Origin of the sequence: Actinophytocola sp. (genome assembly GCF_009379765.1) — a bacterium.
Lineage (GTDB): Bacteria > Actinomycetota > Actinomycetes > Mycobacteriales > Pseudonocardiaceae > Actinophytocola.
On record NZ_WHTD01000020.1, the window covers coordinates 1 to 56,829 of the forward strand.

At 71.0% G+C, this 56,829-nt stretch carries 57 protein-coding genes and 1 pseudogene (1 of these 58 only partly in view); 20 read left to right on the forward strand and 38 right to left on the reverse strand.

The window, feature by feature from the left end:
* Window positions 1-403: 403 nt before the first annotated feature.
* A complete protein-coding gene (locus GEV28_RS08515) occupies window positions 404-1,069 on the reverse strand; it encodes a response regulator transcription factor (RefSeq protein ID WP_291410405.1) in 666 nt (221 codons plus the stop codon).
* Window positions 1,066-2,343 (reverse strand): histidine kinase, encoded by a 1,278-nt coding sequence (locus tag GEV28_RS08520; RefSeq protein WP_291410407.1) that lies wholly within the window; start codon window positions 2,341-2,343, stop codon window positions 1,066-1,068. The genes GEV28_RS08515 and GEV28_RS08520 overlap by 4 nt, the downstream gene beginning before the upstream one ends.
* A gap of 114 nt (window positions 2,344-2,457) precedes the next feature.
* Here GEV28_RS08520 and GEV28_RS08525 point away from each other — a divergent pair, with 114 nt between their 5' ends.
* Window positions 2,458-3,549: a hypothetical protein gene (locus tag GEV28_RS08525; protein WP_291410410.1), complete on the forward strand. Its 1,092-nt coding sequence runs from the start codon at window positions 2,458-2,460 to the stop codon at window positions 3,547-3,549.
* 232 nt (window positions 3,550-3,781) lie between these two features.
* Window positions 3,782-4,204: a hypothetical protein gene (locus GEV28_RS08530; RefSeq protein WP_291410411.1), complete on the forward strand. Its 423-nt coding sequence runs from the start codon at window positions 3,782-3,784 to the stop codon at window positions 4,202-4,204.
* 1 nt (window position 4,205) lies between these two features.
* Here the strand turns inward: GEV28_RS08530 and GEV28_RS08535 are convergent.
* From GEV28_RS08535 to GEV28_RS08570, 8 genes and pseudogenes are all read right to left on the reverse strand, one after another.
* Window positions 4,206-4,600: pseudogene (locus tag GEV28_RS08535) on the reverse strand (metal-sulfur cluster assembly factor).
* A gap of 1 nt (window position 4,601) precedes the next feature.
* Window positions 4,602-5,045 (reverse strand): Fe-S cluster assembly sulfur transfer protein SufU, encoded by a 444-nt coding sequence (gene sufU / locus GEV28_RS08540; RefSeq protein WP_291410413.1) that lies wholly within the window; start codon window positions 5,043-5,045, stop codon window positions 4,602-4,604.
* Window positions 5,046-5,159: 114 nt separating this feature from the next.
* On the reverse strand, window positions 5,160-6,416 hold the full coding sequence (locus GEV28_RS08545) for a cysteine desulfurase (protein ID WP_291410415.1): 1,257 nt from the start codon (window positions 6,414-6,416) through the stop codon (window positions 5,160-5,162).
* Window positions 6,417-6,462: 46 nt separating this feature from the next.
* Window positions 6,463-7,224 carry a Fe-S cluster assembly ATPase SufC gene (sufC, locus tag GEV28_RS08550; protein ID WP_291410417.1) on the reverse strand — a complete coding sequence of 254 codons (762 nt, stop codon included), beginning with the start codon at window positions 7,222-7,224 and terminating at the stop codon, window positions 6,463-6,465.
* Between the two features lie 27 nt (window positions 7,225-7,251).
* Entirely contained in the window at window positions 7,252-7,575 is a 324-nt protein-coding gene (locus tag GEV28_RS08555; protein ID WP_291410419.1) for a non-heme iron oxygenase ferredoxin subunit, read from the reverse strand.
* Window positions 7,572-8,756: a Fe-S cluster assembly protein SufD gene (gene sufD / locus GEV28_RS08560; RefSeq protein WP_291410533.1), complete on the reverse strand. Its 1,185-nt coding sequence runs from the start codon at window positions 8,754-8,756 to the stop codon at window positions 7,572-7,574. Before sufD ends, GEV28_RS08555 begins: the two co-directional genes overlap by 4 nt.
* A 12-nt stretch (window positions 8,757-8,768) precedes the next feature.
* Window positions 8,769-11,357 (reverse strand): Fe-S cluster assembly protein SufB, encoded by a 2,589-nt coding sequence (sufB, locus tag GEV28_RS08565; RefSeq protein ID WP_367115054.1) that lies wholly within the window; start codon window positions 11,355-11,357, stop codon window positions 8,769-8,771.
* A complete protein-coding gene (locus GEV28_RS08570; protein WP_291410421.1) occupies window positions 11,354-12,094 on the reverse strand; it encodes a metalloregulator ArsR/SmtB family transcription factor in 741 nt (246 codons plus the stop codon). The genes sufB and GEV28_RS08570 overlap by 4 nt, the downstream gene beginning before the upstream one ends.
* 182 nt (window positions 12,095-12,276) lie before the next feature.
* Between GEV28_RS08570 and mptB the strand changes: the two genes are divergently transcribed.
* The 7 genes from mptB to GEV28_RS08605 all read left to right on the forward strand — a co-directional run bounded on the left by mptB (window position 12,277) and on the right by GEV28_RS08605 (window position 19,360).
* Window positions 12,277-13,893 (forward strand): polyprenol phosphomannose-dependent alpha 1,6 mannosyltransferase MptB, encoded by a 1,617-nt coding sequence (mptB, locus tag GEV28_RS08575; protein ID WP_291410423.1) that lies wholly within the window; start codon window positions 12,277-12,279, stop codon window positions 13,891-13,893.
* A gap of 10 nt (window positions 13,894-13,903) precedes the next feature.
* Window positions 13,904-14,545, forward strand: a complete 642-nt coding sequence (locus tag GEV28_RS08580) for a DUF6058 family natural product biosynthesis protein (RefSeq protein WP_291410424.1) — start codon at window positions 13,904-13,906, stop codon at window positions 14,543-14,545.
* 23 nt (window positions 14,546-14,568) lie between these two features.
* Entirely contained in the window at window positions 14,569-15,504 is a 936-nt protein-coding gene (locus GEV28_RS08585) for an ABC transporter ATP-binding protein (protein WP_291410426.1), read from the forward strand.
* Between the two features lie 62 nt (window positions 15,505-15,566).
* Window positions 15,567-16,283 (forward strand): ABC transporter permease, encoded by a 717-nt coding sequence (locus GEV28_RS08590; RefSeq protein ID WP_291410537.1) that lies wholly within the window; start codon window positions 15,567-15,569, stop codon window positions 16,281-16,283.
* 46 nt (window positions 16,284-16,329) lie between these two features.
* Window positions 16,330-17,301, forward strand: coding sequence for a COX15/CtaA family protein (locus GEV28_RS08595; RefSeq protein WP_291410427.1), 972 nt, complete (start codon window positions 16,330-16,332; stop codon window positions 17,299-17,301).
* Window positions 17,302-17,383: 82 nt separating this feature from the next.
* Window positions 17,384-18,340 (forward strand): acyl-CoA desaturase, encoded by a 957-nt coding sequence (locus GEV28_RS08600; RefSeq protein WP_291410539.1) that lies wholly within the window; start codon window positions 17,384-17,386, stop codon window positions 18,338-18,340.
* Window positions 18,341-18,388: 48 nt separating this feature from the next.
* Window positions 18,389-19,360 (forward strand): quinone oxidoreductase, encoded by a 972-nt coding sequence (locus GEV28_RS08605; protein WP_291410429.1) that lies wholly within the window; start codon window positions 18,389-18,391, stop codon window positions 19,358-19,360.
* A 34-nt stretch (window positions 19,361-19,394) separates the two neighbouring features.
* On the opposite strand, the gene GEV28_RS08610 is transcribed toward GEV28_RS08605, so the two are convergent.
* Window positions 19,395-20,000: an FKBP-type peptidyl-prolyl cis-trans isomerase gene (locus GEV28_RS08610; RefSeq protein WP_291410431.1), complete on the reverse strand. Its 606-nt coding sequence runs from the start codon at window positions 19,998-20,000 to the stop codon at window positions 19,395-19,397.
* A gap of 175 nt (window positions 20,001-20,175) precedes the next feature.
* Here GEV28_RS08610 and GEV28_RS08615 point away from each other — a divergent pair, with 175 nt between their 5' ends.
* From GEV28_RS08615 to GEV28_RS08625, 3 genes are all read left to right on the forward strand, one after another.
* Window positions 20,176-21,186, forward strand: a complete 1,011-nt coding sequence (locus GEV28_RS08615) for a hypothetical protein (protein ID WP_291410433.1) — start codon at window positions 20,176-20,178, stop codon at window positions 21,184-21,186.
* A 6-nt stretch (window positions 21,187-21,192) separates the two neighbouring features.
* Entirely contained in the window at window positions 21,193-21,831 is a 639-nt protein-coding gene (locus tag GEV28_RS08620) for a hypothetical protein (protein ID WP_291410435.1), read from the forward strand.
* A gap of 89 nt (window positions 21,832-21,920) precedes the next feature.
* Window positions 21,921-22,664, forward strand: coding sequence for an HD family phosphohydrolase (locus GEV28_RS08625; RefSeq protein WP_291410436.1), 744 nt, complete (start codon window positions 21,921-21,923; stop codon window positions 22,662-22,664).
* A gap of 28 nt (window positions 22,665-22,692) precedes the next feature.
* Here the strand turns inward: GEV28_RS08625 and GEV28_RS08630 are convergent, their stop codons facing one another.
* The 3 genes from GEV28_RS08630 to GEV28_RS08640 all read right to left on the reverse strand — a co-directional run bounded on the left by GEV28_RS08630 (window position 22,693) and on the right by GEV28_RS08640 (window position 24,799).
* Entirely contained in the window at window positions 22,693-23,172 is a 480-nt protein-coding gene (locus tag GEV28_RS08630) for an SRPBCC family protein (protein ID WP_291410438.1), read from the reverse strand.
* The gene (locus GEV28_RS08635; RefSeq protein WP_291410439.1) at window positions 23,169-23,504 is read right to left on the reverse strand and encodes a helix-turn-helix transcriptional regulator; all 336 of its coding nucleotides are present in this window, start codon (window positions 23,502-23,504) and stop codon (window positions 23,169-23,171) included. Before GEV28_RS08635 ends, GEV28_RS08630 begins: the two co-directional genes overlap by 4 nt.
* 368 nt (window positions 23,505-23,872) lie before the next feature.
* Window positions 23,873-24,799, reverse strand: a complete 927-nt coding sequence (locus tag GEV28_RS08640; RefSeq protein WP_291410442.1) for a heme o synthase — start codon at window positions 24,797-24,799, stop codon at window positions 23,873-23,875.
* Between the two features lie 206 nt (window positions 24,800-25,005).
* Between GEV28_RS08640 and tkt the strand changes: the two genes are divergently transcribed.
* The 7 genes from tkt (at window position 25,006) to GEV28_RS08675 (ending at window position 34,877) form a co-directional block, all read left to right on the forward strand.
* On the forward strand, window positions 25,006-27,126 hold the full coding sequence (tkt, locus tag GEV28_RS08645; protein WP_291410444.1) for a transketolase: 2,121 nt from the start codon (window positions 25,006-25,008) through the stop codon (window positions 27,124-27,126).
* Window positions 27,123-28,241, forward strand: a complete 1,119-nt coding sequence (tal, locus tag GEV28_RS08650) for a transaldolase (protein WP_291410446.1) — start codon at window positions 27,123-27,125, stop codon at window positions 28,239-28,241. Before tkt ends, tal begins: the two co-directional genes overlap by 4 nt.
* A gap of 8 nt (window positions 28,242-28,249) precedes the next feature.
* Window positions 28,250-29,881, forward strand: a complete 1,632-nt coding sequence (locus GEV28_RS08655) for a glucose-6-phosphate isomerase (protein ID WP_291410448.1) — start codon at window positions 28,250-28,252, stop codon at window positions 29,879-29,881.
* Window positions 29,878-31,407, forward strand: a complete 1,530-nt coding sequence (gene zwf, locus GEV28_RS08660) for a glucose-6-phosphate dehydrogenase (RefSeq protein ID WP_291410449.1) — start codon at window positions 29,878-29,880, stop codon at window positions 31,405-31,407. The genes GEV28_RS08655 and zwf overlap by 4 nt, the downstream gene beginning before the upstream one ends.
* On the forward strand, window positions 31,404-32,471 hold the full coding sequence (gene opcA, locus GEV28_RS08665; RefSeq protein ID WP_291410450.1) for a glucose-6-phosphate dehydrogenase assembly protein OpcA: 1,068 nt from the start codon (window positions 31,404-31,406) through the stop codon (window positions 32,469-32,471). Before zwf ends, opcA begins: the two co-directional genes overlap by 4 nt.
* Window positions 32,468-33,247 (forward strand): 6-phosphogluconolactonase, encoded by a 780-nt coding sequence (gene pgl / locus GEV28_RS08670; protein ID WP_291410452.1) that lies wholly within the window; start codon window positions 32,468-32,470, stop codon window positions 33,245-33,247. The genes opcA and pgl overlap by 4 nt, the downstream gene beginning before the upstream one ends.
* A gap of 373 nt (window positions 33,248-33,620) precedes the next feature.
* Window positions 33,621-34,877 (forward strand): histidine kinase, encoded by a 1,257-nt coding sequence (locus tag GEV28_RS08675; protein WP_291410454.1) that lies wholly within the window; start codon window positions 33,621-33,623, stop codon window positions 34,875-34,877.
* A 180-nt stretch (window positions 34,878-35,057) separates the two neighbouring features.
* Here the strand turns inward: GEV28_RS08675 and GEV28_RS08680 are convergent, their stop codons facing one another.
* Entirely contained in the window at window positions 35,058-35,399 is a 342-nt protein-coding gene (locus GEV28_RS08680) for an RNA polymerase-binding protein RbpA (protein WP_291410456.1), read from the reverse strand.
* A gap of 76 nt (window positions 35,400-35,475) precedes the next feature.
* Entirely contained in the window at window positions 35,476-35,709 is a 234-nt protein-coding gene (gene secG / locus GEV28_RS08685; protein WP_291410541.1) for a preprotein translocase subunit SecG, read from the reverse strand.
* 247 nt (window positions 35,710-35,956) lie between these two features.
* On the opposite strand from secG, the gene GEV28_RS08690 reads away from it, so the two are divergent.
* A complete protein-coding gene (locus GEV28_RS08690) occupies window positions 35,957-37,105 on the forward strand; it encodes a beta-1,3-glucanase family protein (protein ID WP_291410458.1) in 1,149 nt (382 codons plus the stop codon).
* 18 nt (window positions 37,106-37,123) lie between these two features.
* Here the strand turns inward: GEV28_RS08690 and tpiA are convergent, their stop codons facing one another.
* From tpiA to def, 22 genes are all read right to left on the reverse strand, one after another.
* Window positions 37,124-37,909, reverse strand: coding sequence for a triose-phosphate isomerase (gene tpiA, locus GEV28_RS08695; protein WP_291410460.1), 786 nt, complete (start codon window positions 37,907-37,909; stop codon window positions 37,124-37,126).
* Window positions 37,906-39,117 (reverse strand): phosphoglycerate kinase, encoded by a 1,212-nt coding sequence (pgk, locus tag GEV28_RS08700; protein ID WP_291410463.1) that lies wholly within the window; start codon window positions 39,115-39,117, stop codon window positions 37,906-37,908. Before pgk ends, tpiA begins: the two co-directional genes overlap by 4 nt.
* A gap of 3 nt (window positions 39,118-39,120) precedes the next feature.
* Window positions 39,121-40,125 (reverse strand): type I glyceraldehyde-3-phosphate dehydrogenase, encoded by a 1,005-nt coding sequence (gene gap, locus GEV28_RS08705; RefSeq protein ID WP_291410465.1) that lies wholly within the window; start codon window positions 40,123-40,125, stop codon window positions 39,121-39,123.
* A 374-nt stretch (window positions 40,126-40,499) separates the two neighbouring features.
* Window positions 40,500-41,486 carry a DNA-binding protein WhiA gene (whiA, locus tag GEV28_RS08710; RefSeq protein ID WP_291410467.1) on the reverse strand — a complete coding sequence of 329 codons (987 nt, stop codon included), beginning with the start codon at window positions 41,484-41,486 and terminating at the stop codon, window positions 40,500-40,502.
* Between the two features lie 109 nt (window positions 41,487-41,595).
* Window positions 41,596-42,552 (reverse strand): uridine diphosphate-N-acetylglucosamine-binding protein YvcK, encoded by a 957-nt coding sequence (yvcK, locus tag GEV28_RS08715; RefSeq protein WP_291410469.1) that lies wholly within the window; start codon window positions 42,550-42,552, stop codon window positions 41,596-41,598.
* 3 nt (window positions 42,553-42,555) lie between these two features.
* A complete protein-coding gene (gene rapZ / locus GEV28_RS08720; RefSeq protein ID WP_291410471.1) occupies window positions 42,556-43,446 on the reverse strand; it encodes an RNase adapter RapZ in 891 nt (296 codons plus the stop codon).
* On the reverse strand, window positions 43,443-45,413 hold the full coding sequence (gene uvrC / locus GEV28_RS08725; RefSeq protein ID WP_291410473.1) for an excinuclease ABC subunit UvrC: 1,971 nt from the start codon (window positions 45,411-45,413) through the stop codon (window positions 43,443-43,445). Before uvrC ends, rapZ begins: the two co-directional genes overlap by 4 nt.
* Window positions 45,414-45,423: 10 nt before the next feature.
* Window positions 45,424-45,606 (reverse strand): DUF397 domain-containing protein, encoded by a 183-nt coding sequence (locus tag GEV28_RS08730; protein WP_291410543.1) that lies wholly within the window; start codon window positions 45,604-45,606, stop codon window positions 45,424-45,426.
* Between the two features lie 22 nt (window positions 45,607-45,628).
* Complete coding sequence (locus tag GEV28_RS08735) at window positions 45,629-46,531, reverse strand: helix-turn-helix transcriptional regulator (protein ID WP_291410475.1); 903 nt, start codon at window positions 46,529-46,531, stop codon at window positions 45,629-45,631.
* Window positions 46,532-46,639: 108 nt separating this feature from the next.
* A complete protein-coding gene (locus GEV28_RS08740; RefSeq protein ID WP_291410477.1) occupies window positions 46,640-47,680 on the reverse strand; it encodes a GDSL-type esterase/lipase family protein in 1,041 nt (346 codons plus the stop codon).
* A 136-nt stretch (window positions 47,681-47,816) separates the two neighbouring features.
* Complete coding sequence (locus GEV28_RS08745) at window positions 47,817-48,209, reverse strand: Rieske (2Fe-2S) protein (protein WP_291410479.1); 393 nt, start codon at window positions 48,207-48,209, stop codon at window positions 47,817-47,819.
* Between the two features lie 154 nt (window positions 48,210-48,363).
* Window positions 48,364-48,711, reverse strand: coding sequence for a type II toxin-antitoxin system PemK/MazF family toxin (locus tag GEV28_RS08750; RefSeq protein ID WP_291410481.1), 348 nt, complete (start codon window positions 48,709-48,711; stop codon window positions 48,364-48,366).
* On the reverse strand, window positions 48,708-48,932 hold the full coding sequence (locus GEV28_RS08755) for a ribbon-helix-helix domain-containing protein (RefSeq protein ID WP_291410483.1): 225 nt from the start codon (window positions 48,930-48,932) through the stop codon (window positions 48,708-48,710). The genes GEV28_RS08750 and GEV28_RS08755 overlap by 4 nt, the downstream gene beginning before the upstream one ends.
* A 22-nt stretch (window positions 48,933-48,954) precedes the next feature.
* Window positions 48,955-49,407 (reverse strand): PH domain-containing protein, encoded by a 453-nt coding sequence (locus GEV28_RS08760; RefSeq protein WP_291410486.1) that lies wholly within the window; start codon window positions 49,405-49,407, stop codon window positions 48,955-48,957.
* A 70-nt stretch (window positions 49,408-49,477) separates the two neighbouring features.
* Complete coding sequence (gene ribH / locus GEV28_RS08765; RefSeq protein ID WP_291410488.1) at window positions 49,478-49,975, reverse strand: 6,7-dimethyl-8-ribityllumazine synthase; 498 nt, start codon at window positions 49,973-49,975, stop codon at window positions 49,478-49,480.
* Between the two features lie 83 nt (window positions 49,976-50,058).
* A complete protein-coding gene (locus tag GEV28_RS08770) occupies window positions 50,059-51,300 on the reverse strand; it encodes a bifunctional 3,4-dihydroxy-2-butanone-4-phosphate synthase/GTP cyclohydrolase II (RefSeq protein ID WP_291410490.1) in 1,242 nt (413 codons plus the stop codon).
* A gap of 144 nt (window positions 51,301-51,444) precedes the next feature.
* A complete protein-coding gene (locus GEV28_RS08775; RefSeq protein ID WP_291410492.1) occupies window positions 51,445-52,095 on the reverse strand; it encodes a riboflavin synthase in 651 nt (216 codons plus the stop codon).
* Entirely contained in the window at window positions 52,096-52,734 is a 639-nt protein-coding gene (gene rpe / locus GEV28_RS08780) for a ribulose-phosphate 3-epimerase (protein ID WP_291410545.1), read from the reverse strand.
* 208 nt (window positions 52,735-52,942) lie between these two features.
* Window positions 52,943-53,932 carry an asparaginase gene (locus tag GEV28_RS08785; protein WP_291410494.1) on the reverse strand — a complete coding sequence of 330 codons (990 nt, stop codon included), beginning with the start codon at window positions 53,930-53,932 and terminating at the stop codon, window positions 52,943-52,945.
* Between the two features lies 1 nt (window position 53,933).
* A complete protein-coding gene (locus tag GEV28_RS08790) occupies window positions 53,934-55,373 on the reverse strand; it encodes a transcription antitermination factor NusB (protein WP_291410496.1) in 1,440 nt (479 codons plus the stop codon).
* The gene (fmt, locus tag GEV28_RS08795; protein ID WP_291410498.1) at window positions 55,370-56,296 is read right to left on the reverse strand and encodes a methionyl-tRNA formyltransferase; all 927 of its coding nucleotides are present in this window, start codon (window positions 56,294-56,296) and stop codon (window positions 55,370-55,372) included. Before fmt ends, GEV28_RS08790 begins: the two co-directional genes overlap by 4 nt.
* A gap of 2 nt (window positions 56,297-56,298) precedes the next feature.
* A protein-coding gene (gene def / locus GEV28_RS08800) for a peptide deformylase (protein WP_291410500.1) crosses the window boundary here: on the reverse strand, window positions 56,299-56,829 show its 3' portion. 18 nt of this gene lie beyond the right edge of the window; only the last 531 of its 549 coding nucleotides appear in the window; its start codon lies off the right edge, out of view — the gene reads right to left on this strand; the stop codon is at window positions 56,299-56,301.

Genomic DNA, 56,829 nt, shown 5'->3' on the forward strand with positions numbered 1-56,829 from the left:
ATTCGGGCCTTTCGACAACGCGGCCAGGGGGCATCTGGGCGCGAATACCACGATCCAAGATCCGCGAGACATGGCCTGGTCGTGTCTCGTGGATCTTGGTCGATGGGATTCGTGATCCAGATGTCTCCTGGCAAGGCGGCGGAAGGCCGCTCATACCGGGTTGTATTCGGGCCTTTCGACAACGCGGCCAGGGGGCAGCTGGGCGCGAATACCACGATCCAAGATCCGCGAGACATGGCCTGGTCGTGTCTCGTGGATCTTGGTCGATGGGATTCGTGATCCAGCTGTCTCCTGGCAAGGCGGCGGAAGGCCGCGCATACCGGGTTGTATTCGGGCCTTCCGACAACGCGGCCAGGGGGCATCTGGGCGCGAATACCACGATCCAAGATCCGCGAGACATGGCCTAGCCGGGCGTGACGAACCCGGTCTCGTAGGCCACGATCACCGCCTGCGTGCGGTCCCGGGCACCGAGCTTGGCCAGCACGTTGCCCACGTGCGTCTTCACCGTCTGCACGCTCACGAACAGCTCCGCCGAAATCTCCACATTGGACATCCCGGTGGCCATCAGGCGCAGCACCTCGGCCTCCCGCTCGGTGAGCCCCGCGTGCGCGAGCCCGCGGCCGGAGTCCCCGCCGTGCATGGCGGCCAGTGCCCGGATCGCGGCGGGGAACAGCAGCGACTCGCCGCTGACGACCATGCGGATCGCCCGCACGATGTCCTCCGGCCGGGTCCGTTTCAGCAGGAACCCGTTGGCCCCGGCGCGCAGCGCGTCGTAGACGTAGTCGTCGTTCTCGAACGTGGTGACGACGAGGATCTTCGGCGGCGCGTCGACGGTCTCCACGATGTGCCGGCTCGCCTGGATGCCGTCGACCGCGGGCATCCGCACGTCCATCAGCACGACGTCCGGGCGGAGCTTGCGCACCAGCGGGAGCACCTCGGCGCCGTCGCCCGCCTCGCCGACCACGGTGAGGTCCGGCTCCGCCTCGATGATCGCGCGCAGCCCGGCCCGGATCAGCTCCTCGTCGTCGACCAGGAGCACCGTCGTCTTGCCGTTGCCCGACCCTGTCATCCGCCCGTCCCCGTGATCGACCGCAGTGGAATCCGGACGCTGACCCGCCAGCGTCCGTCGTGCGCGCCGGCCGTCATCTGTCCACGCAGGACGGTGACGCGCTCGCGCATGCCGGACAGGCCGTGCCCGCCGCCGGCCCGGACCCGCCCGCCCCGGTCGGTTCGGTCGGCGATCGGGTTGCTCAGGTCCAGCTCGAGTCTGCCATCGCCGGCGACCAGGCGCAGCGCCACCGGCACCTTTCCGGCATGCCGCAACACGTTGGTCAGTCCCTCCTGAACGATCCGGTACGCCGCCCGGGACACCGCGGGCGGCACCTCTGCCAGTCGTCCCTCCACAGTGGACTCGATGTCGACGCCGGCGATGCGGGTCTTGTCCAGCAACGTGGGCAGGTCCGCGAGCGTCCACTGTGGAGAGGCGGGTTGGCCGCGGCGCTCCTCGCGCAGCAGGCCGAGCACGTGGTCCAGGTCGGCGAGCGCGGCCCGGGCGGACTCCTCGATCGCGGCCAGCGCCTTGCGCGCGAACTCGGGGTCGCTGTCGAGCACCCGGCCGGCGGCACTCGCCTGGATCGTCACCACGGACAGCGCGTGGCCGACCGAGTCGTGCAGCTCCCTGGCCAGCCGGTTGCGCTCGGCCAGCTGCTCGGTGCGCCGCTCCAGCTCGACGAGCCGCTCCGCCGCGGTGGGCCCGAGCAGCGGCGGGGCGAGCCGGCAGAACAACGCGCCGCCTGCCCCGACGACATGCACGAGCAGCAGCAGGCTCACGAGCCCGACCGCGGGCACCCACAGGCCCGCCCACCCGGTGGGGAACGTGAGCGGGATGCCGAGGATGTTCAGCCGGCCGGTGAACGGCACCGCGAACGACACCACGACGGTCGGCGGCAGCGCGAGCGTGAGCACGCTGACCACGCCGCCGACCAGCAGGTGCAGCACGAACCAACCCGCGCTGCGCCACCGCGACTCCCAGGACGGCGTCCGCCGGGTGGCGTGCTCGGGGACGCCGTCGCCGAGCAGCTCACGCGCCGCGGTGCCCTCGATGACCCGGACCGCCGGGATGAACGACATCAGCACCATCGCGCCGAACACGAGCGCGAGGGTGAGCGCCACCACCAGCAGCGGCTGGTCGGCCACCGGCTCGGGCAGGACCGACGGCAGCACCATGGCGGCGAGCAGCACGAACGGGACCAGCACGGCGCCGCCCAGGATCAGGTACACCCATCGCCGGTAGGTCGACGGGCGGATCACCGGCCCGAACAGGGTGTACAGCACTCCCGCCACGCCCCGATCCTCGCAGACCCGGCGGCGGCCGGCCCTCCCCCACGCGACCCGCGACGCTCCCTCGCGGGGACGAGCCGCGTTAGGCTCTCGGGGCCGGAGAACAGTGAGGGGCGGATGACACAGGACTCGCCGGGCGGCGACGATCCGGAGCGGACCCGGTCCGCCGAGGAGCCGACGCAGTCGACCGGGGACCGGACCGTGGCGCTGGGCTCGGACTCGCCGACCACCACCGGACCGACGGTCGCGAGCTGGTCGCTGGACGACCTCATGCGGGAGCCGCCGCCTGGCCCGCTGGTGTGGCACGCCGAGCCGCACCCGTCGTTCGACAACACCGGGCTGCGCGAGACCAGGGGCGCCGGCTACTACGTGTCGCTGACCGTGGCGGTGATGGTGGTCCTGGGTCTCGTCGGGCTGCTCGCGTTCCTTTCGGTCAACCGGCCGGTGACCCAGGTGGCCGGGTCCGCCACCGGCCTGCCGATCCCGGAGCTGCCATCGCCCACGAGCTCGACGCCGCAGACGGAGCCGTCGACCTCGTCCTCGGCCGCGCCGCCGGCCGACGACCCGCTCGCCGAGCTGGCGCGGCACCCCCTGTCCTCGTCGCCGTCGGCCATGGCCCCGCTGTCGTGTGCGCTGCCGCGGTTCGACCCGGCCGACACGGCGCAGGCGAGCTTCTACGAGGCGGCCAAGGTGTGCGCGGACGGCGGGTTCGGTCGGCTGCTGCCGGCGTCGGGCCTGCCTGCGGTGTCGATCCGGGTCGTGACCGTCCACGGTGGACCGGCCGACTCCCCGTGCGGCGCGGTGGCCCCCACGGACCCGTCGACCCAGTGCGCGGACACCGTCTACATGACACCGGCGCACCTGCGCGACGACGAGGGGCTGGACCGGTTCCCCGGCAAGTACTTCGGGGTGTTCCTGCGCGAGTACGCGAAGGCCGTGCTGTACGTGTCCGGCCTCACCGAGCTGGTGGAGAAGGCGAAGGACACACCCGACGCGCCGGACAACCTCGACGAGCGCCTGGCCCAGCAGGCCACGTGTCTGGCCGGCATCGCCTCGGGCGCGATGGCCGGCCTCGGCGCCGTGGACACCAACATCACCAACGAGATCCGCGAACGCCTCACGTCGGTCGACGCCCCGCCGGACGCGGCCACCTGGCTGACGAAGGGCTTCGAGTCCCTCCAGCCGGCGTCCTGCAACACCTGGACCTGACTCCTGGTTGACCTGTCCACAGAAGGCCCGCGAGCCCCGAAACCGTCCGGTCCTCGACGGTGGGCTCACGCCAACGGTCACCCTTGCGGCGGTCGCTACCTATGGACCCGGCCCTGCTCGACGCCGCCCTGCACGGGATGTTTGTCCGGCGGCTGGACAGGAACCGCATTCGTTCCGGATTCGGGGTGGGTCGGGCTGGCGGGGGTGCGCCGGGCTCGTCACGATTGTCCGCATGGGGAAGTGGCGCAAGAAGCGCACGGGCGACACCTTCGAGACCGAGGTGCGGTATCAGTTCGGGCCCGTCGCGGAGCGGTTCGGGCTCAGCGAGCTCCCCGATCCCACGCGCGGCGGCCTCGAGTTCGCCGGTGGCGGCGTCGGCTACTGGTGGCTGCAGGACTGGCGGGAGCTCCACATCGCCGTGATCGTCCACCTGGAACGGGACGGCGAGCGCTACAGCGTCCACCTCGACGACGTCGTCGTCAACGGGGGGTTCGGGGTCGCGCAGGACCTGCCGTCGGGCGGGTCGACGTGGCTCGCGACGCAGAAGTCGATCGCCGCGCACGTCGGGTGGATCGAGCGGCTGCACTCGCGCCTCACCGCCGCCGACGCGCCGGCGTTCGTCGTGGACGCCGGCGGCCGAAGGAGACGCGGGTGAGTCAGATGGTGAAGCCGAGGGCGCGCAGCTGCTCGCGGCCGTCGTCGGTGATCTTCTCCGGGCCCCACGGCGGCATCCAGACCCAGTTGATCCGGAAGTCGCCCACGAGGCCGCCACCCGGTCCCGCGGTGAGCGCCGCGCGGGTCTGTCCTCGATGACGTCGGTGAGCGGGCACGCCGCGGACGTGAGGGTCATGTCCAGGGTCGCGGTGTTGTCCTCCTCGACCCGGATGTCGTAGACCAGCCCGAGGTCGACCACGTTGATGCCGAGCTCGGGGTCGACCACGTCGCGCATGGCCTCCTCGAGGTCCTCGATCGCGGCCACGTCGGCCTTGGGCGCGGGCGGCTCGGGCAGCGCCTCCACGCCGCGCTGCACATCTTCTTCCGTGCTGCTCATGTCAGGCAACTCCTCCGTCGACACGGGACACCGCGTCCTTGAACGCCATCCAGCCGAGCAAAGCACACTTGACCCGCGCCGGGTACTTCGCGACGCCCGCGAAGGCGACGCCGTCCTCCAGCACGTTCTCGTCCGGCTCGACCTGCCCCCGGCCCTGCACCATGGTCACGAAGGCGTCCAAGGTGGTCAGCGCCTCCTCGACCGACCGGCCCGTGACCAGGTCGGTCAGCACCGAGGTCGACGCCTGGCTGATCGAGCAGCCCTGGCCCTCGTAGGACACGTCGGTGACCTTGTCGTCCGCCACCGCGACCCGCAGCGTCACCTCGTCCCCGCAGGTCGGGTTGACCTGGAACGACTCCGCGTCGAACGGCTCGCGGAGCCCGCGCCCGTGCGGGTTCTTGTAGTGGTCCAGGATGATCTCCTGGTACATGGACTCAAGGTTCAACCGGCCCGCCTCCCCGGAATTCAATGCGTTGGTCGCGTTGCATTGTCGGGTGCGGTTTGGTCACGTACTTGCGGCTGGTCTGCGTCCCGTTCCCCTTGGGTAGCTGTTTCGAGTTCACCCGAAAACCTTCTTTACATGCGCCAGACCCGCCACCAACGCGTCCGCCTCGGCGGTCGTGTTGTACAGGTAGAACGACGCTCTGGTGGTCGCCGGAATTCCGTACCGCACCACCGCCGGCCGCGCGCAGTGGTGGCCCACCCGTACCGCGATGCCCAGCTCGTCGAGCACCTGGCCCGCGTCGTGCGGGTGGATGCCCTCGAGTGAGAACGACACCTCGGCGACCCGGCCCTCGGCGGTGTTCGGCCCGATCACGGTCAGGCCGGACACCGTGGCCAGCGCGTCGAGCACGTAGGCGGTGAGCTCGTGCTCGTGCGCGGCGATCGCCGGCATGCCGACCCCGGTGAGGTAGTCGACCGCGGCACCGAGCCCGACCGCCTCGGCGATCGGCGGGGTGCCGGCCTCGTACTTGTGCGGCGGCGCGGCGAACGTCGAGCGCTCCATCGTGACCAGCTCGATCATCTCGCCGCCACCGAGGAACGGCGGCAGCTCCTGGAGCAGCGGCAGCCGGCCCCACAGCACGCCGACGCCGGTCGGGCCGAGCATCTTGTGCCCGGTGAACGCGACGAAGTCGGCACCCAGCGCGGCGACGTCGAGGGGCAGGTGCGGCGCGGACTGCGACGCGTCCACGAGCACCAGCGCGCCCACCTCGCGAGCGCGTGCGATGACCGTCTCGACCGGGTTGATCGTGCCGAGCAGGTTGGACACGTGCACCATCGACACGATCTTGGTCCGCGGTGTGATCACGTCGTCGAGCGTGGACAGGTCGAGCCGGCCGTCGTCGGTGATCCTGAACCACCGCACCGTCGCGCCGGTCCGCTCGGCGAGCTGGTGCCACGGCACGATGTTGGAGTGGTGCTCCATCTCGGTGATGACGATCTCGTCGCCGGGACCGACCCGGTGGCCCGGCCCGGCGTCGCCGAGCACCCTGGCCACGAGGTTCATCGCCTCGGACGAGTTCTTGGTGAAGATCACCTCGTCGCGGCTCGGCGCGCCGATGAAGGCGGCCACCTTGTCGCGGGCGCCCTCGTACAGCGCGGTGGCCTCCTCGGCCAGCGTGTGGATGCCGCGGTGGACGTTGGCGTTGTGCTGCTCGTAGTACTCCACGATCGTGTCGAGCACCTGGCGCGGCTTCTGCGACGTGGCCGCGTTGTCCAGGTACACCAACGGTTTGTCGCCGTGCACCAGGCGGGACAGGATCGGGAAGTCCTTGCGGATCGTCTCGATGTCCAAGGGTGCGGCTGTGGTGGTCACCTCGGGAACCTCGTTTCGATGGCGCGTCAGCCGACGCTGGCCGGCATCAGACCGTCACGTCTCCGGTGAACCGGACGTAGCCGTGCTCCTCGAGCTGGTCGGCGAGCTCCGAGCCGCCGGACTCCACGATCCGTCCCCCGCTGAACACGTGCACGACGTCCGGGGTGATGTGGCGCAGGATCCGGGTGTAGTGGGTGATCAGCATGACGCCGACCTCGCCGCCGGCCTTGACCCGGTTGATGCCCTCGGACACGACGCGCAGCGCGTCGACGTCCAGGCCGGAGTCGGTCTCGTCGAGGATGGCGATCTTGGGCTTGAGCAGCGCGAGCTGCAGGATCTCGTGCCGCTTCTTCTCGCCGCCGGAGAAGCCCTCGTTGACGCTGCGCTCGGCGAAGGCCGGGTCGATGTCCAGGTCGGACATCGCCTCCTTGACCTCCTTGACCCAGTGCCGCAGCTTCGGCGCCTCGCCGCGGATCGCGGTGACCGCGGTGCGCAGGAAGTTCGACATGGACACGCCGGGCACCTCGACCGGGTACTGCATGGCCAGGAACAGGCCGGCGCGGGCCCGTTCGTCGACGGTCATCGCCAGCACGTCCTCGCCGTCGAGCAGCACCTCGCCCGAGGTCACCTCGTACTTGGGGTGCCCCGCGACCGCGTAGGACAGCGTGGACTTGCCCGACCCGTTCGGACCCATGATCGCGTGCGTCTCGCCCGCGTTGACGGTGAGGTCGACCCCGGAAAGGATCTCCTTCTTGGTCTCGTCCGTGTTGACCGAGACGTGCAGACCCTTGATCTCCAGCGTGGCCATCTCTAGTCGTTCTCCTTGGTAGAAATGTCAGTTCGTGGTGGCGGTGACGTCCACGTGGACATCCCCGTCGCGGATCTCGACGGCGAACACGTCGACCGGCTCGGTGGCCGGCGGCGAGGACGGGGCGCCGGTGCGCAGGTCGAAGCACGACCCGTGCAGCCAGCACTCGATGCCCTTGCGGGTCACCTCGCCCTCGGACAGCGAAAGCGCGGCGTGGCTGCATTCGTCGCGCAGCGCGTGCACCGACTCCCCCTGGCGGACCAGAAGGACCGGCTCGCCGTCGACCTCGACGGCGAACGGCTTCCCGTCGTCCAGGTCGGTGAGCGCACACGCGCGGCTCATGAGGGTCATACCCCCACCGCCTCGAGCTCCGCCTCGATCGCCGCCTCCAGCCGCTCCCGGATCTCCGGGACGTCGATCTTCATCAGCAGCTCGTGGAAGAAGCCGCGGACCACCAGCCGGCGCGCCGCGTCCTCGGGGATGCCGCGGGCCTGCAGGTAGAACAGCTGCTCGTCGTCGAACCGGCCGGTGGCGCTGGCGTGGCCGGCGCCGGCGATCTCGCCGGTCTCGATCTCCAGGTTCGGCACCGAGTCGGCGCGGGCGCCCTCGGTGAGCACCAGGTTCCGGTTGAGCTCGAAGGTCGAGGTGCCCTCGGCGGCGGCCCGGATCAGCACGTCGCCGATCCACACGGTGCGCGCGCCGTCGCCCTGCAGCGCGCCCTTGTAGACCACGTCGGACTTGCAGTTGGGCTGGGCGTGGTCGGCGAATGTGCGCAGCTCGATGTGCTGGCCGGCGTCGGCGAAGAACAGCCCGGTGAGCTGGACGTCGCCGCCCGGACCCGCGAACACCACGGTCGGGCTGACCCGCACCAGGTCCCCGCCCAATGCCACCAGGTGGTGCTTGAGCGTGGCGTCCCGGCCGAGCTTGGCGTGGTGCGCGGAGACCTGCACGGCGTCGTCGGCCCAGTCGTGGACGCTGACCACGGTGAGCTTCGCGCCGTCGCCGACGACGATCTCGACGTTGTCCGCCACGGTGCCGCTGCCCCGGTGGTCGATGACGACCACGGCCTCGGCGAACTGCTCGGCCCGCACGTGCAGGTGCCCGTAGGCGACCTGGTCGGCGCCGGGGCCGGTGACGGTCACCGTGGTGGTGGCCGACGCCTTGACCTCCCTGGGCACGGTCACGACGGTGGCCCGCCGGAACGACGTGTACGCCTGGGCGGCGATCCGGTCGCCCGGCGTGCCAGCCTGGCCGAGCCGCTCGTCGTCGCGGCCCACGGTCTCCGCGGTGACCTCCGGCGCGCCGCTGACCTCGACGGACAGCTCACCGGTGGCCGCCGCGGTGCCGTTGTGCAGGCCGCGGAGCCGCTTCATCGGCGTGAAGCGCCAGATCTCCTCGCGCCCGCCGGGCACCTCGAACGCCTCGACGTCGAAGGAGGCGAAGTGCTCGGCCCTGGACGCCTTGGGAACCACCGCACCGTGCGAGTGCGGTGTTTGGGTAACGACCGAGGATTTGCTTGCAGAATCGAGCATCGAGTCCGTCATTTAGCCGACGGCCCCTTCCATCTGCAGCTCGATGAGCCGGTTCAGTTCCAGCGCGTACTCCATCGGCAGCTCACGCGCAATCGGCTCGACGAAGCCGCGGACCACCATGGCCATCGCCTCGTCCTCGGTGAGGCCGCGGGACATCAGGTAGAACAGCTGGTCCTCGCTGACCTTGGACACCGTCGCCTCGTGGCCCATCGACACGTCGTCGGTGCGGATGTCCACGTACGGATAGGTGTCGCTGCGGCTGATCTGGTCGACCAGCAGCGCGTCGCACTTCACCGTGGACTTCGAGTGGTGTGCCCGCTTGGCGACCTTGACCAGACCCCGGTAGGAGGTCCGGCCGCCGCCGCGCGCGACCGACTTGGACACGATCGTCGAGGACGTGTGCGGCGCCAGGTGCTCCATCTTCGCGCCGGCGTCCTGGTGCTGGCCCTCGCCCGCGAACGCGATCGAGAGGACCTCGCCCTTGGCGTGCTCGCCCATGAGGAACACCGAGGGGTACTTCATCGTGACCTTGGAGCCGATGTTGCCGTCGATCCACTCCATGGTCGCGCCCTCTTCGGCCTTCGCGCGCTTGGTGACCAGGTTGTAGACGTTGTTCGACCAGTTCTGGATGGTCGTGTACCGGCAGCGGCCGCCCTTCTTCACGATGATCTCGACGACCGCCGAGTGCAGCGAGTCCGACGAGTAGATCGGCGCCGTGCAGCCCTCGACGTAGTGCACGTAGGCACCCTCGTCGACGATGATCAGGGTCCGCTCGAACTGGCCCATGTTCTCGGTGTTGATCCGGAAGTAGGCCTGCAGCGGGATCTCGACGTGCACGCCCTTCGGCACGTAGATGAACGAGCCGCCGGACCAGACGGCGCCGTTGAGCGCGGAGAACTTGTTGTCGCCGTGCGGGATGACCGAGCCGTAGTACTCCTCGAACAGCTCCGGGTGCTCCTTGAGCGCGGTGTCCGTGTCGAGGAAGATCACACCCTGCTTCTCGAGCTCCTCGTTGATCTTGTGATAGACCACCTCGGAGTTGTGCACGACGAGGCCCTCGGCGACGAAGTTGTGCGGACCGTCCACCTCCACGTCGTACACCGGCTCGATCTCGTACGGCTCGATCGACGTCACGCGTTCGAACCCGAGCCACTCGTTGCAGTGCGCGCGAATGGTCGTACCGTGTGCGCTCGTCGAGTTGTGGTGGTAACTCCGGCGACCGAACCGCTCGGTGCGCTTGGGGTTGCGGCAGCCGAGCCGGTCGAAGTCACCGCTGATCCCGAGCCGCCACGCCATCTGTGTCCGCTCCGGCGCGTGCCGGTACGGCTGCGTGAACGACCACGGACCGCCGGCACGCAAGCCGGCAAGCTCGACCAGCTCCCGCGCCTGCTCGATCAGCGGCTGGTTCGCGCAGGTCAGCAGCACCGAGCCGGAGTCATCCGGTCCGACGTACCCGTCGGCGTCGACCCATCCGCCCAGGAAGGCGAGCCGCTGGTCGATCGGGAGCGAGTACACCCATTCGGGAACCCGCTTTGTGAACGAAAGACCAGCGAAGCCCAGTTCCGTGATCCACTCCGTGAGCGCCTTCGAGTTCACCACGACGCGGTACTCGTCGGCCTCGATCGTCCGCAGCCCGAACAGCTCACGCACCACACGGCTGATCTCGGCGCGCAGCTCGACATCCGTAGCGGGGATGGCGAACTGGACGCGGTACGTCTTGTGGGACAGGTGCAGGTTGCCGTCGCCGACGAAGAGGCCGAGCAGCCACATCAGGTCGACGCTGCTGCAAGCCAGGGTCTTTCCCGCACCGCTGCCCATGTGCAGCACAGGAAGCTCGTGTGGCGCACCGAACTCAGGAACCTCGCGAGGCACCGCGATGAAGTCGCCGGACGCAAGCTCGCCAACGGTCATCCAGCGGCGGGTGTAGCGAGCCCGCTGCCGGCCGGGCTTGCGCTCGTCGCGGAGCACGAGCATCGGGTGGTTGTCGGTGGCCCGAACGGACCGGCGCGTGGTGCGCACCTCGTAGGTCTGGCGCACGTCGGTCTGAGCGGACGCCCGCACCGGCGCGACGACGAACCGCTCGGCCTGCTCATCGTAGGCGAAGACTCGGTCGCCGAACTCGATTTCCTTGATCGGCACCTGACCGCGGTTGGCCGTCCACACCATGGTGTCCCCGGCAAGACACTCGTACTGAGCCGCGACACCGGACACCAGGCGGGCCTTCTCGGCCTCCGGGATGCCCAGCTTGTCGTAGGTGTTCTTGATGTCCTCGGGCAGGTCCTCCCAGGAAGCGGCCTGCTTCTCGGTCGACCGCACGAAGTACTTGATCGTGTCGAAGTCGATGCCGGACAGGTCGGCGCCCCAGTTGGGCATGGGCTTGCGGTCGAAGAGGTGGAGCCCCTTGAGCCGGGACTCGAGCATCCACTCCGGCTCGCTCTTCTTGGTCGAGATGTCCCTGACGACGGCCTCGGACAGGCCGCGCTGGGCGCTCGAGCCGGCGACGTCGGAGTCGGACCAGCCGAACTGGTACTTGCCCATGGAGGCAAGCGTCTCCTCCTGGGTCAGCGGCGGCGTGCCGGCGCGCTCCGGGGCGGATGTCATGAAGGCGTCCCTTCGGTCGTGGTGGGAGCGGTCTGTATCGGGTCTGTCGGGACAGTCCCGACGGTCGCGCCCGGCTCGGTGGGTTCGATGCCACCGAGCGGTACGTGGGTGGTGCACACGGCGTCACCGCGTGCGATGGTGGCGAGGCGCTGGACGTGGGTGCCGAGCAGGTCGGCGAACGCCGCCGTCTCGACCTCGCACAGCTGGGGGAACTCCGCGGCGACGTGAGCGACCGGGCAGTGGTGCTGGCAGAGCTGCTCCCCTGTCCCGACGCGCCGCGTCGACGCAGCGTAACCCTCTCGCGTGAGGGCCACCGCGAGGGCATTGGCCCGGTCGGCGACCTCGTCATGCGCGGTCACAGCGGCGCGGTGCCGGTCGACCAGGATGGCCGCCCGGCGCTCCGCGAAGGCCCGGATGGCGGTCTCGCCGCCACCCTCCGCGACGAACTGGATGGCCGCGATGGCCAGGTCGTCGTAGGCGTGCCCGAAGCGGGCCCGCCCGGTCTCGGTGAGCAGCCACAGCTTGGCCGGCCTGCCGCGACCCCGCTGGCCGCGCCGGGGGGCGTCACGGAACTCCGCCTCCCTGTTCGCGACCAGCACGTCCAGGTGCCGGCGGACGGCCGCCGGGCTCAGTCCCATGGTGTCCGCGACAGCGGCCGTGGTGATCGGCCCCTGCTCCAGCAGCAAGCGCGCCACACCATGCCTGGTGCGGCCCTCGGCCTGCTGCTCGTTTTTCACAACATCAGTGTGTCTTATTTCCCCGGGCGCCGCAAAGAGGGGCTCCGCAGGGTGACCGGCCTCACGGTATTCATGGTTCGCTTCGTTCCTCCGCTACTCGCTGCCCCGCCGTCCAATGGCTCGCTCCGTCCAGACAGCGAACGCTCCGTCACTCCCGCTCACGGGCTCGATACGCTTCACCCGTGGTGGCGGGAGACACGGTGCGCGAGGAGCTGGACGGGGACACGTCCGACACCGGCTCGACCGGCGCTCTGGACGACCGCGAGTGCAGGCAGCTCGACGTCGTGCGGCGGTTCGGCACGGTCGGCTCGCTGCTGCTGGCCGTCGGGTCGCTGGGCGCGGGTGCCGCGCCGGTGTTCAACCCGGTGTGGAGCCTGCCGTTCTTCAGCCTGTTCAGCCGGATGACCACGGTGTCGATCGCACTCGCGTTCACCGGCGTGTTCATGATCGTGCTGGCCTGGCTGGGTCTGGGCCGGCTGTCGATGCCCGGCCGCGAGCGGATGGTGTCGGTGCCGCAGATGGCCCGCACGCTGCTCATGTGGACCGCGCCGCTCGTGTTCACCGTCCCGATGTTCTCCAAGGACGTCTACAGCTACCTGGCGCAGAGCGAGATCGCCGCACGAGGTCTCGACCCCTACACGGTCGGGCCGGCCGAGGCGCTGGGCAACGGCGACCCGCTGACGTCGAGCGTGCCGACGATGTGGCGGGACACGCCGTCGCCGTACGGGCCGCTGTTCATCACCATCGGCAAGGGCATCACCTGGATCACCGGCGACCACGTGGTGATGGGGGTGGCGTTCCACCGGCTGCTCGCGATCATCGGGTTCGCGATGATCGTGTGGGCGCTGCCACGGCTCGCCCGGCGGTTCGGCATCAACCCGGTCAGCGCGCTGTGGCTCGGCGCGGCCAACCCGCTGGTGCTGTTCCACCTGATCGTGGGCGTGCACAACGAGTCGCTGGCCATAGGGCTGATGCTGGTCGGCATCGAGCTCGCGCTGCGCCGGATGCCCAGAGTCACCCCGAACGGGCCGTTCCCGCCGTGGCAGCAGGGTGAGCTCCTCTGGTACGCGATCGGCGCGACCGTCATCACGCTGGCGGCGGCGGTGAAGATCCCGGCGGCGCTCGCACTCGGCTTCCTCGGCGTGATGATCGCGCGGCGGCGCGGCGGCCGGTGGACTCACCTGTTCGGCACCGGGGCGGTGTTGATGGTGCTGTTCCTGACCGTGCTCACGATCGCCTCGCTGGGCAGCGGGCTGGGCTACGGCTGGGCGACGACGCTGAACACGGCCAACTCCATCAAGAGCTGGATGGCCCCGATGACCGCGCTCGGGTTCGGCGCCGGGGGCCTCGGCATCGCCCTCGGCCTCGGCAACCACATCGACGCGGCGATCACGGTCAGCCGGATGGTCGGCACCGTGCTCGGCCCGCTGCTGGCCGCCAAGCTGCTGCTGGACAGCTTCCGGTGGCGGCTGCGGCCGATGATCGAGCTCGGCGCGGCGCTCGGCGCGGTGCTGGTGTTCGGCGCGACGGTGCAGCCCTGGTACCTGTTGTGGGCGGCACTCCCGCTCGCGGTGGCCGCCGGCAACATCCGGTTCCGCACGATGGCTACGGCGATCAGCGCGGCCTTCGCGGTGGCGCTGCCGCCGACGGGGACGACATTCGAGGGCCGCACCTTCCAGCTGGCGTACACCTACCTCGCCGCGGCGATCGTGGTCATCCTGGCGTTGTTCCTGGTCCGCAAGTACATCCCGAGCCGGCCGTGGAGCGGCTCGGGCAAAATTGTCGGTGCCCCCGCATAGCCTCCTGGCCATGGTGAGCAAGCCGACTTTCACCGAGCCGACCCAGTCCGAGCCGACCCTGTCCGAGTCGGACATTCGATACGTCCTCGCCGAGTACCGCACGCTCGGCCAGCTCTGCGAGGGCCGGGCGCAGAGCGTCGCCGAGGTCCAGGCGTTGATCTCCGGCGGTCGGTTACCGCAGGCCACATACGTGCTGCCCAGCGGCGAGGCGCGGTTCCCGCCGGACTACTTCGCGCTGGTCGACGAGGCCGGCGGGGTGGACGCGCTGCCCGCACGGTTCCGCGCGCGGTACCTGGCGGCCTCGGCCACCTCCCCGTCGGCCGACGCCGACGCCGACGAGGACTGGGCGGGTTATCTCACCGGCCAGTTCGGCGTGTGCCTGCGTTCGGTCACGCCGGAGTCGATGGCCGAGAAGAACCGGCTGATCCGCCGGATCGAGGCGCTGGTCGAGACGCCGGCCGGCGGCGATGTCGCGTGGCGGGAGCAGTTGCGCGCCACGGTGGACGCCCTCGACGAGATCGAGCGGCCGTTCACCGATTTCGACCGGCAACGCTGGGCCGACACCAGCCGTGGTCGGCACATCGACCGGATGCGCGAGCGGTACCCCGCAGCCTTCGGAAAGGCCTTCGAGGGGCGTGAGTCGATGGTCTAGCGCCACGTCATAGCCTTAGCGTCGTGAGCCCCAGCACCCCTGTTCCCGCCGTCGACGTGTCGGGACTGGCCAAGCGCTTCGGGGCCACCACCGCGGTCGACGGCCTGAGCCTGCGCGTCGACCGGGGGCAGGTGCTCGCACTGCTCGGACCCAACGGCGCCGGCAAGACCACCACCATCGAGATCTGCGAGGGTTTCCTGCGCCGCGACGCGGGTTCCGTGCGGGTGCTCGGCCTCGACCCGGCCACGCAGAGCGAGCGGCTGCGGCCGCGCATCGGCGTGATGCCACAGGGCGGTGGCGCCTACCCGGGGGTGCGGGCCGAGGAGATGCTCACGCTGGTCGCCGCGTGCGCGGCCGACCCGATCGACCCGGCCTGGCTCATCGACGTGCTCGGGCTGGCGACCGCGCGGCGGACCCCGTACAAGCGGCTGTCCGGCGGGCAGCAGCAGCGGCTGTCGCTGGCGTGCGCGCTGGTGGGGCGGCCGGAGCTGGTGTTCCTGGACGAGCCGACCTCCGGGCTGGACCCGCAGGCCCGGCGGCTGGTGTGGGAGCTGGTGACGGCGCTGCGTACGGACGGGGTGAGCGTCCTGCTCACCACGCACGCCATGGAGGAAGCCGAGGAGCTCGCCGACCAGGTGGTGATCATCGACCGCGGCCGCGTGGTGGCCGAGGGCAGCCCGCGGCAGCTCACCGCCGAGCAACCCGAATCGGCACAGCTGCGCTTCCGGGCCCGCGCGGGCATGGACACGAGCCAGCTGTGCGCGGCGCTACCGGACGGCTGCCGCATCGACGAGCCGACGCCGGGCTCGTACCTGCTGTCCGGCCGCGTCGACCCGCAGATCGTGTCGGCGGTGACGACGTGGTGCGCGCAGCAGGGCGTCCTGGCCGAGGAGCTGCACGTCGGAAGGCGCAGCCTGGAGGACGTGTTCCTGGAGCTGACCGGGCGGGAGCTGCGCTAGTGACCACCACCTTCCCGGCCGGCACCTTCACCCCCGCTCCCGGCCGGGGTCGGGTCGGCCGCATGCTGGTCACCCACGTGCGGACCGAGGCGGTCCTGACGCTGCGCAACAGCGAGCAGGTCCTGCTCACCCTGCTGATCCCGCTCGCGCTGCTCATCGGGCTCACCGTCCTCGACATCTTCTCCGTGCCCGAGCCGCGGATCGACTCGGTGGCGCCGCGGATCTTCGCGCTCGCCGTGATGTCCTCCGCGTTCACCGGACAAGCCATCGCGCTCGGGTTCGACCGGCGGTACGGCGTGCTCAAGCGGCTCGCGGCCACCGCGCTGCCGCGCTGGCTGCTCGTGTGCGGGCGGGCCGTCGCGGGGCTCGTCGTCGTGGCCGTGCAGCTCGTCGTGCTCGCGGTGGTGGCGGCGCTGCTCGGCTGGTCACCGTCCGCCGCCGGCGTGGCGTGGGCCGTGCTGCTGGTGATCTTGGGCACACTGTCGTTCGGAGCGCTCGGGGTCCTGCTCGGCGGCGCGTTGAAGGCCGAGATCGTGCTCGGGCTGGCCAACATCGTCTGGTTCGTCCTGCTGCTCGCCGGCGGTCTCGCGGTGCCGGCCGACTCGATGCCCGACGGGTTCGCGACGGTGGTCAACCTCCTGCCCTCCGGCGCGCTGGCCGAGGGCATGCGGGCCGCGCTCGTCGACGGGTCGGTGCCCGGCTGGTCCGTCTTCGCCGTGCTCGCCGGCTGGGGCGCCGCCGCAGGCCTGCTCGCCGTGCGGACCACCAAGCTGTCCTAGTGTCCCCCGCCCAGGGCTCTCAGGTGCGGTTGCCTACGATCGGGCGGTGCCGTTCTCGTCCTTGCAGGCCCGCATCTCGCGTCTGCCCAGCCCCGGTCGCCGGCTCCAGCTGGGCGTCGCCGTAGCCGTCGTCACGACCCAGGCGCTCATCGCGATGACCGGGGCCATCGTCCGGGTCACCGGGTCCGGGCTCGGCTGCCCCACCTGGCCGGAGTGCTTCCCCGGCAGCATGGTGCCCGTCGAGCATCCCGAGTACGACACGCTCAACCAGTGGATCGAGTACGGCAACCGGTTGTTCACCGGCGTGGTCGGGATCATCGCCGGCGCGGCCATGATCCTCGCGATCCTGCACAAGCCGCGCGACCGGCGCTACCTCCGCCTCGGCATCGCGATGCCGGTCGGCGTCGTCGTCCAGGCCGTCCTCGGCGGCATCACCGTGCGCCTCGACCTGGTCTGGTGGAGCGTGGCGGTGCACCTGCTCGCCTCCACGGTGATGGTGTGGCTCGCCACCCTGTTCGTCCACTCCGTCCCCCGCGACGGCGTCCCGGCGACGCCGCCCGCCGTCAACAAGACGCTCGCCACGTGGCTGTCGGTGCAGACCGTCCTGCTCGTCGGCATCCTCGTCACCGGCACCATGGTCACCGGCGCCGGACCGCACGGCGGCGACCCGGCCACACCGAGGCTCGACATCCCGGTCGAGACGCTGGCCCACGTGCACGCCGCGTTCCTCTACACGTTCCTGGGCTCGCTCGTGCTGCTCGGGTTCCATCTCCGCGGCACCACCAACCCGCCGTGGCGGCGTTACCAGATCCTGCTGGCGGTCGTCCTCGCGCAGGGCACCATCGGGCTCGTCCAGTTCTGGACCGGAGTCCCGGAGATGCTGGTGTCCCTGCACGTGCTCGGCGCGATGTCGGTCATCGTCGCCACCGCGTCGCTGTGGTGCGGGGTTCGCGACCGGGACATCGCGACGCGTAAAGGCGACGCGGGGATTGTGGCGAAGGAGCCACAGACCACCTAACGTGGACGGGGAACCTACGGCTACGTAACCGTAGGTACGTTGACAGGCCGCGTCCCGGCCGAGATACGAGGTCTCCGAACCCATCACATCCACGCTCTCGCCGACGCGCGAAGAACCCCGCCCCGAACCAAAACCCCTGATCGGTCGCCGGCGCTCGCTGCCGGAGACGTACGTCGTGAAGCTCTTCATCCTCATCCCCTTCCTCGCCCTCGTCGCGGCCGTGCCGCTGGCCTGGGGGTGGGGCCTCGGCTGGGCCGACATCGGCCTCGCCACGGGCTTCTACCTCGTCTCCTCGCTCGGCGTGACCGTCGGCTACCACCGCTACTTCACGCACGGCTCCTTCAAGGCCAAGCGCCCGCTGCGGATCGCGCTGGCCCTCGCCGGCGGCCTGGCCTCCCAGGGCTCGGTCATCGCCTGGGTCGCCGACCACCGCCGCCACCACGCCTTCTCCGACCGTGAGGGCGACCCGCACTCCCCCTGGCTCTTCGGCACCTCCCCCGCCGCCATCGCCAAGGGTTTCTGGCACGCGCACATGGGTTGGCTCTTCGAGCGCGACCAGACCAACGCCGACCGTTTCGCCCCCGACCTCATCGCCGACCCCGACATCCGGCTCGCGGACAAGCTGTTCATCCCGCTGACCGTGGTCACGATCGCGCTCCCGGGCGTGCTCGGCGCGGTCATCACGTGGTCCTGGTGGGGCGGGCTCACCGCGCTCTTCTGGGCCGGGCTGGTCCGCATCGCGTTCCTGCACCACGTCACGTGGTCGGTCAACTCGATCTGCCACATGGTCGGCTCGCGGCCGTTCGAGAGCCGGGACAAGGCCGCCAACTTCTGGCCGCTCGCGATCCTGTCCATGGGTGAGTCCTGGCACAACTCCCACCACGCGGACCCGACGGGCGCCCGGCACGGCGTGCTGCGGGGCCAGCTCGACATCTCCGCGCGGGTCATCTGGATCTTCGAGAAGCTCGGCTGGGCCACCAACGTCCGGTGGCCGAATCCGGAACGGCTCGCCGCGAAGAGAGTCGCCGCCGCGGGATAGGGTCCGGGAAGGGCTCTGGATCAACGCGGAGACGACCTGGAGGACGACGTGGCTGACGCGGTAGTGGTTCGTGCCACCGGCGGACCGGAGGTGCTCGAGCCGGCCCAGGTCGAGCCACCGGTCCCCGGCACGGGTGAGGTGCTGGTGGACGTCGCCGCGGCAGGCGTCAACTACATCGACACCTACCACCGCCGCGGGATCTACCCGAAGGACCTGCCGTTCACGCCCGGCGTCGAAGGCGCCGGGGTGGTCTGCGCGGTCGGCCCGGACGTCACCGACATCGCCGTCGGTGACCACGTCGCCTGGGCCGACGCGGCAGGTTCCTACGCGCGGCGGGCCGTCGTGCCGGCGACCAAGGCGTTCACCGTCCCCGACGGCATCGACGACGAGACCGCCGCGGCGGCGATGCTGCAAGGCGTCACCGCGCACTACCTGGTCACGTCCACCTACCCGGTGAAGCCAGGCGACACCGTGCTCGTCCACGCCGCCGCGGGCGGGGTCGGCCTGCTGCTCGTGCAGGCCGCGAAGTCCCGCGGCGGCCGGGTGATCGGCACGGTGTCCACCGCGGCGAAGGAAGAGCTCGCCCGCGAGGCCGGCGCGGACGAGGTCATCCGCTACACCGAGACCGACTTCGCCGAGGAGGTCGCGCGCCTCACCGGCGGCGCGGGCGTCGCCGCGGTGTACGACGGGGTCGGCAAGGACACCTTCGACCGCAGCCTCGCCAGCCTCGCGCGGCGCGGCACGCTCGCCCTGTTCGGCGCGTCCAGCGGCGCGGTGCCGCCGGTCGACCCGCAGCGGCTCAACGCGGCCGGCTCGGTGTTCCTCACCCGGCCCACGCTCGCCCACCACATCGCGACGGCGGAGGAGTTCCGCTGGCGCTGCGACGAGCTGTTCGCCGCGATATCGGCCGGGCGGATCAACGTCCGCGTCGGCCACCGCTACCCGCTCGCCGACGCCCGCAAGGCCCACGAAGACCTCGAAGGCCGGCGGACCACCGGGAAGCTGCTGCTCATCCCGTGATCCACCGGCCCGAGGAAAGGTCGGCGCGGCCGGCTCAGGCCGGGGTCACCTGCACGGCGTCGACGACGAACACCAGGGTCTCGTTCTCCAGCTCGTTGCCGGACCCCGCGTACGCGAGCTCCGGCGGCGCCACGATCAGCCGCCGACCGCCCTGGCGCATGCCCACCAGGCCCTGGTTCCAGGCCTCGATCAGCCCGGAACCGACGGTGTCGATCGGCAGCGGCCCCTGACCCGACGGCGGGTAGGAGGTCTCGATCTCCTCGCCGCTCGACCACGCGGTCAGCGCGTAGTTGGCCTGCATCGCCGCGCCCTCCACGGCCTCCGGCCCGGTGCCCGGCGCCAGGTCCGCGACGATCAGCTTGGTGGGCGCCGAGCAGTTGTCCGGCAACGTGATCTCCGGGTGCTGGTCCGCGGCACCGGTCACCGTGATGTCCTCGGCCGTGCACTCGACCGCGGTGTTCACCCCCGAGTTCGCGGGCGGCTCGCTCGACTCCTCCGGCGGCGCCTCCTCCGGCGCGCTCGGCGGCGGGAAGCTGACGGTGTCACCGGGCGGCTCGCTCGAGCGCTGCTCGCCGCTGACGCACCCACCGAGGGTCAACGCACCCATCACGGTTGCCACCACGACAAGGACCTTGCTCACGTTGCGCATGGTTCGCCAGCTTAAAGGGCGCGCTTCGGGGCCGAACGGCAGCTATCGGTAATCGTTGCGGTCACTCGTTTCGCCTATATCTCCTACCCGGCCTCGGCGGTAGAGTTGCTCTCCGCGCTCGATCAAATACGCAGAGCATTCGTCCGATCGGGCGCCCGCCAAGGAGGTGAAGCTGTTGTCCGCGGATGCCAAGGGCCTCCGCAAGAACCCGATTCAAGAGATCTTCTGGACTAGAACCGGCCTCCTACTCCTGATCTTGTTGGTGACATCGGGGGTGGCGATGATCGCCACCAGCGGCATGGCCCCCGGTGCCGGCAAGAACCTGCTCACCGCGGTCGCCACCGGCACCCTGGTCTCGGCCATCGTCGGCTTCGGCCAGACGCTCATCACCGCGACCGCGACCCAGCGGGCCATGCTCACGCCACTCATCGACGAGAGCCGCCAGGCGCTGCGCGACCTGTCCGCCGAGTACCGCTCGATGAACCGCGAGTTCTTCCCCACTCACGTGTTCGAGCCCACCGCCGAGCCCGACCCCGCCTTCAACAAGCTGATGATGCAGGACCTGCAGCGGACCAGGCAGTACCTGTTCCGCGGGTTCTCCGGGCGGCACGCGGCGGCGCGGCTGCTGCTGTCCAAGGCGGAGTGGGAGTTCCGTGCCGTGGTCGCCGACCCGCGCAACCTGAGCGGGATCAGCGGGCGGACAAGGTACCTGATCCGGCACTCGGCGGCGGATGTCGACTACGACACCATCCACGCCCGGTTGCACGAGGAGATCCGCATCGGGCTCGTAGGCCTCTACCTCGCACGCAGCCGGTGCACCCGGATGGAGGTCACGGTGATCTCCGACCCGCCGATCGACCGGCTGGAGATCTTCGACGACAGCGTCTGGGTGACGCTCTACAGCGACGCTCGAGCCACCACCGAGTTCCCGCGCACGCTGCGCTTCTCGGAAGGCTCGTTCATCTACAACATGGAGCGCGCCGAGTTCGGTCGCATCTCCGCGTCGCCGCACGCCCATCACCTGGTCATCAAGCCGGACACCACGCGCGAGGACTTCATCAAGCAGTTCCAGAAGATCACCGGCACACCGCTGACCGAGGAGCAGTTCCTCGAGCTGAACGCCGAGTTCTACAACTTCCTCCGGGAGTTTTCCGTCACCGCCGAGTTGGGGAGCTGATATCTCGTGCCCATCCGGGTTTCCGTCCTGGGCGAGCTGGCCGAGCAGCTGAGAGCGGCCGAGCTCGACCTGTCCCAGCGCTGGGACGGCGTGGACAAGTGGTTCGACGCCTGGGCGGCGCAGCCGGGCCTGCGGACCAACCTGCGACACCACCTGCTCGAGTTACCCACCGAGCAGGCGGCCGCGATGACCGCGCGGTCCCGCGAGACGACCACCCACTTCGCCTGGTGCCTGCGCGACCGGCCGGACGAGCCGTTCACGTTCTGGCTGCACGAGTACAAGGAGCAGCGGGACTGGCGGGCCGGCTACGCCGACTCGGTGCACAACCACCGCTACCACTTCTGCACGACGATCCTGCGCGGCGGCTACCTGCACGAACGGTATGCCGCCACGATCAACCCCGGCACCGAGATGGTCGGGTCGGCCGAGCTGGTGGCGAGCACGCCGTGCCCGGTCGGCGCGACCGGCTTCCTGCTCGCGTCCGACTTCCACCGCATCCCCCGGGCCGCCGAGGGCACGATGACGTTCCTCGTGAAGTCGCGCGAGGTGACGCCTTGGAGCCTGTCCTACGACCCCGGCACCCACGAGAGCCACCGGCACGTGCCGGTGGAGACCCGGCTGAAGCACCTGGCCAGCCGCCTCTGAGTCCGCCGCTGAGTCATCGCGTCCGCCGCGCGCGGCGTCTACCATGTTTCCCCGAGCAGCCGGCCGGTGGCCGGCTGTGGGGAGGCAGGATGCATACCGAGGACGCCGGGTTGGTCGACTCGGCGGTGAACACTGTCGCGCCCGCCGTGCCGGCGGCCGCGCTGGCGGTCGTCGACGCGCTGGTGCGCCAGCTGTGCTCCCGCCACGCCGGACGGCTGCCGTTCCACGGCTGGCACCACGTCAGCTTCGTGCGGGCCAAGGCCGTGCGGTTCGCCGGGGCCAACGGGGCCGAGGTCAGCGTGGTCGAGACCGCCGCGCTCGTGCACGACGTCAACTACCTCGTGCGCCGCAACTCCCCCGCGGCCGCGGGCGGCGAGCTGCGGATGGACGTGCTCGCCCGTGCCGGCGTCCCGGCGCCGACCGCCCGGCGGATCGACGAGATCGTCAACGAGGCCGAGATGGCCAACCGCGGCCCGGACATCTCCCTGGAGGCGCAGGCGCTGTCCGACGCCGACACGCTGTTCAAGGCGCTGCCGATGACCCCGGTGATGCTGTCGCACCGCTACCTCGCGGAGAACGGCATCACGCTGCGCGAGCTGGCCGACAAGATCGTCGGCGAGCAGCAGGACGTGCACGACGGCGGCTACTACTTCTACAACCCGGACGCGGCCGCCGCCTACTCCCGCTGGGCGGCCACCAACCTCATGCTGTGGCAGCACATCCGCGAGTCGCTGGACGACCACGACGTCGCCGAGCTGCTCGACGCCGTGACCTCCCTGGGGATCATCGGTGTGCCTCCCGCACGACCCACTCGGTCCCGTCCCGGTCGCTGAACGCCAGGAACGTGTTCCATGGCCCAGCTCATGCCAGCGGGGCTCCTTCGGTGAGCAGCGCGGCGAGCCGGTCGAAGCCCTCGCCGACGCCGCGAGCCATGCCGGACTCCAGGACCGCGTCGCGGATCTCCTTGGTGGGAAAGCGAACCGTGTTGGTGAGCGTGGTGCCGCCGACGTGCTCGACGAGCACGATGCTGGCGATCGACTCGTGCGCCGCCCGCGCCTCGCAGTCCACATTGGACTCCGTCGTGACGAGCCGCTCGGGCGGCGCGATCTCCAGGTACGTGCCGCGCAGGGTCATCTCGGCGCCGGCCGGGCCGCGCATCAGGTAGTGCCAGGCGCCGCCCGGCCGCAGGTCGATCTCGCAGACCGCGAGCCGCCAGCCGTGCGGCCCGAACCAGCGCTTCAGCAGCTCCGGCCTGGTGTGGGCGTCGAAGACCAGCTTGCGCGGCGCGGCGAACTCCTTGACGAGGACGATCTCCCGGTCGGTCGGGGTGGCGAGCCTCATCGCTCCTCCCGCAGCTCGTCGAGCAGGCCCTCGAGGCGCTCGTAGCTCTCGGCCCAGAACCGGCGGTACCCGACGAGCCACTCGGTGGCGTCCCGGAGCGGCTGGGCCTCCAGCCGGCACGGCCGCCGCTGGGCGTCCCGGCCGCGGGAGACGAGCCCGGCCCGTTCGAGGACCTTGAGGTGCTTGGAGATGGCCGGCTGCGTCATGGCGAACGGCTCCGCCAGCTCCTTGACCGAGGCGTCTCCCCTGGCCAGCCGGGCGAGGATGGCCCGCCTGGTCGGATCCGCGAGAGCGGCGAACGTCGCGTCCAACCGGTCGAGTGCCGCGGTCATCCATCACCTCCAGGTTCAATAACCAAACGCTACCGCCCCACACCCCCGCCCCGCCCCCTGTCGCAACCATGTCGCCCCCTGGCGCAGCCATGTCGACCCGCGGCGTCGCCGTGTCGACCCGCGGCGCAGCCATGTCGCCCCCTGGCTATGGCGTGTCGACCGGTGGCGGTGCCAACGCGACCGACCCTCCGCGATGCCGCGCGCCACGCGACGCCGCACCAAGTCGGCTCAGCGACGCACGAAGACGACACGGCCGCGCCGCCGGACGACACGGCGACGTGAGAGGACGACACGGCCGCGCCGCGGGACGACACAGCGACGTGAGAGGACGACACGGTCGCGGGTCGCGGGGGGCGGGTGGGGGTGGGTTAGGGGAGGCCTATGACGGGGAGGCTCAGGGCGGAGTCGACGGCGAGTGCCACGAACACCAGGGTCAGGTAGGTGTTCGACATGTGGAAGAGCTTCATCGGCCTGCCCGGCTCGCCCCGGCGCACCGCGGCGTACAGCCGGTGGGCGACGACCAGGAACCACCCGCCGGTGAGCACCGCGAAGCCCGTGTACACCCAGCCGGTGGCGGGCACGAGTAGCAACGTCCACAGGACCATCACCCACGAGTAGGTGACGATCTGGCGGACGACCCGGTCCGGCGTCGTGACGACCGGGAGCATCGGCACGCCGGCGCGCGCGTAGTCGTCGCGGAACTTCATCGCCAAGGCCCAGAAGTGTGGCGGCGTCCAGAAGAAGATGACGCCGAACATGACGAGTGCGGGCCACCCCACGGAGCCGGTGACGGCCGACCAGCCGATGACCACCGGCATGCAGCCGGCCGCCCCGCCCCACACGATGTTCTGCGCGGTCCGCCTCTTCAGAACCATTGTGTACACGAGTACGTAGAAGAGGATGGCGCCTACGGCCATCGACGCGGCGAGCAGGTTGGTGGTCGGCCAGAGCCAGGCGAAGGACAGGACCCCGAGGGTCACGCCGAAGATCAACGCGTTACGAGTGGGGACCTGATGACGAGGAAGCGGCCGCGCACTGGTGCGCTTCATCACGGCGTCGATGTCGGCGTCGGCCACGCAGTTGAGCGCGTTGGCCGAGCCGGCGGCCATCGTGCCGCCGAACAGCGTAGCGAACACCAGCCACGGCGACGGGATGCCGCGGGCGGCCAGCATCATGGCCGGCACCGTGGTGACCAGCAGCAGCTCGATGATCCGCGGCTTGGTCAGCGCGATGTAAGCCAGCAGCACGTCCTTGCGGCGACGCGTGCCACGAGCGGCATCGAGGGCAGCGCTCACCGGCGGCATTCAGCTCCCCATGGTCAGTTCGGCAACGGTTCGGATCCTAGCTCCGTGACCGTGACCGGCCGGGATCGGGTGCCTTCGTTAGTCTTGGCCCTGACGAGGTACTACGAGGGAAGACACGCGCGTCGCGCCAGGTCGAGGGGGCTGACACGCGGGCCGCTCGTACGTTCACACAGTCGAGTAAATGGGAGCTTTGGTCCGTGTCCATCAGCAGTGACGAACTCGCCCGTTTGACCACCCCGAACACCCCGGACGACTGGACGGATCTCGACAAACGTGCCGTCGACACCATCCGGGTCCTCGCCGCCGACGCGGTGCAGGAGGCGGGCAACGGCCACCCGGGCACCGCCATGAGCCTCGCGCCGACGGCGTACGCGCTCTACCAGCGCGTCATGCGGCACGACCCGAACGACCCGGACTGGATCGGCCGGGACCGCTTCGTACTCTCCGCCGGCCACTCGAGCCTCACCCTCTACCTGCAGCTCTTCCTCTCCGGCTACGGCTTGGAGATCGACGACATCGCCGCGCTGCGCACGTGGGGCTCCAAGACCCCCGGCCACCCCGAGCACGGGCACACCGCGGGCGTCGAGATCACCACCGGCCCGCTCGGCCAGGGCATCGCCTCCTCGGTCGGCATGGCCATGGCCGCCCGCCGCGAGCGCGGCCTGTTCGACCCGGACGCCGCGCCCGGCGAGAGCGTCTTCGACCACGTCATCTACGTGATCGGCTCCGACGGCGACATCGAGGAGGGCGTCTCCTCCGAGGCCTCCTCGCTCGCCGGCCGCCAGGAGCTCGGCAACCTCGTGGTGATCTACGACGACAACCAGATCTCCATCGAGGACGACACCAACATCGCGCTGTCCGAGGACACCGCCAAGCGCTACGAGGCCTACGGCTGGCACGTCCAGGTCATCGACGGCGGCGAGGACGTCACCGCGATCCTGGCCGCCGTCGAGGCCGCCAAGGCCGAGACCGGCAGGCCGTCGTTCATCGTGCTGCGCACGGTCATCGGCTACCCGGCGCCCACCAAGATGAACACCGGCAAGGCGCACGGCGCGGCGCTGGGCGAGGGCGAGGTCGCCGAGGTCAAGAAGATCCTCGGCTTCGACCCCGCGCAGAAGTTCGTCGTCGAGCCCGAGGTGCTCGCGCACACCCGGATGGTCGCCGAGCGCGGCAAGCAGACCCGCGCCGAGTGGGAGGTCGCGTTCGACTCCTGGGCCAGGGCCAACCCGGAGCGCAAGGAGCTGCTCGACCGGGCCACCGCCTACCGGCTGCCGGACGGCTGGACCGACAGCCTCCCCAGCTGGGACCCCGACGAGAAGGGTCTGGCCACCCGCAAGGCGTCCGGCCAGGTGCTGACCGCGCTGGCCGACGTGCTGCCCGAGCTGTGGGGTGGCTCCGCGGACCTCGCGGAGAGCAACAACACCACGATGAAGGGCGCCGACTCGTTCGGCCCCACCGAGGCGTCCACAAAGGAGTGGAACGCCAACCCGTACGGCCGCACGCTGCACTTCGGCGTCCGCGAGCACGCGATGGGCTCCATCCTCAACGGCATCGTGCTGCACGGCCCCACCCGCCCGTACGGCGCCACGTTCCTCGTGTTCAGCGACTACATGCGCCCGCCGGTGCGGCTGGCCGCGCTGCAGAACCTGCCCACCACCTACGTCTGGACGCACGACTCGATCGGCCTCGGCGAGGACGGCCCCACCCACCAGCCGATCGAGCAGCTCGCCGCGCTGCGGGCCATCCCCGGCCTGGTGATGCTCCGGCCCGGCGACGCCAACGAGACGGCGGCCGCTTGGCGGGCGATCCTCGAGCAGTCGTCCCAGCCCGTCGGCCTCGCGCTCACGCGGCAGAACCTGCCGGTGCTCGACGGCACCAAGGAGCTGGCCGCCGAAGGCGTCAAGAAGGGCGGCTACGTGCTTGCCAGGGAGTCGGCGGCCAGCGGCGGGGTACCCGCCGTGGTGCTCATCGCCACAGGCTCCGAGCTGCAGCTGGCGGTGGCGGCACGGAAGATCCTCGAGGCCGACGGCGTTGGAACAAGTGTGGTCTCGATGCCGTCCGTGGAGTGGTTCGACGCGCAGGACGAGGCCTACCGCGACGCGGTGATCCCACCGGCCGCGCGGGCCAGGGTCGCGGTCGAGGCCGGCGTCGCGCAGCCGTGGCACCGGTTCGTCGGCGACGCGGGCGAGGTCGTCTCCATCGAGCACTTCGGTGCCTCGGCCGACCACAAGACCTTGTTCCGCGAGTTCGGGTTCACAACCGAGGCGGTCGTGGCCGCGGCTCGCCGCTCACTACAGCGATTGGAGGGGCAGGCATGACCGACAAGCTCGCTCAGCTGTCCGAAGCCGGGGTTTCCATCTGGCTCGACGATGTCTCCCGGCGCCGGCTCGACACCGGCAACCTGGCGGAGCTGATCCGTGCCAAGCACGTGGTCGGCGTCACCAGCAACCCGACGATCTTCGCGAAGGCGCTGGCCGACGCGTCGGACTACGACGATCAGGTACGCGAGCTCGCCGCGCGCGGCGCGTCACTGGACGCCGCTGTCCGCGAGATCACCACCACCGACATCCGCACCGCGTGCGACCTGTTCCGCGACGTGTGGCAGGCCACCGGCGGCATCGACGGCCGGGTGTCCATCGAGGTCGACCCGCGGCTGGCGAACGACACGGACAAGACGGTCGCCGAGGCGCTGGACCTGTGGAAGACCGTGGACCGGCCGAACCTGTACGTGAAGATCCCGGCCACCGAGGCGGGGCTGCCGGCGATCACCCGCACGCTCGCCGAGGGCGTCAGCGTCAACGTCACGCTGATCTTCTCGGTGCAGCGCTACCGCGAGGTGATGGACGCGTTCCTCGCCGGCCTGGAGCAGGCCAAGGCCAACGGGCACGACATCGCCAAGCTCACCTCGGTCGCCTCGTTCTTCGTGTCCCGTGTGGACACCGAGGTGGACAAGCGGCTCGACGCGATCGGCTCGGACGAGGCCAAGGCGCTGCGCGGCAAGGCGGCCGTGGCCAACGCCCGGTTGGCCTACGCGGCCTTCGAGGAGGTGCTCGCGAGCGAGCGCTGGCAGGCGCTGGCCGCGGACGGGGCCACCCCGCAGCGTCCACTGTGGGCGTCCACCGGCGTGAAGAACCCGAACTACAAGGACACCCTGTACGTCGACGAGCTGGTCGTCGCCGACACGGTCAACACGATGCCGGAGAACACGCTGCACGCGGTTGCCGACCACGGGGACCTCCGCGGCGATACGGTGACCGGCACCAAGGCCCATGCTCAGCAGGTGTTCGACGAGCTGGCCGCGGTCGGCGTCGACATCGACGACGTGCACCTGGTGCTGGAGAACGAAGGCGTGGAGAAGTTCGAGAAGTCCTGGGAAGAGCTGCTCGAATCGGTCGACGGCCAACTCGAGGCCGCACACTCGACAGGGAGCTGACAAGGCAGATGACGGTGCCGGAGGAACGGCCGGAGAACGCGGCCGGGACGGTACAGGAGCGGCTGGTCGCCGAGGTGACCTCGCTGGTCGGACAACTGGTGGCGGACAAGGTCGCCTCGCGGCTCGCCGGCGGGGACGCCACGCTGTGGGGCCCGGAGGCCGAGCCCGAGGCGTCGGTCCGGCTGGCCTGGACGAAGCTGCACGAGACCTCGCGGCCACTGGTCGCCGAGATCGAGGCGCTGCGGGCCGAGCTGAACGCCGAGGGCGTCGACCGGGTCGTGCTGGCCGGCATGGGCGGCTCGTCGCTCGCGCCCGAGGTCATCACGAGCACCGCCGGCGTACCGCTGGTCGTGCTGGACACCACCGATCCCGGCCAGATCGCCGACGCGCTCGAGGGCGACCTGACCCGCACGGTGCTGGTGGTGTCGTCCAAGTCCGGGTCCACTGTGGAGACCGACAGCCACCGGCGGATCTTCGAGGAGGCGTTCACCGCGGAGGGGATCGACGCCGCGTCGCGCGTCGTCGTGGTCACCGACCCCGGCTCGCCGCTCGAGGCGGCGGCCACGGAAGCGGGCTACCGCAAGGTGTTCCTGGCCGATCCGCACGTCGGCGGGCGCTACTCGGCGCTCACCGCGTTCGGCCTCGTGCCGTCGGGCCTGGCGGGCGCCGACCTGCGCAAGCTGATCGACGACGCGGCGGACACCGCGGACGAGCTGGCCACCGACGTCGACGGCAACCCGGCGCTGCTGCTGGCCGCCGCGCTCGGCGCGGCACACACCCGCGGGGCGGAGAAGGCGGTGCTCGCCGACACCGGCTCCGGCATCACCGGCTTCGGCGAGTGGGCCGAACAGCTCATCGCCGAGTCCACCGGCAAGAACGGCACCGGCCTGCTGCCGGTGGTCGTCGAGAACGCGGAGAGCCCCGGGTTCGCCGACGCCAAGGAGGACGCCACCCCGGTCGCCATCGGCCCCAAGCCCGACGGCCTCATGCTGGCCACCGAGGGCACCCTCGGCGGGCTGATCCTGTTGTGGGAGACCGCTACCGCGATCGTCGGCAGGCTGCTCGCGATCAACCCGTTCGACCAGCCGGACGTCGAGGCGGCCAAGAAGGCGGCCAGGTCGCTGCTCGACGCGCCCGCCGAGGACGCCGCCGCGCCGACCTTTGTGGACGGTCCGGTCGAGGTGTTCGCCCAGGACGGCCTGCTGCCGGAGGGCACCGGCACGTTGACCGGGGCGCTGCGGGCGTTCCTCGCCACCACACCGGACTTCGGCTACGTCGCGGTCCAGGCCTACCTGGACCGGATCGCCGACGCGTCGGCGATCGTGCTGCGGGCCGAGCTGGCCCGGCGCACCGGCGTGCAGACCACGTTCGGCTGGGGACCGCGCTTCCTGCACTCCACCGGGCAGTACCACAAGGGCGGCCACCAGAACGGCGTGTTCCTGCAGATCACCGGCGCGGTCACGGACGACCTGGCGGTGCCGGGCCGGCCCTACACGCTCGGCACCCTGCAGCGGGCACAGGCGCTCGGCGACGGCCAGGTGCTGGCCGACCACGGCCGGCCGGTGCTGCGCCTGCACTTCACCGACCGGGCCGCCGGTCTCGCTCATCTGGTCGAAGCCGTTCAGGAGGTCGGGGTTTGACGCGCACCTGGCAGAACCCGCTGCGGGACGAGCGGGACAAGAGGCTGCCCGTCATCGCCGGGCCGTGCGGCCTGGTGATCTTCGGGGTCACCGGCGACCTGTCCCGCAAGAAGCTGATGCCGGCGATCTACGACCTGGCCAACCGCGGCCTGCTGCCGCCGGGCTTCTCGCTGGTCGGCTTCGCCCGGCGGGACTGGGCCGACGAGGACTTCGGCCAGGTCGTGCACGACGCGGTCAAGCAGCACGCAAGGACACCCTTCCGCCAGTCGGTCTGGGACCGGCTGGCCGAGGGGTGCCGGTTCGTGCAGGGCTCGTTCGACGACGACGCCGCGTTCGACAGGCTCGTCACCACGGTCCTCGACCTCGACCGCGTCCGCGGCACGGCCGGCAACCACGCGTTCTACCTGTCGATCCCGCCGGCCGCGTTCCCGTTGGTGATCAAGCAGCTGGCCCGCACGGGCCTCGCCGCGCCCGCGCCGGACCAGTGGCGCCGGGTGGTCATCGAGAAGCCTTTCGGCCACGACCTGGCCAGCGCCAAGCAGCTCAACAAGGTGGTCAACGAGATCTTCCCCGAGGAGTCGGTGTTCCGCATCGACCACTACCTCGGCAAGGAGACCGTGCAGAACATCCTGGCGCTGCGGTTCTCGAACCAGCTGTTCGAGCCGATCTGGAACGGCAACTACGTCGACCACGTGCAGATCACGATGGCCGAGGACATCGGCCTCGGCGGTCGCGCCGGCTACTACGACGGCATCGGCGCCGCCCGGGACGTCATCCAGAACCACCTGCTGCAGCTGCTCGCGCTCACCGCGATGGAGGAGCCGATCTCCTTCAACCCCAAGGCGGTGCGCGCGGAGAAGGCGAAGATCCTCGCCGCCACCAAGACGGTCGGCCCGTTCTCCGACACCACCGCGCGCGGCCAGTACACCGGCGGCTGGCAGGGTGGGCAGAAGGTGCCCGGCCTGCTGGAGGAGGACGGCTTCGCGAAGGACTCGACCACCGAGACCTTCGCGGCCATCGAGCTCGCGGTGGACACCCGCCGCTGGGCCGGGGTGCCGTTCTACCTGCGCACGGGCAAGCGGCTGGGCCGGCGGGTCACCGAGATCGCCGTGGTGTTCAAGCGCGCCCCGCACCTGCCGTTCGACGACACGTCCACCGAGGAGCTCGGCCAGAACGCCCTGGTGTTCCGGGTCCAGCCGGACGAGGGTGTGACCATGCGGTTCGGCTCGAAGGTCCCGGGCAGCACCATGGAGGTCCGGGACGTCAACATGGACTTCAGCTACGGCCACTCGTTCACCGAGTCCTCGCCGGAGGCCTACGAGCGGCTGATCCTGGACATGCTGCTCGGCGAGCCGTCGCTGTTCCCGATGAACGACGAGGTCGAGCGGTCCTGGGAGATCCTCGACCCGGTGATCAGGTCGTGGCACGCCAACGGCAAGCCCGAGTCCTACCGGGCCGGCACGTGGGGTCCCGACTCGGCCACGAAGATGCTCGCCCGTAGCGGCCGACACTGGAGGCGCCCGTGATCATCGACCTGCCCGCCACCACGACGTCGCAGGTGAACAGCAAGCTCGTGCACCTGCGGGAGCAAGGTGGGGTGAACACCATCGGCCGCGTGCTCACGCTGGTGATCGTCACCGACGACGGCGAGCGCACCGAGGAGGTCATCGACGCGGCCAACCACGCGAGCCGCGAGCACCCGTGCCGGGAGATCGTGGTCGCCCTGGGCGCGAAGAAGGCCGCGCCCCGGCTGGATGCGCAGATCCGGGTCGGCGGCGACGCCGGCGCGAGCGAGGTCGTGGTGCTGCGGCTCTACGGCGCGCTCGCCAACGAGGGCGCCTCGTGTGTGGTGCCGCTGCTGCTGCCGGACGCGCCGGTCGTGGCGTGGTGGCCGTTCGAGGCACCGGCCGTGCCGGCGAAGGACCCGATCGGCATGCTCGCGACGCGGCGGATCACCGACGCCGCGGCCTCGCGCAACCCGACCAAGGCACTCGAGGCCCGCGCAAAGTCCTATGTGGACGGCGACACGGACCTGGCGTGGACCCGGCTCACGCTCTGGCGGGCCGTGCTCGCCTCGGCGCTGGACCTGCCGCCGTACGAGCGGGTCACCGCGGCCACGGTCAGCGGCGAGGGCGACTCGCCGTCGGCGGACCTGCTCGCGGCGTGGCTCGCGGCCCGGCTGCGGCTACCGGTCCGGCGACTCAAGGCCCCGTCCGGCGAGGGCATCGTGACGGTGGAGCTGGAGCGCCGGTCCGGGACGGTGGAGCTGCACCGGCCGGACGGCACGGTCGGCGAGCTGACCCAGCCGGGCCAGCCGACCCGGCGGGTGGCGCTGCAGCGGCGGCCGGTGCGCGACTGCATCGCGGAGGAGCTGCGCCGGCTGGACGCGGACGAGATCTACGAGGCCGCGCTGAAGGCGCTCGGCAAGGTGGACCGGCGGGCCCGCTCGGCTGGCGCGCCCAAGGCGGCGGCTGCCAGTAAGACGCCGGCCGCGAAGTCCTCCGCCGCGAAGACTTCGAGCTCGAAGTCGCCGGCCAAGTCCTCGTCCGCGAAGGCTCCGGCGAAGGCAGCGGCGAAGGCGTCCTCGTGACCGCACCGCGGATCGTCGCGTACAGCAGCCCCGAGCTGCTGGCCGCGGCGACCGCGGCGCGGTTGGTCACCCGGCTGGTCGACGCGCAGGCCGCCCGGGGCACCGCCGCGGTGGTGCTCACCGGCGGCCGCACGGGCGTCGCGGTGCTGGAGCAGCTGCGCGCGGCGCCGGCCAGGGACGCCGTCGACTGGTCCCGGGTGGACGTCTACTGGGGCGACGAGCGGTTCCTGCCCGCCGGCGACCCCGACCGCAACGAGACCCAGGCCCGCGCGGCACTGCTGGACCACGTGCCGGTCGTGCCGGCCCGGGTGTTCGCGATGGCCCCGTTCGACGGCGTGTACGGCGACGACCCGGAGGCGGCGGCCGAGGCCTACGCCGCCCTGCTGTCGGCCGCGGCGCGCCCGGAGGACCACTACCCGGTGCCGGCCTTCGACGTCTGTCTGCTGGGCGTCGGCGAGGAGGGCCACACCGCGTCGATCTTCCCGGACTCCCCGGCCGTGTACGAGACGGAACGCTCGGTCGTGGCGGTGCGCGACTGCCCGAAAGCCCCGCCCGTCCGGATCTCGCTGACCCTGCCGGCCATCCGCCGCTCGGCCGAGGTCTGGCTGATGACGACCGGCGAGTGCAAAGCCGCCGCGGTGGCGATGGCCCTGGGCGGCGCCGGCGAGATCGCGCTGCCGGCCGCGGGCGCCCGCGGGCAGCGCCGGACCCTGTGGCTGCTGGACAAGGCCGCGGCGGCGAAGGCCTCCGCCATGCCCTCTCCCCCGCAGGCCTGACTCCCGCCCGGCATCCGCGCCCCGATGCCCTGAACGCGTCGCCCGCGACGTCGAATGCCCTGAACGACGCGTTCAGGGCATTCGGCGACCCGGATCGGGCGCTGAGCTGACCGGCCTATCAAGGCTCGCCGGTTCGGCGGACCGTCGCGTCCGAATGACGCAAACCGGCAACTGGTGATTTGCTCCAGCACAGTTATCTGTAATGAAACGTCCTGATCGGACGATATCTCTGTCTTCATTGGTGCGGAGCAAAACTCCGGAGGGAGGCCGAAACATGTCGCCACGGCAACAGCATCAGCCTGCCAGAGCGCGCCACAGCGCGCTCGCCGGGCCGGTGCTGCCGCGACAACGCGCTGGTACCCGCGAGCCGCCCATGCGATCCGCACCGGCGGAGGACACCGCAACAGAGACAGGAGGTAGCGCCCTGGTCGCCTCGACGCTCATTCCCATTGCCGACGAGTTCCGGCTCATTCCCCGGCCGCGATTGACCAGTCGCGCCTTACCGCGCTGGGTCACCGCGTTCCGGGCGAGCCGGCGGGCCAAGGGCATCGCCTCGGACGTGTTCGCGGTGGTGCTCGCCGTGTTGGACGTCTGGCTGGTGATCCCGGAGGACGCACCGGGCTACTCGCTGTGGCTCTCCGGGGCCGCGGTCGCCGCCATGGTGATGCGCCGCCACGTCCCGTTCCTGGCGGTGCTCGTCACCGTGCCGGGGTTCCTCACCGGCTGGTCGCAGCTCGCCGCGATGGTGGCGCTCGGCACGCTCGCCAAACGCCGCGGCTGGAGCTGGCAGCTCGTCGTCAGCTCGATCCTGGTGTTCTCCTGCTACTTCATCATCTGGCCGCTGTCCGAGTTCGTCGCGATGACCTGGCGCGAGCACGCGCTGGACGTCATCTGGGGCGTCATCGTGGCCGGTATGCCGATCGCCATCGGCATGCTCTTCACCGCCCGGCAGGAGCTCTCCGCCCGCATCACCGAGCTGGCCAACAGCCGGGAGCGGGAGAAGGCGCTCTACACCGAGACGGTGCGGGCGGCCGAGCGGACCAAGCTCGCGCGCGAGATGCACGACGTGGTGTCCCATCAGGTCACGCTCATCGCCATGCAGGCGGGTGCGCTGCAGGTGGCGACCAAGGACGACGCCGCGAAGGGCACCGCGATGACGATCCGCGAGCTGTCCACCCGCACCCTCGATGAGCTGCGCAACCTGGTCGGCGTGCTGCGTTCGGGCGACGAGGCCGACGGTGCCCAGCCGGGGCTGGACGAGCTGGGTGAGCTGGTGCGCAACTTCCGCAGCGACGCGGTGCCGGTGGCGCTGGACGTGAACGCCGAGCCGTCGCGGTTGCCCAGGTCGGTGTCGCACGCGGTGTACCGCACCGTGCAGGAGGCGCTGACCAACGTCCGCAAGCACGCGTCCGGGGCGCGCGCGTCGGTGAAGGTGGTGGCGCAGCAGGACACGCTGCTGGTCGAGGTGCGCAACGGCAGGGCGGGCCCGCCACAACCGGCGCTGCCCTCGGGTGGGCACGGGCTGATCGGTCTCCGGGAGCGAGCTGGGCTCCTCGGCGGCACGTTCCAGGCCGGCCCGACGTCCGAGGGCGGTTTCCGGGTGGCGGCCACGTACCCGCTGGCCGGGTGAGGCGAGAGCGACGGCGGTGACCCGACGGCGCTGGCAGGCCGGTCCTCCCCCTCTCCGGCCTGCCGGCACCCAAGGGGCACAGTGCCGGTGGGACCACCAGGGCTCACCGGCGGTGCCCCGGATGCCAAAGGCCGCCCGCGCGGACATCCCGCGGGCGGCCTTTGTGCGTGCGTTGCCGGTTCAGCCTTCGCGCTGCTTGCGCAGCTTGGCGAGCGCTTCGGCGAGGATGGCCTCGCCGTCGGCGTCCGAGCGACGCTCCTTCACGTACGCGAGGTGCGTCTTGTAGGGCTCGTTGCGCGGGGCCTTCGGCGGCTCCTGCTCGTCTCGGCCGCCGGGCAGCCCGCACCGTGGGCAGTCCCACGACTCCGGCTCCGCGGCGTCGAGCGCGAACGACGGGCGCGACTCATGCCCGTTGGCGCACCAGTAGGAAACCCTGCGGCGCGGGGCCGACTCCCCCCGCTCCGACTCACCCATGGGACCAGCGCCGACTCGAGTACCTCGAATCGCACTACCACCAGCCATCGACTTTCACACCCCCACAAGGTGTTGAAAAGCGGGAAAATGCCAGGTCAAGTAACGTGCGAAAGCACGAAAGAGGTCAGGCGACCTTGATGAGCAAGCCGAGCCCGATGACGCAGATGAGCCAGACGGCGCCGATGAACAGCGTCGCCCGGTCGAGGTTCTTCTCCGCGACGCTCGAACCGGCCAGGCTCGACTGCATACCGCCGCCGAACAGTGACGACAGGCCGCCGCCACGGCCACGGTGCAGCAGCACCAGCAGGATCAGCAGCAGGCTGGTGGCGATCAGACCAATCTGCAGGGCTAGAACCATGTCATCCTCGCTGTCGAGCCAGTGTCCGCGCGCCAGTCCGCTCAGCACGCGGTGAAGCCACAGGTTACCTGGTGGTCGGAGATCGTTACACGCTGCCCCCGAACATCAGAGGCAGATTGTTGCGCACGGGAACAAACTGGTCAATACTCAACGGCTAGCTGGTCGACCCTTCGGGACAAAGGGACTGCGTGGCCTCCACTGTCCATTGCGGACAGCCGGCACCGTTGTCGGAAGGGAGAACAGTTCTATGATCACGCGACGAACGTTTCTCGGGGGGCTGGCGGTCGCGACCGCCGGCGTTCCGCTCGCCGTGAACACCGTCCTCGCCGCGGACCGCGCGGGACGCGCCAGCATGTCCCTCACCCTGGTCAACGAGTCCGGCTCGCATGCCGGCGACCCGGTCTGGGCGTATGTCGTCGGCACGGACCTGGCCACCGGCCAGCAGTGCCACCTGTCGGCCGATGGCCGGCTCGTTGCGGTGTCGGAGGCCGACAACGGTCCGGACGGCTACACCGACTACGCGCTCCCGGTGGAGGGTGGCGGCACCACGCTGTCGCTGCCGCAGGGCATGTCGGGTCGGATCTATCTGGCGATTAGCGACAAACTGAAGTTCCGGGTCAATCCGGGCAACGCGCTCGCCTACCCCGCGGGCTGGGTGAGCGCCGACCCGAACTACCCGATCCTGCACGACTGCGCGGAGTTCACCTACGACGCGGCCGGCATGCACTGCGACACCACGATGGTCGACATGCTGTCGGTGCCGCTCGCGATCTCGCTGTCCGGCACGCAGCAGCAGACCACCGGGCGGCTGCGGGACGGCGGCCGGGCCGCGGTGTTCGCCGCGCTCGCCGCCCAGCAGGGCTTCGGCGGTCTGGTGCTGGCGGGCGGCCTGCGGGTGATCGCGCCGGGTCACGGGCTCGACGCGGGGCTGTTCGCGGCGGACTACTTCGCCGGGTACGTCGACGAGGTCTGGTCGCACTACCAGTCGAGCACGATGACCGTGACGGCCGGCGCGACCACGTTCACCGGGCAGGTCACCGGCTCGCAGTTCGTGTTCTCCGGCGGGGTGAAGCCGTTCGACAAGCCGTCGACCCGGGACGTGCTGTTCTGCGACGGCGCGCTCGCCGCACCCAACGACGGCGTCACCGGACCGGTGGCGGCGGCGCTGGGCGCGGGGTTCAACCGGAGCGTGCTGACCGACACCGGCGCGCAGCCGCTCGCCGACGCCGGCCAGTACTACCGGGACGGCGTCACCAACCACTACGCGCGGGTCATGCACGAGAACACCGTGGACGGTCAGGCGTACGGCTTCGCCTTCGACGACGTGTGCGAGCACGCCTCTTACATCGAGGACGGGGCCCCCACCTCGATGGCCGTCACCATCACCCCCTTCTAGCCCCGCGAGGGCTGGGGGTTACGGGAGGGGGCCGCCGGCGGCCAGGGCGCAGAGCTTGGTGAACTCCTCGACGTCCAGGCTCGCGCCGCCTACGAGGGCGCCGTCGATGTCCTCCTGCTTCACCAGCTCACCGATGTTGCCGGACTTCACCGAGCCGCCGTACAGGACCCGGACGTCGTCGGCGATCTCCTGGCCGTACTTCTCCGCGAGCTTGGCGCGCAGGGCCGCGCACACCTCCTGCGCGTCGGCGGGGGTGGCCACCCGGCCGGTGCCGATGGCCCACACCGGCTCGTACGCGAGCACGACCTTGGTGACCTGCTCGGTCTTGAGGCCCTTGAGCCCGGCGATGAGCTGCGCGGTGGTGTGCTCGACGTGCTCGCCCGCCTCGCGGACGTCCAACTGCTCACCCACGCATAGGATCGGCGACACGTCGTGCTTGAGCGCGGCCTTGACCTTGGCGTTGACCAGGTCGTCGGTCTCGGCGTGGTGCTCGCGGCGCTCGGAGTGCCCGACCGTCACGTAGCTGCAGCCGAGCTTGGCGAGCATCGGGCCGGACACCTCGCCGGTGTAGGCGCCCGAGTCGTACCGCGAGATGTCCTGCGCGCCGTAGCGGAGCTTGAGCCTGTCGCCGTTCACCAGCGTCTGGACGCTGCGGATGTCGGTGAAGGGAGGCAGCACCGCGACCTCGACCTTGGCGAAGTACTTCTCCGGCAACGAGAACGCGATCTTCTGCACCATGGCGATGGCCTCGAGGTGGTTGAGGTTCATCTTCCAGTTGCCGGCGATGAGCACCTGACGAGTCATGATCCCTCCAGGACCGCGATACCCGGAAGTTCCTTGCCCTCCAGGAACTCCAGCGACGCGCCGCCGCCGGTCGAGATGTGCGAGAAGCCGTCCTCGGGCAGGCCCAACGCGCGCACCGCGGCCGCCGAGTCGCCGCCGCCGACCACACTGTACGCGTCCGAGTCCACAATGGACCGCGCCACCGCCCGGGTGCCCTCGGCGAACGGCGCCAGCTCGAACACGCCCATCGGCCCGTTCCAGAACACCGTGCCCGCCCCGGCCAGCACCTCGCCGTACCGCTCGGCCGTGGTCGACCCGATGTCCAGGCCCATCCAACCCTCGCGCAGCCGCTCGGCGGGCACCGACTCGGTACTCGCGTCCGCGGCGAACTTGTCGGCGATCACGACGTCGGCCGGCAGCACGATCTTGTCGCCGGACTCCGCCAGCAGCCGCTTGCAGGTGTCGATCATGTCGGCCTCGAGCAGCGAGTCACCGACCCCGAGGCCCTCGGCGGCCATGAACGTGAAGCACATGCCGCCGCCGACGAGCAGCCGGTCGACCTTGGGCAGCAGCGACTCGATGACCGCGAGCTTGTCGGAGACCTTCGAACCACCGAGCACCACCACGTACGGCCGGTCCGGCGTGCCGGTCAGCCGCCGCAGCACCTCGAGCTCGGCCAGCACCAGGCCGCCCGCGTAGCCGGGCAGCGCCCGGGCCACGTCGAACACCGAGGCCTGCTTGCGGTGCACCACGCCGAACCCGTCGGACACGAACACCCCGGACTCGCCGACCAGTGCGGCAAGCTCGACGGCCAGCGCGGCCCGCTCGGCGTCGTCCTTGCTGGTCTCGCGCGCGTCGAACCGGACGTTCTCCAGCAGCGCCACACCACCGTCGGCCAGACCGTCCACAGTGGACCTGGCGGAGTCGCCGACGAGGTCGCCGGCGAGCGGCACGGCCGTGCCGAGCAGCTCACCGAGCCGCGCGGCGACCGGCTCGAGCGAGTACGTCGGGTCGGGTGCGCCCTTGGGCCGGCCCAGGTGCGCCGTGACCACCACGCGCGCGCCGGCCTCGGCCAGCCGCCGGATGGTGGGCAGCGACGCCCGGATCCGGCCGTCGTCGGTGATGCGGTCGACCCCGTCATCACTGCCGAGCGGGACGTTCAGGTCGGCGCGCACGAGCACCCGCCGACCCGAGACACCCTCGGCGAGCAGATCGTCGAGAGTCCGCACAGCTCAGAGCTTGGAGGCGACGAGCGCGGTCAGGTCGGCGAGCCGGTTCGAGTAGCCCCACTCGTTGTCGTACCAGCCGATGACCTTGACCTGGTTGCCGATGACCTTGGTGAGCGGCGCGTCGTAGATGCACGACGCCGGGTCGGTGACGATGTCGGTGGACACGATCGGCTCGTCGTTGTAGCGCAGGATGCCCTCGAGCGCGCCCTCGGCGGCCGCGCGGTAGGCGGCGTTGACCTCGTCGACGCTGGTGGCGCGGCCGACGGTGACCGTGAGGTCGGTGGCCGAGCCGGTGGGCACCGGGACGCGCAGCGCGAAGCCGTCGAGCTTGCCCTTGAGCTCCGGCAGCACCAGACCGATGGCCTTCGCGGCGCCGGTCGAGGTCGGCACGACGTTCAGCGCGGCGGCGCGGGCGCGGCGGAGGTCGGAGTGCGGGCCGTCCTGCAGGTTCTGGTCCGCGGTGTAGGCGTGGATCGTGGTCATCAGGCCCGTCTCGACGGTGAACTCGTCGTGCAGCACCTTGGCCAGCGGCGCCAGGCAGTTGGTGGTGCAGGAGGCGTTGGAGATGACCGTCTGCGAGCCGTCGTACAGACCCTCGTTGGCGCCCAGCACCACGGTGAGGTCCTCGCCCTTGGCCGGCGCGGAGATGATGACCTTCTTCGCGCCACCCTCGTCGACGTGCCGGCGGGCGTCGTCGGCCTTGGTGAAGAACCCGGTCGACTCGATGACGACGTCGACGTTCAGGTCCTTCCAGGGCAGCTTGCCCGGGTCCCGCTCGGCGAGCGCCTTGATGGTCTTGCCGTCGACCTCGATGCCGTCGTCGGTGGCCTTGACCTCGAACGGGAGGCGCCCGAGGATGCTGTCGTACTTCAACAGGTGGGCCATGGTGGCCACGTCGCCGAGGTCGTTGAAGGCCACGATCTCGATGTCGTGTTCACCGGCCTGCACCGCGCGCCAGAAGTTGCGGCCGATGCGACCGAAGCCGTTGACGCCTACTCGAACCGTCACCGTGCGTCTCCTCGTGCTCGTGTTGTAGGACCGCCCAGTCACCCTATCGCCCACCGCACACCTGGTCGCGGGTCATGGGAGCGACCTAACTGTATCGAATCAGAGCGACGGGTCCACGATGGGGTGCCCGGCCCGGGCCTGCGCATACCCCGACTTTCTCGGCGAACCCCGGGATTTTCCGGCGGCCGGCGTATCTGGGTGATCGGCCCCCGCTCTTGTCTTCATGTAGGGGGGCGCTGGGATAGGCGGTGGGGCGGGGGACGGCCCACCGCCGCGGGGGGTGCGGCACCCGGGGAGAAGAGGGTCCGCCTGACTGCGTGGGGGTCAGTCAGGCGGGCCCTTTCCTGTGGGTCCCTTCGGCTGCGCGTCGTTCCTCAGACCTCTGCTTCGAGCATCTCCGCGGTGACCGCCGACTCGGTGTCGGGCATGCCAAGCTCCTTCGCGCGTTTGTCGGCCATCGCGAGGAGGCGGCGGATGCGGCCGGCGACCGCGTCCTTGGTCATCGGGGGGTCGGACAGCTGGCCCAGCTCCTCCAGCGACGCCTGGCGGTTGGACAGGCGAAGCTTTCCCGCAGCCGAAAGGTGGTCCGGCGCGGTGTCGCCCAGGATTTCCATCGCCCGCTGAACCCGAGCGGCGGCGGCCACCGCGGCTCGCGCGGAGCGGCGCAGGTTCGCGTCGTCGAAGTTGGCCAGGCGGTTGGCCGTCGCGCGCACCTCGCGACGCATCCGGCGCTCCTCCCACGCCAGCACGCTCGAGTGCGCGCCCAGCCGGGTGAGCATCGCGCCGATGGCGTCGCCGTCGCGGACCACGACGCGGTCCGCACCACGCACCTCGCGCGACTTGGCCTGGATGCCCATCCGCCGCGCGGCGCCCACCAGCGCCAGCGCCGCCTCCGGGCCGGGACAGGTGATCTCCAGCGCGGACGAGCGGCCCGGCTCGGTGAGCGAGCCGTGCGCGAGGAACGCCCCGCGCCACGCCGCCTCCGCGTCGCACACTCCCCCGGACACGACCGGCGCCGGCAGCCCGCGCACCGGCCGGCCGCGCTGGTCGAGCAGACCCGTCTGCCTGGCCAGCCCGTCGCCGTCCTTGACCACCCGCACCACGTACCGGGTGCCCTTGCGCAGCCCTCCCGACGCCAGCACGTGCACGTCGGCGTTGTGCCCGTACAGGTCGTGGATCTCCTTGCGCAGCCGCCGCGCGGCCGCACCGGTGTCGAGCTCCGCCTCCACCACGACCCGCCCGCCGACGATGTGCAGCCCGCCCGCGAAACGCAGCAGCGACGACACCTCCGCACGCCGGCAACAGGTCTTCGACACCGCAAGCCTGCTCAGCTCGTCCTTCACCGCAGCGGTCATCGCCACGACGCCCCTCCTCTCCCAGAACCACACGGCACCGCGGGTGAGCTCCCTCCCACAGGAGTCACCGCGCGTGCCGCGTACATCCCACCATCAACCCGGGTCGCGCGCCCTCTCATCCCGCATTTACAGCTGCCAGCGCATCCCGCAGGCTCTCCGCGAGCGCCAGCGGATCGTGTCGCTCCCGAGCCTTGGCGGACGCCACCCCGTCCAGCCGCATGCTCGCCCCGAGCGACTCCGCCGCCCGCCGCAAGCGGTCGGGCGTGGCCACCGAGTCGGCGTCGGCGATCACCGCGTCGACCCGGAGGCGGGGTGCGTGCTCGCAGAGTACGTCCAGGTGCTGCTCCGGGGAGAATCCGGCGGTCTCCCCCGGTTGGGGGACCAGGTTCAGCACCACGATCCGGGCGGCCGTGGTGTCGATCAGCGCCTCGTGCAGCTCGGGCACCAGCAGGTGCGGCAGCACGCTGGTGAACCACGAGCCGGGGCCCAGCAGCACCACGTCCGCGTCGAGCACGGCGCGCACCGCGGCCGGGCACGCGGTGGGCACCGAGTCCGGCATACCCGCCGTGTACAGACGAATCCGCCGGACCTGGCCCGGCGTGGTGGCGACCGCGACCTGGCCGCGGATGCGCCGCACGGCGGTGGTGTCCTCGTCGAGCCCGACCACGTCGGCCTCGATGTCCAGCGGCTCGGTGCACATCGGCAGCACCCGCCCGCGCACGCCCAGCAGCCGGGCGGCCTCGTCCAGCGCGGTCACCGGATCGGGTAGGACCTCGAGCAGTCCGGCGAGCACGAGGTTGCCCACGGCGTGCCCGGCGAGCGCCCCGGTTCCCCCGAACCGGTGCTGGAACACCTCGCGCCACAACGAGCTCGCCTCGTCCTCACCGGCGAGCGCGGCCAACGCCTTGCGCAGGTCCCCGGGAGGCAGCAGGCCGAGCTCGCGGCGCAGCCTGCCCGACGAGCCGCCGTCGTCGGCGACCGTGACCACCGCGGTCACGTCGTCGGTGATGCGGCGTAGCGCGCTCAGCGTCGCGTGCAACCCCTGCCCGCCGCCGAGCGCGACAGCCCGCACGCGTCACTCCCTTCCCAGGTCGCGGTGCACGACCTTGACTGCCATCCGGTCCTCGTCGGCGAGGCGGCGGGACAGTTCCTCGGAGATGGTGACGCTGCGGTGCTTGCCGCCGGTGCAGCCGATGGCGAGGGTGAGGTACCGCTTGCCCTCCCGCCGGTAGCCGGCGCCGATGAGCCGCAGCAGCTCGTGGTAGCGGTCGAGGAACTCCTCGGCGCCTTCCTGGGTGAGCACGTAGTTGCGCACGTCGGCGTCGCGGCCGGTGAGGTCCTTGAGCTCGGGGATCCAGAACGGGTTCGGCAGGAACCGGACGTCCATCACCAGGTCGGCGTCCATCGGGATGCCGTACTTGTAGCCGAAGGACAGCACGGTGACCCGGGTCGTGGTGCTGGCCTCGGTGCCGAACGTGTCCTCGATCTTGGCGCGCAGCTGGTGCACGGACAGCGTGCTGGTGTCGAGCACGAGGTCGGCGTCCGAGCGCAGCGGGCCGAGCAGGTCGCGCTCGGCCTTGATGCCGTCGATGAGCCGGCCGTCTCCCTGCAGCGGGTGGCCGCGGCGGACCTGCTCGAACCGGCGGATCAGCACCTCGTCGGTGGCCTCGAGGAACAGCACCCGCGGCTTGTACCCGCTGGCGTCGAGGTCGCGGATGATCGACGCCAGGTCCTCGGTGAACGCGCGGCTGCGCACGTCCATCACGACCGCCACCTTGGTGACCGCGCCCTGCGCCTTGGCGCCGAGCTCGACCATGGTGGAGATGAGCTCGGGCGGCAGGTTGTCGACCACGAACCAGCCGAGGTCCTCCAGGCACTTGGCGGCGGTACTGCGGCCGGCGCCGGACAGCCCGGTCACCACGGCCACCTCCACACCCTGCGCGTGGTCCTCCGGAGTCTCCGTCACGACGTACTCCTCTTCTCCTGTGTCTCACCTGGTGCATCGCCGGCGAGCGCGATGTGTACCAGTGCGGCGGTGTGCGCGCCGATTCCCGATACCCCGCTGATGTCGTCGATACTCGCCTGGCGCAACCGTTTGAGCGAACCGAAGTGCTTGAGCAGAGCGGACCTGCGGCTCTGGCCCAGGCCCGGGATGCCGTCCAGGGCCGAGGTGGTCATCCGCTTGGACCGCTTGCTGCGGTGGTAGGCGATGGCGAACCGGTGCGCCTCGTCGCGCACCCGCTGCAGCAGGTAGAGCGCCTCGCTGGTGCGGGAGAGGATGGTGGGCTCTGGGTCGGCCGGCAGCCACACCTCCTCCAGCCGCTTGGCCAGGCCGATGACCGCGACGCCGGTGACGCCCAGCTGGGCGAGCACGTCGGCGGCCGCGTTGGCCTGCGGGCCCGCGCCGTCGACCACGAGCAGGTTGGGCGGGTAGGCGAACTTCTTGGGCCGTCCCGTCTCGGGGTCTATGCCGGGGGTCGGGTCCTGGGGCTCGCCCCCGTTCGTCTCCGCCAGGTAGCGCGCGAACCGGCGCCGGACCACCTCGGCGATCGACGCGACGTCGCCCTCGGTGGCCGCCTCGCGCAGCGCGAACCGGCGGTACTCGGACCTGCGCGCGAGCCCGTCCTCGAACACCACGAGCGAGGCCACGACGTCGCTGCCCTGGATGTGGCTGATGTCGATGCACTCGATGCGCAGCGGCGCGGAGTCGAGGCCGAGCGCGTCCTGCAGCTCCTGCAGCGCGGCCGAGCGGGCCGTGAGGTCGCCGGCGCGGCGCAGCTTGTGCTGGGCGAACGCCTCCTTGGCGTTGCGCTCGACGGTGTCCATGAGCGCGCGCTTGTCGCCGCGCTGGGGAACCCGGAGCTGCACCCGCGAGCCGCGCAGGCCCGTGAGCCACGCGGTGACCGCGTCGGTGTCCTCGGGCAGCGCCGGGACCAGCAGCTCGCGCGGCACCGGGCTGCTGTCGCCCTCCCCGTCCATATCGCCGGCCAGCTCGGCCTGGTCGCCGTAGAACTGCGAGACGAACTGGTCGACCAGGCCCGCCTCGTCGATCTCGTCGATCTTGTCGATGACCCAGCCGCGCTGGCCGCGGACCCGGCCGCCGCGCACGTGGAACACCTGGACGGCGGCCTCGAGGTCGTCGTGGGCGAAGGCGACGACGTCGGCGTCGGTGCCGTCGCCGAGGACCACGGCCTGCTTCTCCATGGCCCGGCGCAGGGCGGACAGGTCGTCCCGGAGGCGGGCGGCGCGCTCGAACTCCAGCTCGCCGGAGGCCGCGTTCATCTCCTTCTCCAACCGGCGCATCATCGCGTCGGTGCGGCCGGCAAGAAAGTCGCAGAAGTCCTCGACGATGTCGCGGTGCTCCTCGGCGCTGACCCGGTCGACGCAGGGGGCGGAGCACTTGCCGATGTAGCCGAGCAGGCACGGCCGGCCGATCTGGCCGTGCCGCTTGAAGACCCCGCCCGAGCAGGTGCGGGCCGGGAACACACGGAGCAGCAGGTCGAGGGTCTCCCGGATGGCCCACGCGTGCGCGTAGGGCCCGAAGTAGCGGACCCCTTTCCTGCGCGGCCCCCGGTAGACGTGCAGGCGCGGGTACTCCTCGTTCAGCGTGACGGCGAGGACCGGGTAGGACTTGTCGTCCCGGTACCGCACGTTGAACCGCGGGTCGAACTCCTTGATCCAGTTGTACTCGAGCTGGAGCGCCTCGACCTCGGTGGAGACCACGGTCCACTCGACCGCGCCGGCCGTGGTGACCATCTGGCGGGTGCGCGGGTGGAGCAGGGAGAGGTCGGCGAAGTAGGAGTTGAGCCTGCTCCGGAGCGACTTCGCCTTGCCGACGTAGATGACCCGACTACCGGGATCACGAAACTTGTAGACCCCTGGAGCGTCCGGAATCGTGCCCGGCGACGGCCGATATGTCGACGGATCTGCCACGCCACCCAGCCTACGGCCGACCCCCGACAGTGCCGGACAGCCCCGCGAGGAACCCCTGCCACGAGGGGGTGGATAGGGTCAGCACCGGCCCGGCCGTGTTCTTGGAGTCCCGCACCGCCGCCCCGGCCTGGTCGAGCGCCACCTCGACGCAGTCGCTCTGTTGGCTGAAGCTGCTCCTCCGCCAGAACGTCACCTCGACGCAGTCGGCCTGGTTACTAAAGCTGCTCTTCCTCCAGGCAGTAAATTCCGCCATTCCGCTCGTGACTCCCTCGGTCGTGCTCGTCAGCCAGCGCGGCTGCGAACTCCCGAGATTGTCCCTCACCCATCGCGATGGCATCGAGCTCCGGGAGCAGCTCGCGATACTGGTCCACATAGTCGCGGTCTTCGAGGAAGAAACCCGTAGCGATGCCATCCAGGTAGACCAGCGGCTGGTGGTCCCGGAACTCAAACAGTCGGAACGGGCCGCCGAGGATCGCCTGCTCCCCCGCCGAGGCGGGCACCACCCGAAGCATCACGTGGGGAAGGTTCGACATCAGCACCAGATGCAGGAGTTGCTCCTGCATGATCGCCGCGCTACCAACCCGCAGCCGCAGCGCTTGCTCGTGCACGAAGAAGGCGAACGGCCGCCGTTGTGGACGGTGCAATACCTGCTGGCGATCCATTCGAACCTGAACCATGGCCGCCGCCTCGGCTGCCTCGCTCGGCGCTCGGGCGAGCCAAACCCGGGCATAGTCGGCCGTCTGCAGCAGGCCCGGCATGTACAACGGCTCGTAGGTGACCGACCGATCGGCCGTCGCCTCGTGGAAGATCAACGAGCTTCCACTCTCGGCCAGCCACTTGCTGTGGCCGTCCAGCCAGTGGCCGAGCTTGCGTTGGGCGGTCTCGCAGAGCGCCAACATCTCCTTGGCCTCGGGCGCCCAGACCTGGCAGGCCCCGAGGTAGTGCAAGACATCCACCGGGCTCAGGCCGATGTGGCCCGACTCCACCCGGGAGACCTTCGACTTGTCCCAGCCCGTGTAGTTCGCTATCGCCGCGCCGGACATGCCGGCTGCCTCGCGCCGCTTCCGCAGCTCCGCGCCGAGCTCGCGGTTGCACGCGGCGGCTTTGTCTCGTCCCATGTGAACAACGCTAGATGTGTTGGGGGACAACACCTTGCACGACACGAACGATTCCACCCCATCGGATCAGAACCGTTCGCGCCATGCCGGGTGCGCAACGCGAAGGGCTCAGACCGCGTGCAGGTTGCCGTCCGCACCGGCCACGCACGCAGCCGACCCGCTGCCCGAGCCCACGAACTCCGAGACGCAGCGGCCGAGCTGCTCGTGGCCGCGAGCGTTGGGGTGGAAGGACTGCTGCGCCATGTGGATCCCGATGGCGTCGAGCCCACCCGTGACCCAGGCCCACGGATCCACCGTGATGCGGTTCTGCCACTCGGTGGAGGAGTCCCCGTAACCGCTGCAGGCCTCGCGGTTCTCGGTCGCCCGGGAGAAGTCCAGGAACTTCACGCCGGTCCGGGTCGCCACGCCGCGCAGCGCCTCGGAGAACTGCGGCACCGCGACCGTCCGGCCGAACTTCGCGTCGGCGAGCTTGAACGGGCAGCCCTGCGGGCCGTGCAAGAACTCGTCCATCTTCTCGGTGAGCGGCGAGGCGTACGAGGTGAGCACGAAGTTGTAGTCCGACTCGGCGTAACCCGCCTGGCTCATGGCCGACTTGACGTCCGCGATCGCCGTCTCGACCTTGGGCGCCATCGCGGCGAGCCGCTGCGGCCACTCGGTGGCCAGCCGCCCGCGGCAGCCGGAGCCGAACGGGTTGAACCACTCGGCGATGCAGTCGAGCATCGTGTCCGCGAACTGGGGATCGTCGTTGGCGCCGATCTGGACGATCACCGTGGTGACCCGGTACTGCTGGGCGACGTCGATGAGCCGGCGGGCCTGGCTGCCCTCGGTGTAGTGGGTGGTGTCAGCGAGCGACACGTTGGCCGAGTCCGCACCCGAGCAGGCGAGGTTGATCGTGGCGTCGGCCACCGCGGTGCGGTGCACCAGGGCGTTCGCCGAGCGGTGGCACCAGTTTCCGTTCTCGCCGTTGGTGCCCGACTCGTAGCTGCCGGCGCCCTCGCCGGAGATCGCGCTGTCGCCGAGCGACACGATCGCGGTCGGCCGGTCGTCGGTCGCCTCCTCCGCGCTGGCCGAGGGGACGGCCATCGCCAACCCGCCCACCAGCAGCGCGCCCAACGCCACCCCGAAGATTCGTACGCCCGCTGATCGCATGGCCTTCTCCCCGAGCACACGGCGGAAACCGCCTCGTTGAATGGATGACGAAAATCACCCTAACCAGGCGGTAACATGTGAGGCTATAACCCGAACGGCCCTCATCTTTGAGCGTTCGGCTCACCTCGGAAGGCGGTCAGGTCAGGATGATCGTGTCGCCCTCCACCGTGGCCGTGAGCTTGCCGAGCGGCTGCGTTGCCGGGCCCTTCACGGCTTCGCCGGTCTCGGCGTTGAACTGGCTGCCGTGGTTCGGGCACGTGGACACGCCGTTCTCCGGCGCCGCGATGATCGTGCCCATGTGGGTGCAGGACGCGTTGTACGCCTTGACCTCCTGGCCGTTGCGGACGACCAGCGCCTTGCCGCCGGCCGGGTTGTCGACGATGAGCCCGCTGCCGTCGGGGATGTCGGACAGGGCCACGTCGACGGAACCGCCGCCACCGCCGGTCGGGTCGCCGGCGGCCGAGTCGTCACCGCAGGCCGCGACCAGAGCGCCGGGCGCGACGACGGCGACGACCAGTCCGCACAGCATGTCGCGGCGGGATCGACCTTGGGGAGCCTTGCTCGGGGTGGGTGTGGTGGGTTCAACGGCAGTCAAACCGGAGCCTCCTCGATCTCTCGGGCAGGACAGTCAACGCGGTGACCTACGCGCCCGGCCGCTGAACGGTTCAGTCCGAACCGGACACTCACAGGGCGAGATGGGTGCGTAGCGCGCCGTCCAACCGGAGCAACGTCTCGGCCGGGAGACTACCCATCCGCTTGCGGACCCGGTCGGTCGCCACCGTCCTGACCTGCTCGGCCTGTGCCTTCGAGTCGGCGGCAAGACCGCAGTCCACGGCCCGCAGCAGCACCTGGAACGGGTACACCCGGCCGACGTTCGATGTGATCGGAACCACGGTGACCACGCCCCGCCCGGTGCGCCGCGCGGCCCGGTTGGCGGCGTCGTTGGACACGATCACCGCGGGGCGGGTCTTGTCGGCCTCCGAGCCACGCACGGGGTCGAGGTCGACCCAGAAGACGTCACCGCGCCTCATCGGTTGTCGTCGAGCCCATCCGCGACGGCCCGGTCCCACGCCGCGGTCTCGGCCTTGTCGACCTCGTCGAAGGCGGCGGCGTACTCGTCCTCCAGCTCGGCGGCCCGCAGCAACGCGATGGCACGCTGGATGGCCGACGAGCGCGACGGCTCACCGGTGCGCTCGACGAACTCGTCGACGAACGCCACGTCCTCCGCGGGCAGGCTCACACTGAGCTTCATACTCCCGATGCTACCCGGGGTGCTACCCGTCCGACTGCTTCTCCGCGTCGGCGCCGGCCTCGCGCCGAACGCGGCGCAGCTCGCGCATCGCGGTGACCGCACGCTCGCCGTCGATCGCCTGGATCGCCAGGACCGGGACGTACTCGTCGTCGGGGAGCTCCAGGCGGGCCCACGGGGAGCCGTCCGGGAAGCTCACCTGCTCGACCTCCGACCACGGGAACCGGCGCGCGCCCAGCATGTTGCGCACCTCGACGCCCTCGCGGTCGGCGCGGACCCGCGGGCGGGTGAACCACAAGGCGCCCAGCGCCAGCATGATCCCGATGCCGACCATCGCGATCTGGTCGGACAGCCGGAAGTTCGCGCCCGTGTCGGTCTCCCGCATGAACACGCCGGCCACGGTGAACGCCGCGAACAGCACCACCGCGCCGAGTCCGGCGAACAGCCGCACCTTGCGCGGGCGAACCACAATGCTCACGACGCCCCCTCGCAAGCTCGGTCGCGCCGCTCGCGGTCGCCCTGTGACATCGGCTCGCTCGCAAGCTCGCTCACTTGAACCCCCGGTCGGTCCAGGGCTGGCGCAGCCCGCGCACCACCATCGCGGTGTCCAGGGCCGCCACGCACGCCTCGAAGCCCTTGTCCTCGGTGGACTCCGGGAGCCCGCACCGGTCGAGCGCCTGCTCCTCGGTGTTGACCGTCAGCACGCCGTTGCCGACGGGTGTCGACTCGTCGAGCGCGACCCGGGTGAGCCCGGCGGTGACCGCGTCGCACACGTACTCGAAGTGCGGGGTGCCGCCGCGGATGACGACCCCGAGCGCCACGACCGCCTCGTGGTTCCTGGCCAGCGCCTGGCAGACCACGGGGAGTTCGACCGCGCCCGGCACCCGCACGACCGTCGGCTCGTCGATGCCCGCCTTCCGCGCCGCCTCGAGAGCGCGCTCGAGCAGGGTGTCGGTGATGCGGGGGTGCCAGCGGGTCGCCGCGATGGCGAGCCGGATGCCCTCGCACTCCGGGACGTCGACGTCCGGCCGACCCTCACCGCTCATGGCATCCCCTCGCAAGCTCGCTCATGGCATCTCCTCGCAGGCTCGGTGATGCCACAGCGTCGATGATTCGCTCGCAAGCTCGCTCACGCCTGCTCCACGCCCTCGATCATGTCGAGGTCGCCCAGCTCGTGGCCCATCCGGTCGCGCTTGGTGCGCAGGTACCGCAGGTTCTCCGCGTTCGGCCGGATCGGCAGCGCCACCCGGCCGACGATGGCGAGCCCGTAGCCGTCCAGGCCGACCCGCTTGGCCGGGTTGTTGGTGAGCAGCCGCATCGACTTCACGCCGAGGTCGACGAGGATCTGCGCGCCCTGGCCGTAGTCGCGGGCGTCGGCCGGCACGCCGAGCGCGAGGTTGGCGTCGACCGTGTCGTGGCCGTCGTCCTGCAGCTGGTAGGCCTGCAGCTTGTGCATGAGGCCGATGCCGCGGCCCTCGTGCCCGCGCATGTAGAGCACGATGCCCCGGCCCTCGGCGGCGACCGCCTCCAGCGCGGCGTCCAGCTGCGGGCCGCAGTCGCAGCGCAGCGAGCCGAACACATCGCCGGTGAGGCACTCGGAGTGCACCCGGACCAGCACGTTCTCCCCGTCGGCGAGGTCGCCGTAGACGAGCGCGATGTGCTCGATGCCGTCCAGCTTGGAGTCGTAGCCGACCGCGCGGAACGTGCCGTGCGCGGTGGGGATCCGGGCCTCGGCGACCCGGACGATCTGGGTCTCGTGCCGGCGCCGGTAGTCGATCAGGTCGGCGATGGAGATGATCGTGAGGTCGTGCTCGGCCGCGAACACCTCGAGCTCGTCGCGGCGGGCCATGTCGCCCTCGTCCTTCTGGGACACGATCTCGCACAGCACGCCGGCCGGCCGCAGCCCCGCCATCACCGCGAGGTCGATGGCCGCCTCGGTGTGTCCCGGCCGGCGCAGCACGCCGCCTTCCTTGGCACGCAACGGAACCACGTGACCGGGACGGGTGAAGTCCTCGGCGGTGGCCTTCTCGTCGGCGAGGCTGCGGATGGTGTGCGCCCGGTCGGCGGCCGAGATGCCGGTGCTCACGCCGTCCTTGGCGTCGACGGTGACCGTGTAGGCGGTGCCCCGGATGTCCTGGTTGGTGTGGAACATCGGCGGGAGGTCGAGCCGGTCGCAGTCGGCCTCGGTGAGCGGCACGCAGATGTAGCCGGAGGTGTAGCGGACCATGAACGCGAGCAGCTCCGGCGTGGCCTTCTCCGCCGCGAAGATGAGGTCGCCCTCGTTCTCCCGGTCCTCGTCGTCGACGACGATCACCGGCCGCCCGGCCTTGATGTCGGCGACCGCCTGCTCGACACCCTTGATGTCGCTCACGACGCCCCCTCGCAGGCCCGGTGCCGCCGCTCGCGGTCGCCCTGTGGCACTGACTCGCTCGCAAGCTCGCTCATGACTCCCCCTCGCAGGCTCGGTCGAGCCGCTCGCGGTCGCCCTGTGTTGATGATTCGCTCGCAAGCTCGCTCATGATGACTCCCGCTCGCTGGTGCGTCCATTGTGCTCCGCGAGGGCGCGGGTGGCCGGCAAGTGTGGCGCGGTCAACCTCTCGACGTACTTGGCCACGACGTCGACCTCGAGGTTCACCCGGTCCCCCGGCTGCCGCATGCCGAGCGTGGTGGCCCGGAGCGTCTCGGGGATGAGGCTCACCGAGAACTCGTCATCGGTGACCTCGACCACGGTGAGGGACACCCCGTCGACCGTGATCGAGCCCTTCTCGACGAGGTAGCGGGCGAGGTGGCCGGGCAGCGCGATGCGGACGAGGTCCCAGTGCGCGGACGGCTGCCGGGCCAGGATCACGCCGGTGCCGTCGACGTGGCCCTGCACGATGTGGCCGCCGAACCGCTTGCCGACCTCGGCGGCGCGCTCGAGGTTGACCGGGTCGCCCGCGGCGATCTTGTCGAGGCTGCTGCGCACGAGCGTCTCGCGCATGACGTCCGCGGTGAACGCGCCGCCGGACACCTCGACGACGGTCAGGCACACGCCGTTGACCGCGATCGAGTCGCCGATCCTGGCGTCGCTGGTGACCAGCGGGCCGGCCACGGTGAGCCGCGCCGCGTCCGGCAGGTCCCGCACGGCGACGACCTCGCCGCGCTCCTCCACGATCCCCGTGAACACTCAGGCCTCCCTTGTCGCCCTTGCCCGCAGTTCTTCGACGGCTCGGGCCGGGTCGTCCGCACCGAAGACGGCCGAGCCGGCCACGAAGCAGTCCACGCCCGCCTCCGCCGCCTCCTCGATGGTGTCCGCGTTGATCCCGCCGTCGATCTCGATGAGGATGTTCAGCTCGTGCCTGCGCGCGACCCGCACCTTCTCGAGGACGTCCGGGATGAACTCCTGGCCGCCGAAACCGGGCTCCACCGACATCACCAGCAACGTGTCGAAGTGATCCAGCAATTCCACGTACGGCTCGAGCGGGGTGTTCGGCTTGACCGAGAGCCCGGCGTTGGCGCCAGCCGCCCGCAGGTCCTTGGCGATCTTCACCGGGTCGTGGGCGGCCTCGACGTGGACGGTGACGTTGTGCACACCCGCCTCCGCGTAGTCGATCGCCCAGCGGTCCGGGTCGTCGATCATCAGGTGGCAGTCGAGCGGGATGTCGGTGGACCTCAGCAGGGCCCGCACGACGGGCAGGCCGATGGTGAGGTTGGGGACGAAGTGCCCGTCCATGACGTCCACGTGCAGCCAGTCCGCCCCGCGCACGGCGTCGGTCGCCTCGGCCAGGCGAGCGAAGTCGGCGGCCAGGATGCTGGGCGCGATCATCGGTATTCCGGACACGGTTGGAGCTTATTCCCCGGCCGGCCGCCTGCCGATTCGCGTCGTGCGCACCTCGCCCACGCCGCGAGTCCCCCACTCACGACCCGCGAGTCCCCAGCCCCAACCGCGGACTCACCGAACCGGAACGGGGGACTCGCGGGTCCTGAGCGTTGGACTCGCGGGTCCTGGGGGTTGGACTCGCGGGTCCTGGGGGTCAGCGGTACTGGTCGAAGGCGGCGATGATCTCGGGCTTCTCGGCGTTGGACGCGAGGAGGAGCTGGAGCAGGACGCGGGCCTTCGCCGGGTCGAGGAAGCCGGAGTGGATCAGGCCACGCTCGAGCAGGTCGCGTTCCGAGCCCGGGTAGCCGTAGGTCTGGCGCAGCACCGAGCCGGAGCCGGTCCTGGTGGAGAGCACGACCGGGACGCGGGCGGCGAGCTCGGCGACGAGCGGGACGATCGCGGCCGGGACGTGGCCCGCGCCGAGACCGGCGATCACCAGGCCGTCGAACGCCGGCGGATCCATGCCGGCCAGGCGCAGCAGGGTGCCGTCGTCGCCGAGCGCCATGGTGACCATGCCGACGCGGCGCTCGACCACCCTCGGGTCGGCCGGCAGCGTGAGCCCGACCCGGGCGGCGCCACGGATCCGCGGGTCGCCCTCCACCACCAGGCCGAGCGGGCCGAAGCCGGGCGAGACGAACGCGCCGGTGCTGGAGGTGTGGCTCTTGCGGACGAACCGCGCGCCGTGCACCTCGTCGGACATCACCACGAGGCAGCCGAGCCCGCGCGCGGCCGGGGCCAGCGCCACGCTGATCGCGGCGTAGAGGTTGGCCGGGCCGTCCGCGCCCGGGGCCTCGGGATGCCGCATCGCGCCGGTGACCACGACCGGCGCGTCCTCGGGCACGGTCAGGTCCAGGAAGAACGCGGTCTCCTCGATGGTGTCCGTGCCGTGCGTGATCACCACGCCGTCCGCGCCGCCCGCGATCTCCGCGCGGACCCGGTCGGACAGCTCCACCAGGTCCGCGAACCCGAGCGACGGGCTGGGCAGCGAGCGCAGCGTGGTCGCGGTGATCTTCGCGTCGAGCGTGGCGAGCCCCGGCACGGACGCGACGAGGTCGTCGGCGGCCAGCGACGGGACGATTCCGCCGGACGCGCTGGGCGCCATGGCGATGGTGCCGCCCATGCCGATGACGGCGACCTTGCTCACGTCACTTCCGCAGCAGCGCGCAGAACATCGCGTCGGTGCCGTGCCGGTGCGGCCACAGCTGCACGTACGGCCCCTTGCCGAGGTCGGGCATGTCGGGGAACGACTCGCGGGCGTCCAGCGCGGTGACCTCGGTGCGCCGAACGACGTCGGCCACCAGGCCGATCGTCTCGGCCAGGTGCGGCGAGCACACGACGTAGCCGACGACGCCGCCCGGTCGCACCAGGTCGACCGCGGTGAGCAGCAGCTCGCGCTGCAGCTTGGTCAGCTCGCCCACGTCCGACGGCTGGCGGCGCCAGCGCGACTCCGGGCGGCGGCGCAGCGAGCCGAGGCCGGTGCACGGCGCGTCCACCAGGATCCGGTCGAACGTGCCGGCCGCGAGGCCCATCGACGCGGGCTGGCGCCCGTCGCCGACGTGCACGGTGACCGGCAGACCCTCGGTGGACCGCTCGACGAGCCGCGCTCGGTGCGGTGCCTTCTCCACCGCGTCGAGGCGGCCGCCGGAGATGCCGAGCACCGCCGCGAGCAGCGCGGACTTCCCGCCAGGGCCGGCGCACAGGTCGAGCCAGCGATCGTCGGTGCCGTCGACCTCCGGGCGGGTGAGCGCGATCGCGCACAGCTGGCTGCCCTCGTCCTGCACGGACGCGAGCCGCTCACGGACGGGCTCGAGGCCCGCCGGGTCACCCGCGCCGGCCGCGAGCCGCACGCCGTAGGGCGAGTACGGCGCGACCTGGCCGCCGGTCATCGCCGCGAGCTCCTCCGCGGTGACCTCGCCGGGCCGCGCGACCAGGTGCACGGCCGGCCGCTCGTTGTCCGCGGCGAGGGCCACCTTCAGCTCGTCGCCGGTGTTGCCGAGCGAGTCGGCGAACGCGCGGACCACCCAACGCGGGTGCGCCTCGCGCATGGCGAGGTTGCCGATGGGGTCCTCTGCCGGGTCCGGTGCGAGCTGCTGGAGCCAGGTCTCCTCGTCGTGCTCGGAGACCTTGCGCAGCACGGCGTTGACGAAGCCGGTGACCCGCGAGCCCTGCTCGGCGCGGACGAGGTCGACGGTGGAGTCGACGGCGGCGTGCGCCGGGATCCGGGTGCGCAGCAGCTGGTAGCAGCCCAGCCGCAGCACGTCGAGCAGCCCGGGCTCCACTTTGGACAGCGGGCGTTCGATGCAGGCGTCGAGGATCTGGTCGAGCAGGCCGATGCAGCGGCAGGCGCCGTAGGCCAGCTCGGTGGCCAGCGCCGCGTCCCGGCCGGTGATCCGGCGCTCGCGCAACAGCTGGGGCAGCAGGAGGTTGGCGTAGGCGTCGCGGGCGCGCACCTCCCGCAGCGTGTCGAGCGCCGCCTGCCGCGCGGGATCCTCGACCGGTGGCCGGCTCGGTCCCACGCGCCGCTTGGGCGGGTGGGGCGTCCTGGGTCGGGAGAACCTCGCCGGGCGCCGTCCTTGTTGCGTCACGTCAGCCGCTCCCCTGGCTCGACCCGGGCGCCACGCGCCCAGTCGGTCGCCGCCATTCGTTTCTTGCCGGGTGCCTGTACCTCGCCGAGCGCGACCGGCGCCGTCGCGGTGCCGGCCAGCACCCGCTTGCGCTCCACCAGCAGCTCGCCAGGGGCGAGCGAGTCCGCACCGACCCGGACCACCGGGCCGAGCTTGATCCGCTCGCCGCGGAACTCCGCCCAGGCGCCCGGATCCGGCGTGACCGCGCGCACCAGGCGGTCGACGGCCACGGCCGGCGCGGTGAAGTCGACCTTCGCGTCCTCGGTGGTGACCTTCGGCGCGTACGTGATCCCGTCGGCCGGCTGCTCCTCGGCACGCAGCGTGCCGTCCGCGATGCCGTCGACGGTGGACAGCAGCAGCCCCGCGCCGGCCTCGGCGAGCCGGTCGAGCAGCGCGCCCGCGGTGTCGCCGGACCGCACGGTCTCGGTGAGCACGCCGAACACCGGGCCGGCGTCGAGCTCCTTGACGATCCGGAACGTGGTGGCGCCGGTGATCTGGTCGCCGGCCCGCACGGCTGCCTGCACCGGCGCGGCGCCGCGCCACCCGGGCAGCACGGAGAAGTGCAGGTTGACCCAGCCGTGCGCCGGCACGTCGAGGGCGACCTGGGGCAGCAGCGCGCCGTAGGCCACGACCGGGCAGCAGTCCGGGGCGATCGCGCGCAGCCGGTCGAGGAACTCGGGGTCGGATGCCTTGCGCGGGGTGAGCACCTCGATGCCGTGCTCGTCGGCCAGGGCGCCGACCGGCGAGCGGACCAGGTGCCGGCCGCGGCCCGCGGGCCCGTCCGGGCGGGTGACCACGGCGGCCACCTCGTGCCGGCCGCTCCCGATGAGCGCGCGCAACGACGGCAGCGCCACCTCGGGGGTACCGGCGAAGACCAGTCGCATCGTCAGACCGCACCGCCGAACAGTGAGTGTGGGCTCTGCTTGATGGCGGGCATCCCACCGTCGAACCAGTCGGCCTCGCGGATGGCCTTCATCGCCGCCTTGCGGGTCTCGGCGTCGAGGCGGTCGAGGAACACCACGCCGTCGAGGTGGTCGGTCTCGTGCTGCAGGCAGCGGGCCAGCATGTCGCTGCCCTCGATCTCGACCGGCTCGCCGTGCATGTTCCAGCCGCGCGCGACCACGCTGCGGTGGCGCTTGCAGTCGTAGTACATGCCCGGGATGGACAGGCAGCCCTCCTCGCCGTCCTGGACCTCCTCGTCCAGCGCGGTCCAGGTCGGGTTGACCAGGTGCCCCTCGGCGCTGTCGCAGTGGTAGGTGAACACGCGCAGGCCCACGCCGAGCTGCGGTGCGGCGAGCCCGGCACCCCCCTCGGACTCCATGGTGTCCCACAGGTCCTTGACCAGGGTGTGCAGCTCCTTGTCGAAGTCCACGACCTCCGCGGCGGCGGTGCGCAGCACCGGATCGCCGAAGAGCCG

What these genes read in the sequence shown, in the direction of transcription:
- secG (WP_291410541.1), bottom strand. Translation starts at nt 35,709, where the DNA reads ATGGTTCTAGCCCTGCAGATTGGTCTGATCGCCACCAGCCTGCTGCTG.
- GEV28_RS08680 (WP_291410456.1), bottom strand. Translation starts at nt 35,399, where the DNA reads ATGGCTGGTGGTAGTGCGATTCGAGGTACTCGAGTCGGCGCTGGTCCC.
- GEV28_RS08590 (WP_291410537.1), top strand. Translation starts at nt 15,567, where the DNA reads ATGCTGGTCACCCACGTGCGGACCGAGGCGGTCCTGACGCTGCGCAAC.
- rpe (WP_291410545.1), bottom strand. Translation starts at nt 52,734, where the DNA reads ATGATCGCGCCCAGCATCCTGGCCGCCGACTTCGCTCGCCTGGCCGAG.
- tal (WP_291410446.1), top strand. Translation starts at nt 27,123, where the DNA reads ATGACCGACAAGCTCGCTCAGCTGTCCGAAGCCGGGGTTTCCATCTGG.
- GEV28_RS08525 (WP_291410410.1), top strand. Translation starts at nt 2,458, where the DNA reads ATGACACAGGACTCGCCGGGCGGCGACGATCCGGAGCGGACCCGGTCC.
- fmt (WP_291410498.1), bottom strand. Translation starts at nt 56,296, where the DNA reads ATGCGACTGGTCTTCGCCGGTACCCCCGAGGTGGCGCTGCCGTCGTTG.
- GEV28_RS08555 (WP_291410419.1), bottom strand. Translation starts at nt 7,575, where the DNA reads ATGACCCTCATGAGCCGCGCGTGTGCGCTCACCGACCTGGACGACGGG.
- GEV28_RS08755 (WP_291410483.1), bottom strand. Translation starts at nt 48,932, where the DNA reads ATGAAGCTCAGTGTGAGCCTGCCCGCGGAGGACGTGGCGTTCGTCGAC.
- GEV28_RS08530 (WP_291410411.1), top strand. Translation starts at nt 3,782, where the DNA reads ATGGGGAAGTGGCGCAAGAAGCGCACGGGCGACACCTTCGAGACCGAG.
- GEV28_RS08580 (WP_291410424.1), top strand. Translation starts at nt 13,904, where the DNA reads ATGGTGAGCAAGCCGACTTTCACCGAGCCGACCCAGTCCGAGCCGACC.
- GEV28_RS08750 (WP_291410481.1), bottom strand. Translation starts at nt 48,711, where the DNA reads ATGAGGCGCGGTGACGTCTTCTGGGTCGACCTCGACCCCGTGCGTGGC.
- GEV28_RS08745 (WP_291410479.1), bottom strand. Translation starts at nt 48,209, where the DNA reads ATGCTGTGCGGACTGGTCGTCGCCGTCGTCGCGCCCGGCGCTCTGGTC.
- ribH (WP_291410488.1), bottom strand. Translation starts at nt 49,975, where the DNA reads ATGAGCGGTGAGGGTCGGCCGGACGTCGACGTCCCGGAGTGCGAGGGC.
- GEV28_RS08735 (WP_291410475.1), bottom strand. Translation starts at nt 46,531, where the DNA reads ATGGGACGAGACAAAGCCGCCGCGTGCAACCGCGAGCTCGGCGCGGAG.
- sufC (WP_291410417.1), bottom strand. Translation starts at nt 7,224, where the DNA reads ATGGCCACGCTGGAGATCAAGGGTCTGCACGTCTCGGTCAACACGGAC.
- GEV28_RS08690 (WP_291410458.1), top strand. Translation starts at nt 35,957, where the DNA reads ATGATCACGCGACGAACGTTTCTCGGGGGGCTGGCGGTCGCGACCGCC.
- GEV28_RS08675 (WP_291410454.1), top strand. Translation starts at nt 33,621, where the DNA reads ATGCGATCCGCACCGGCGGAGGACACCGCAACAGAGACAGGAGGTAGC.
- GEV28_RS08740 (WP_291410477.1), bottom strand. Translation starts at nt 47,680, where the DNA reads ATGCGATCAGCGGGCGTACGAATCTTCGGGGTGGCGTTGGGCGCGCTG.
- GEV28_RS08515 (WP_291410405.1), bottom strand. Translation starts at nt 1,069, where the DNA reads ATGACAGGGTCGGGCAACGGCAAGACGACGGTGCTCCTGGTCGACGAC.
- sufB (WP_367115054.1), bottom strand. Translation starts at nt 11,357, where the DNA reads ATGACATCCGCCCCGGAGCGCGCCGGCACGCCGCCGCTGACCCAGGAG.
- tpiA (WP_291410460.1), bottom strand. Translation starts at nt 37,909, where the DNA reads ATGACTCGTCAGGTGCTCATCGCCGGCAACTGGAAGATGAACCTCAAC.
- GEV28_RS08655 (WP_291410448.1), top strand. Translation starts at nt 28,250, where the DNA reads ATGACGGTGCCGGAGGAACGGCCGGAGAACGCGGCCGGGACGGTACAG.
- GEV28_RS08630 (WP_291410438.1), bottom strand. Translation starts at nt 23,172, where the DNA reads ATGAGGCTCGCCACCCCGACCGACCGGGAGATCGTCCTCGTCAAGGAG.
- sufD (WP_291410533.1), bottom strand. Translation starts at nt 8,756, where the DNA reads ATGCTCGATTCTGCAAGCAAATCCTCGGTCGTTACCCAAACACCGCAC.
- GEV28_RS08625 (WP_291410436.1), top strand. Translation starts at nt 21,921, where the DNA reads ATGCATACCGAGGACGCCGGGTTGGTCGACTCGGCGGTGAACACTGTC.
- GEV28_RS08635 (WP_291410439.1), bottom strand. Translation starts at nt 23,504, where the DNA reads ATGACCGCGGCACTCGACCGGTTGGACGCGACGTTCGCCGCTCTCGCG.